At 49.8% G+C, this 44,481-nt stretch carries 38 protein-coding genes, 1 rRNA gene and 1 riboswitch; of the genes, 27 read left to right on the forward strand and 12 right to left on the reverse strand.

What is annotated here, in order from left to right:
• Positions 1 to 103: ribosomal RNA gene (gene rrf / locus H8L32_RS26485) — 5S ribosomal RNA — on the forward strand; the annotation flags it as partial.
• 843 nt (positions 104 to 946) lie between these two features.
• Here the strand turns inward: rrf and nrdR are convergent.
• Complete coding sequence (gene nrdR, locus H8L32_RS26490; RefSeq protein WP_186950872.1) at positions 947 to 1,399, reverse strand: transcriptional regulator NrdR; 453 nt, start codon at positions 1,397 to 1,399, stop codon at positions 947 to 949.
• Between the two features lie 58 nt (positions 1,400 to 1,457).
• Positions 1,458 to 2,708 carry a serine hydroxymethyltransferase gene (glyA, locus tag H8L32_RS26495; protein WP_186950873.1) on the reverse strand — a complete coding sequence of 417 codons (1,251 nt, stop codon included), beginning with the start codon at positions 2,706 to 2,708 and terminating at the stop codon, positions 1,458 to 1,460.
• A gap of 91 nt (positions 2,709 to 2,799) precedes the next feature.
• Positions 2,800 to 2,944, reverse strand: a riboswitch (ZMP/ZTP riboswitch).
• A gap of 132 nt (positions 2,945 to 3,076) precedes the next feature.
• Between glyA and H8L32_RS26500 the strand changes: the two genes are divergently transcribed.
• The 6 genes from H8L32_RS26500 to H8L32_RS26525 all read left to right on the forward strand — a co-directional run bounded on the left by H8L32_RS26500 (position 3,077) and on the right by H8L32_RS26525 (position 11,734).
• A complete protein-coding gene (locus H8L32_RS26500; RefSeq protein WP_186950874.1) occupies positions 3,077 to 3,829 on the forward strand; it encodes an SDR family NAD(P)-dependent oxidoreductase in 753 nt (250 codons plus the stop codon).
• Positions 3,830 to 3,998: 169 nt separating this feature from the next.
• On the forward strand, positions 3,999 to 4,397 hold the full coding sequence (gene ybgC, locus H8L32_RS26505) for a tol-pal system-associated acyl-CoA thioesterase (protein WP_186950875.1): 399 nt from the start codon (positions 3,999 to 4,001) through the stop codon (positions 4,395 to 4,397).
• 68 nt (positions 4,398 to 4,465) lie between these two features.
• Positions 4,466 to 5,161, forward strand: a complete 696-nt coding sequence (tolQ, locus tag H8L32_RS26510) for a protein TolQ (protein WP_186950876.1) — start codon at positions 4,466 to 4,468, stop codon at positions 5,159 to 5,161.
• Between the two features lie 16 nt (positions 5,162 to 5,177).
• Complete coding sequence (locus H8L32_RS26515; RefSeq protein ID WP_186950877.1) at positions 5,178 to 5,621, forward strand: ExbD/TolR family protein; 444 nt, start codon at positions 5,178 to 5,180, stop codon at positions 5,619 to 5,621.
• 10 nt (positions 5,622 to 5,631) lie between these two features.
• Entirely contained in the window at positions 5,632 to 7,524 is a 1,893-nt protein-coding gene (locus H8L32_RS26520; RefSeq protein WP_186950878.1) for an autotransporter assembly complex protein TamA, read from the forward strand.
• Between the two features lies 1 nt (position 7,525).
• A complete protein-coding gene (locus H8L32_RS26525; RefSeq protein WP_186950879.1) occupies positions 7,526 to 11,734 on the forward strand; it encodes a translocation/assembly module TamB domain-containing protein in 4,209 nt (1,402 codons plus the stop codon).
• 128 nt (positions 11,735 to 11,862) lie between these two features.
• On the opposite strand, the gene H8L32_RS26530 is transcribed toward H8L32_RS26525, so the two are convergent.
• The 8 genes from H8L32_RS26530 to H8L32_RS26565 form a co-directional block, all read right to left on the reverse strand.
• On the reverse strand, positions 11,863 to 14,751 hold the full coding sequence (locus tag H8L32_RS26530) for a M16 family metallopeptidase (protein WP_230412431.1): 2,889 nt from the start codon (positions 14,749 to 14,751) through the stop codon (positions 11,863 to 11,865).
• 137 nt (positions 14,752 to 14,888) lie between these two features.
• Positions 14,889 to 15,704: a hypothetical protein gene (locus H8L32_RS26535; RefSeq protein WP_222619514.1), complete on the reverse strand. Its 816-nt coding sequence runs from the start codon at positions 15,702 to 15,704 to the stop codon at positions 14,889 to 14,891.
• Positions 15,705 to 15,834: 130 nt separating this feature from the next.
• Entirely contained in the window at positions 15,835 to 16,344 is a 510-nt protein-coding gene (locus H8L32_RS26540; protein WP_186950881.1) for a DUF2867 domain-containing protein, read from the reverse strand.
• Complete coding sequence (locus H8L32_RS26545) at positions 16,341 to 16,730, reverse strand: DUF6463 family protein (RefSeq protein ID WP_186950882.1); 390 nt, start codon at positions 16,728 to 16,730, stop codon at positions 16,341 to 16,343. The genes H8L32_RS26540 and H8L32_RS26545 overlap by 4 nt, the downstream gene beginning before the upstream one ends.
• Positions 16,714 to 18,066, reverse strand: a complete 1,353-nt coding sequence (locus tag H8L32_RS26550) for an ABC1 kinase family protein (RefSeq protein WP_186950883.1) — start codon at positions 18,064 to 18,066, stop codon at positions 16,714 to 16,716. Before H8L32_RS26550 ends, H8L32_RS26545 begins: the two co-directional genes overlap by 17 nt.
• Complete coding sequence (locus tag H8L32_RS26555; RefSeq protein ID WP_186950884.1) at positions 18,063 to 18,806, reverse strand: TetR/AcrR family transcriptional regulator; 744 nt, start codon at positions 18,804 to 18,806, stop codon at positions 18,063 to 18,065. Before H8L32_RS26555 ends, H8L32_RS26550 begins: the two co-directional genes overlap by 4 nt.
• Positions 18,807 to 19,331: 525 nt before the next feature.
• Positions 19,332 to 21,590, reverse strand: a complete 2,259-nt coding sequence (locus H8L32_RS26560; protein WP_186950885.1) for a helicase C-terminal domain-containing protein — start codon at positions 21,588 to 21,590, stop codon at positions 19,332 to 19,334.
• Positions 21,587 to 23,245, reverse strand: a complete 1,659-nt coding sequence (locus H8L32_RS26565; protein WP_186950886.1) for a VRR-NUC domain-containing protein — start codon at positions 23,243 to 23,245, stop codon at positions 21,587 to 21,589. Before H8L32_RS26565 ends, H8L32_RS26560 begins: the two co-directional genes overlap by 4 nt.
• A 228-nt stretch (positions 23,246 to 23,473) precedes the next feature.
• Between H8L32_RS26565 and H8L32_RS26570 the strand changes: the two genes are divergently transcribed.
• The 12 genes from H8L32_RS26570 (at position 23,474) to H8L32_RS26625 (ending at position 35,980) form a co-directional block, all read left to right on the forward strand.
• A complete protein-coding gene (locus H8L32_RS26570; protein WP_186950887.1) occupies positions 23,474 to 23,839 on the forward strand; it encodes a hypothetical protein in 366 nt (121 codons plus the stop codon).
• Between the two features lie 177 nt (positions 23,840 to 24,016).
• Entirely contained in the window at positions 24,017 to 25,741 is a 1,725-nt protein-coding gene (locus H8L32_RS26575; RefSeq protein ID WP_186950888.1) for a type I restriction-modification system subunit M, read from the forward strand.
• Positions 25,734 to 26,972 (forward strand): restriction endonuclease subunit S, encoded by a 1,239-nt coding sequence (locus H8L32_RS26580; RefSeq protein ID WP_186950889.1) that lies wholly within the window; start codon positions 25,734 to 25,736, stop codon positions 26,970 to 26,972. Before H8L32_RS26575 ends, H8L32_RS26580 begins: the two co-directional genes overlap by 8 nt.
• A gap of 73 nt (positions 26,973 to 27,045) precedes the next feature.
• On the forward strand, positions 27,046 to 27,357 hold the full coding sequence (locus H8L32_RS26585) for a hypothetical protein (RefSeq protein WP_186950890.1): 312 nt from the start codon (positions 27,046 to 27,048) through the stop codon (positions 27,355 to 27,357).
• The gene (locus H8L32_RS26590; RefSeq protein WP_186950891.1) at positions 27,345 to 27,650 is read left to right on the forward strand and encodes a type II toxin-antitoxin system RelE/ParE family toxin; all 306 of its coding nucleotides are present in this window, start codon (positions 27,345 to 27,347) and stop codon (positions 27,648 to 27,650) included. The genes H8L32_RS26585 and H8L32_RS26590 overlap by 13 nt, the downstream gene beginning before the upstream one ends.
• On the forward strand, positions 27,647 to 30,739 hold the full coding sequence (locus H8L32_RS26595; RefSeq protein WP_186950892.1) for a type I restriction endonuclease subunit R: 3,093 nt from the start codon (positions 27,647 to 27,649) through the stop codon (positions 30,737 to 30,739). Before H8L32_RS26590 ends, H8L32_RS26595 begins: the two co-directional genes overlap by 4 nt.
• Entirely contained in the window at positions 30,739 to 31,446 is a 708-nt protein-coding gene (locus tag H8L32_RS26600) for a M48 family metallopeptidase (protein WP_186950893.1), read from the forward strand. Before H8L32_RS26595 ends, H8L32_RS26600 begins: the two co-directional genes overlap by 1 nt.
• 89 nt (positions 31,447 to 31,535) lie before the next feature.
• On the forward strand, positions 31,536 to 32,486 hold the full coding sequence (locus H8L32_RS26605) for a restriction endonuclease (RefSeq protein WP_186950894.1): 951 nt from the start codon (positions 31,536 to 31,538) through the stop codon (positions 32,484 to 32,486).
• Between the two features lie 726 nt (positions 32,487 to 33,212).
• Positions 33,213 to 33,620 carry a hypothetical protein gene (locus H8L32_RS26610; RefSeq protein WP_329605236.1) on the forward strand — a complete coding sequence of 136 codons (408 nt, stop codon included), beginning with the start codon at positions 33,213 to 33,215 and terminating at the stop codon, positions 33,618 to 33,620.
• Positions 33,621 to 33,622: 2 nt separating this feature from the next.
• A complete protein-coding gene (locus H8L32_RS26615) occupies positions 33,623 to 34,069 on the forward strand; it encodes a hypothetical protein (protein ID WP_186950895.1) in 447 nt (148 codons plus the stop codon).
• Between the two features lie 139 nt (positions 34,070 to 34,208).
• Positions 34,209 to 34,973 carry a hypothetical protein gene (locus tag H8L32_RS26620; RefSeq protein ID WP_186950896.1) on the forward strand — a complete coding sequence of 255 codons (765 nt, stop codon included), beginning with the start codon at positions 34,209 to 34,211 and terminating at the stop codon, positions 34,971 to 34,973.
• The gene (locus H8L32_RS26625; protein WP_186950897.1) at positions 34,970 to 35,980 is read left to right on the forward strand and encodes a tyrosine-type recombinase/integrase; all 1,011 of its coding nucleotides are present in this window, start codon (positions 34,970 to 34,972) and stop codon (positions 35,978 to 35,980) included. The genes H8L32_RS26620 and H8L32_RS26625 overlap by 4 nt, the downstream gene beginning before the upstream one ends.
• 45 nt (positions 35,981 to 36,025) lie before the next feature.
• Here H8L32_RS26625 and H8L32_RS26630 read toward each other — a convergent pair whose 3' ends face one another.
• Positions 36,026 to 36,451: a helix-turn-helix domain-containing protein gene (locus tag H8L32_RS26630; RefSeq protein ID WP_186950898.1), complete on the reverse strand. Its 426-nt coding sequence runs from the start codon at positions 36,449 to 36,451 to the stop codon at positions 36,026 to 36,028.
• A gap of 574 nt (positions 36,452 to 37,025) precedes the next feature.
• On the opposite strand from H8L32_RS26630, the gene H8L32_RS26635 reads away from it, so the two are divergent.
• Entirely contained in the window at positions 37,026 to 37,748 is a 723-nt protein-coding gene (locus H8L32_RS26635) for a hypothetical protein (RefSeq protein ID WP_186950899.1), read from the forward strand.
• Positions 37,749 to 37,913: 165 nt separating this feature from the next.
• Here H8L32_RS26635 and H8L32_RS26640 read toward each other — a convergent pair whose 3' ends face one another.
• The gene (locus tag H8L32_RS26640) at positions 37,914 to 38,372 is read right to left on the reverse strand and encodes a hypothetical protein (RefSeq protein WP_186950900.1); all 459 of its coding nucleotides are present in this window, start codon (positions 38,370 to 38,372) and stop codon (positions 37,914 to 37,916) included.
• A 528-nt stretch (positions 38,373 to 38,900) separates the two neighbouring features.
• Here H8L32_RS26640 and H8L32_RS26645 point away from each other — a divergent pair.
• From H8L32_RS26645 to H8L32_RS26675, 7 genes are all read left to right on the forward strand, one after another.
• On the forward strand, positions 38,901 to 39,455 hold the full coding sequence (locus H8L32_RS26645) for a hypothetical protein (protein WP_186950901.1): 555 nt from the start codon (positions 38,901 to 38,903) through the stop codon (positions 39,453 to 39,455).
• Positions 39,452 to 40,561 (forward strand): hypothetical protein, encoded by a 1,110-nt coding sequence (locus H8L32_RS26650; protein WP_186950902.1) that lies wholly within the window; start codon positions 39,452 to 39,454, stop codon positions 40,559 to 40,561. Before H8L32_RS26645 ends, H8L32_RS26650 begins: the two co-directional genes overlap by 4 nt.
• A gap of 123 nt (positions 40,562 to 40,684) precedes the next feature.
• Positions 40,685 to 41,023, forward strand: a complete 339-nt coding sequence (locus H8L32_RS26655) for an ArsR/SmtB family transcription factor (RefSeq protein ID WP_186950903.1) — start codon at positions 40,685 to 40,687, stop codon at positions 41,021 to 41,023.
• Positions 41,024 to 41,180: 157 nt separating this feature from the next.
• The gene (locus H8L32_RS28235; RefSeq protein ID WP_186950904.1) at positions 41,181 to 41,993 is read left to right on the forward strand and encodes a sterol desaturase family protein; all 813 of its coding nucleotides are present in this window, start codon (positions 41,181 to 41,183) and stop codon (positions 41,991 to 41,993) included.
• 157 nt (positions 41,994 to 42,150) lie between these two features.
• Positions 42,151 to 42,564: a hypothetical protein gene (locus H8L32_RS26665; protein WP_186950905.1), complete on the forward strand. Its 414-nt coding sequence runs from the start codon at positions 42,151 to 42,153 to the stop codon at positions 42,562 to 42,564.
• 75 nt (positions 42,565 to 42,639) lie between these two features.
• Positions 42,640 to 43,968 carry a TolC family protein gene (locus H8L32_RS26670; RefSeq protein ID WP_186950906.1) on the forward strand — a complete coding sequence of 443 codons (1,329 nt, stop codon included), beginning with the start codon at positions 42,640 to 42,642 and terminating at the stop codon, positions 43,966 to 43,968.
• Positions 43,965 to 44,481: efflux RND transporter periplasmic adaptor subunit (locus tag H8L32_RS26675; RefSeq protein WP_186950907.1), on the forward strand; the 517-nt coding region annotated here is incomplete at its 3' end. The genes H8L32_RS26670 and H8L32_RS26675, both read left to right, overlap by 4 nt.

Raw genomic sequence — 44,481 nt, forward strand, 5'->3', positions numbered from 1 at the left:
ATAGCTAATCGGTACCACCCCTTCCCATCCCGAACAGGACCGTGAAACGATTACGCGCCAATGATAGTGCTGCAACCAGTGTGAAAGTAGGTTATCGTCAGGCTTTTATTCCGCAAACCCCCGCTCAGCTAATGAGTGGGGGTTTTGCTTTTGCGCGAACGAAATATAGGCGCGTAAAACAACTTCAAGAGCAACACCTCTCCAATCAACTTCAACAGCAACTTCAAGACCTCTCAACACAGAGGCACAGAGGATGCACAGAGGGCACTGAGAAAGGCGAGAACAGCAAAAAACACAGAGAAATCTCTGCTTTTACTCTGTCTTCTGGGACCCTGATCTTATGTTCTGATTTTATTTCCGTTCCGCAGCGCTTCTTCACTGCGTAGGGTGCGCTGCGCGCACCGCTCTCCTGGCGCTCTATCGTATTCTGATCATACCGCACGGCACATCAAACAACGCCGCCAGGCTCCAGCCTGCGCTCACTGTTGTCCGGAATAATGTCCTTGGCAAACAATAACGAGTGAATTCCCTCCCTTTCAAGGGGAGGGGTAGGGTGGGGATGGGTTTCGGTCGATTGACGATGGATGAATTTACGTCGCAAACCCATCCCCATCCCAACCTTCCCCTTGAAGGGGAAGGAGCTTTAAGCACGACCATTGGCAAATAATATTCAATTGCAGAATTAAGTCTCCGACCTAGAAAAATTACCAGGACACGGCTCGTACTTGACGTTCAGAACGAGTCAGGCACATTATTCCGCACAACAGTAAGCCTGCGCTGGAGCGACGAATTCAGATCCTTGAAGAGGGCGCTGCTTAGCATCTACAGATCCTCTTGCATTTCTCTGTGTCTCTGTGGTTAAAGGTTTTGGGTCACCAATCCGATAGACAACAAAAAAGGAGCCGAAGCTCCATTGAAATTTGTACCAGGCGAGAGTTTAAAGAGCTTAGCTCTTCTTGACTTCCTGTATCGCCTCGGCAAATTCCGATACATCTTCGAAGCTTTTGTAGACGGAGGCAAAGCGGATATAGGCGATTTTGTCGAGGCGTTTTAATTCGCGCATGACCAGTTCGCCGACGTGGCCGGACATGACTTCGCGTTCACCGCTGGAGAGCAGTTTTTCTTCTATGCGCTGGATCGCTGTTTCAACGGCTTCGGCAGAAACCGGGCGTTTGCGCAGGGCCAGCATGAGACTGGCGCGCAGTTTGGCGGTTTCGTATTCGGTGCGGCTGCCGTTTTTCTTGACGATGACGGGCATCACCAGTTCGACCCGTTCATAGGTCGTAAATCGTTTATCGCAATCAGCACAACGGCGGCGACGGCGAATTACATTGCCTTCTTCTGAAACACGGGTATCGATAACCTGGGTATCGTCATTGTGGCAGAAAGGGCATTTCATAGAGTTTGCCTAAAGTTTAAAAAACGCCACTCATGGAGTGGCGTTTTATTTCGCTGAATTATGCTTCGTAGACCGGGAAAGCATCTGTCAGTGCTTTGACGCCAGCTTTCACACGTTCAATAGTGGCGGCATCATGCGGATTTTCAAGTACGTCTGCAATCAGGTTACCGACTTTTACTGCTTCAGCTTCTGTGAAGCCGCGTGTCGTCATGGCGGGGCTGCCCAGACGGATACCGGATGTGACCATCGGTTTTTGCGGGTCATTCGGAATACCGTTTTTGTTGCAGGTGATGTGGGCAGAACCGAGGATGGCTTCTGCTTCCTTGCCTGTCAAACCTTTAGGGCGCAGATCAACCAGCATGACGTGCGATTCAGTGCGACCAGAAACGATACGCAGGCCACGTTCGGTCAGGGTAGTTGCCAGGGCTGCCGCATTTTTAACAACTTGTTCCTGGTAAGCCTTGAATTCTGGCGACAGGGCTTCCTTGAATGCCACTGCCTTACCGGCGATGACGTGCATCAATGGGCCACCTTGCAAGCCAGGGAAGATCGCCGAGTTGATTTTCTTGGCAATTGCTTCGTCATTGCTGAGGATAATGCCACCACGTGGTCCGCGCAGGCTCTTATGGGTGGTGGATGTCACCACGTCAGCAAACGGTACCGGATTTGGGTAGACGCCAGCAGCGATCAGACCTGCATAGTGGGCCATATCGACCATGAAGTAGGCACCAACTTCTTTGGCGATTTTCGAGAAACGTTCAAAGTCGATACGCAATGCAAATGCAGACGCACCAGCGATGATGAGTTTTGGTTTGGTTTCGCGTGCCAGTTTTTCCATGGCATCGTAGTCGATATCTTCTACTGCGTTGAGGCCATAAGAGACGACGTTGAACCATTTGCCAGACATGTTCAAAGGCATGCCGTGAGTCAGATGGCCGCCTTCAGCCAGGCTCATGCCCATGATGGTATCGCCCGGGTTCAACAGGGCAAAGAATACGCCCTGGTTGGCCTGCGAGCCCGAGTTTGGCTGTACATTGGCGAAATTGGCATTGAACAATTGCTTCAGGCGGTCAATGGCGAGTTGTTCGACCACGTCCACGTGTTCGCAACCACCGTAGTAGCGCTTGCCTGGATAGCCTTCGGCATATTTGTTGGTCAGTTGGGAGCCCTGGGCTTCCATGACGGCTGGGGAGCAATAGTTTTCAGACGCGATCAACTCGATATGTTCTTGTTGACGGACGTTTTCCTTTTGTATCGTAGCAAACAGTTCTGGATCTACGTTGGCGAGGGTATGATTTTTTGCAAACATGGCGGTTCCTGATTATTCCTGTTAATAAACAATTGATTGATGTCAATGAGGTGTCTGAAACGGATAGGGGGCAGCCTCATTGCTTTTACCATCAGGCTACCCAGGCGCACGGCTGGAGTCAGGTTGACTCCGAAATCTCACGCTTCCCGATGGATCTCCATCTTTGGCCGGTGTGATGCGTATTCTGCATACCCTGCAGTGCAGGTTCGGCCGTTTCGCCAGTCACGTGAGACGAAATGGTGCATGGATTTTACGTGATGACGTTTGAATGGGCAAGTGCAAGCCTGCCAAATACATGCCTGTCCATCGTAAATGCTGCATGTGCATTAAAATGCCTGTATTCATCCATCACATTGAAGGAAATCAGCATGATCGTATTGATTACAGGCGCAAGTTCCGGTTTTGGCGAAGAAATGGCGCGCAAGTTTGTCGGCCAGGGCCATAAGGTGATTGCTGCCGCCCGTCGCGCAGAACGACTTGCCGCATTGCAAGCTGAACTTGGCGCGGCCTTATTGCCGGTCACGCTGGATGTCACCAGCAAGGATTCCATCCGCCAGGCGCTGGATGGTTTGCCGCAGGACTGGAAGCAAATTGACGTACTGGTCAACAATGCCGGCCTCGCTCTCGGTACTGAACCAGCGCATCTGGCCTCACAGGATGAATGGGATACCATGATAGACACCAATACCAAGGGGCTGGTGACGGTGACCCGTGCCATCTTGCCCGACATGGTGACCCGTGGCAGTGGTCTGGTCATCAATATTGGCTCGGTTGCCGGTTCCACGGCTTATCCGGGTGGCAATGTATATGGCGCTACCAAGGCTTTTGTTGATCAATTTACCAAGAACCTGCGGGCTGACCTGGTTGGTACCGGCGTAAGAGCGACGAATATTGCTCCTGGCCTGTGCGGTGGCACCGAATTTTCGAATGTGCGCTACCGTGGCAATGATGATGCCGCAGCCAAGGTCTACGAGGGCACCGTACCGCTGACAGCCATCGATATTGCTGAAACGGCTTACTGGATTGCCACCCTGCCGGCGCATGTGAACATCAATCATATAGAAATGATGCCGACCTGCCAGGGATATGGCCCATTGACCATCAAGCGCACCACATCCTGATGGCCGGATGGTTTTTGTGAAGCGTAACCATGTTGATTCAATAGCAGATCAGCATGGTTTCAGTCATTCACTGCAGAAGCAGTTTACAATGATGATTTCTATGATAACTTTTCCAGTGGATTGTTGTAGTTTGTTGTAGTCCACTAATTTCCCGCTAAAGTTTTACACCATGAGCAAACCGTTTGAATGGCAAGTGCGGGTCTATTATGAAGATACCGATGCCGGTGGTATCGTTTTTTATGCCAATTACCTGAAGTTTTTTGAACGCGCACGGACCGAATGGTTACGCGCAGCCGGTGTGAACCAGCAGAATATGGCCGACCAGCAGGGATTGATGTTTGTCGTCAAAGCCACGGCAGTCGAGTATCATGCACCTGCCAGGCTGGATGATGAACTTAGGCTGACGGTTGTAGTCGAAAAGCTGGGCAGGGCATCAGTACAGTTCGAGCAGCAGGCCTGGTGCGGCGAACGCCTGTTGGCCAGCGGCAAGATCAAGGTGGGCTGTGTGGATAAGGCGAACGTGCGTCCGGCAGCCATTCCTGTCGATGTCCTGGCAAAGATTGCCTGAAGAATATCCGCCTGACGGATTGCAGCATGTCATCAGGCTTACGTTTTTTGTTTTTTACTTGATTCAATATGACTGTTACCCAAGATCTTTCATTCTTAAGCCTGATTACCAATGCCTCCATCCTGGTGCAACTGGTCATGTTGTTGCTGTTGGGCGTATCCCTGACCAGTTGGACATATATCTTCAGTAAAATGTTTGCCATCAAAAAAGCGCGTGGGCAGACGGAAGAATTCGAACGCAATTTCTGGTCTGGCGGCAATCTGGTGGATTTGTACGCGGCGGCTACCAGTAATCGTCGCACGGGTCGTGATACGACCGGCGCGCTGGAACGTATTTTTGAAGCCGGCATGAGCGAATACCATAAGGTAAAAACTGCCAACAAGGCGTCGCTGGATGCCGGTGCCATGCTGGACGGTGCACGCCGTGCCATGCGTGCTTCTTACCAGCGTGAAATGGATTTGCTGGAATCCCATCTGTCCTTTCTGGCGTCGGTCGGTTCTGTCTCACCGTATATAGGTTTGTTTGGTACGGTCTGGGGCATCATGAATTCTTTCCGTGGCCTGGCCAATGTGCAGCAGGCGACGCTGGCTGCGGTGGCACCAGGTATTGCCGAAGCCCTGATCGCAACGGCCATCGGCCTGTTTGCAGCGATACCGGCGGTGCTGGCGTATAACCGCTATTCGCATGACATTGACAGGCTGGCGATTCGTTTTGAAACCTTCATCGAGGAATTCTCGAATATCCTCCAGCGTCAGTCACGCTAAGAGGAAAGAGGTCAGCATGAGTACCCTGCGAGGCGAACGTAAACGCAAATTCAAGGCAGAAATCAACGTCGTTCCATATATCGACGTGATGCTGGTGTTGCTAGTGATTTTCATGGTGTGCGCACCTATGACCAATCCCAGCGTCATCAATCTGCCGACAGCTGGACAATCGACACAACCGCCATCCGATTACATAGAAATTACCTTGCGCCCGGATGCGCCTTCTACCATCAGCATCAACAGCAAGGCCGGCAACAACGGCAATAATCGCCAGGACAGCAAGGAAGAAGCAAAAGACCGCAAGCAACTGATGCAGAAACTGCGTGAATTCCATGACGCCAAGCCAGAACTGTCGGTGCTGGTTTCGGCCGACAAGGGTATGCTCTATGATGAAGTCATACAAGTGATTTCAGAAGCGAAGAAGCTGGGTATCAATCGTGTTGGACTGGCAACCAAGTGAGCGATCACTGATGCAGATGACACTGCGTACCTCTCTTGCAATATGGTGTGCCCTTGGGTTGATTGGCACAGGGCAGGTCAGGGCGCAGCAGGTGGCAACACCGGTGGTAGCGCCCACTCCGCCCATCCTGCCAGTCAGTGCGGCGACTGCGCTCACTCCGGCGCAGGATAATCCTGATATCGACCCCGACACCGTGGTCAGGGCCAGCAGTGGACGCCTGCAATTGCAAACCCCAAAAGCGACCTGGGCAGATTTGCTGAGGCAGCATATTCCTGAATTTGCAGCCAATGCCGATGCGCAAAATATCACGCCATCACTGATACGCAAACTGCGCCAGGATATTAGCGGCATCCTGGCAACCGAGGGTTATTTTTCACCGAAGATACAGTTTGATAATCTGGACAGTACCGATACCCCTGCCGGTGTCGCCAAGCTGATACATGTCACTATTGATGCGGGTGAGCGCACGGTGATAGAAAATGTTTCACTCAAAATACTCGGCCCCATGGCTGATGCGATTGATGCCGGCGATCAGCCATCCATCAAGCGCAGACGTGCCTTGCAGGAAGACTGGGGGCTAGCGGTCGGGCAACCATTTCGTGAAGCTGACTGGACTGATGCCAAAAACCAGTTGCTGGAAAGTCTGCGTGCCGATGCCTATGCGGCGGCAGCGCTGACATCCACCGAAGCCAAAATAGATGCCGATGAACATCGTGGCATCTTGCAGGTCGATGTAGACAGTGGCCCGGTGTTCACCCTGGGTGACGTCCGCGTCACCGGCATGCAGCGCTATCCATCATGGCTGATAGACCGTTACCAGGCACCTAAAAAGGGTGAGTTGTATTCGCGCTCGCGTCTGCTGGATTTTCAGCGGGCCTTGCAGAATTCACCTTACTTTGCCACCGTTACCGTGGGCATAGACCCGGATCCAGAAAAAGCCAGTGCAGTACCAGTGGACGTCAACGTAGTAGAACGACAGGCGCGTGACCTGAGCTTTGGTCTGGGTTACAGCACCAATACCGGCTATCGCAGTGAAGTTGCCTATCGTGACCGCGATATTCTTCGCAAGGCCTGGGATTTACGCAGCGCAGTAAGGCTGGAGCAGCGTCGCCAACTGGGATACGCCGACATCTATTTACCGCCGCGTGAAAATAATTATCTGGATTCTTTCGGTGTGCTGATAGAACGCGAGGATATTTCCGGTGTGCTGACCAACCGCCAGTCTTTGGGTGTCAAACGGACCAGTACACGTGGTCATCTGGAACAGCGTCTGGGTTTAAATGTCGTCCGGGAAAAACTGACAGTTGCCGACACCCCCGATGAATTCCATCGGGCGCTGGTCGCCAGCGTGGGCTGGACCTGGCGTGATGTTGATCAACCGTTTGATCCGCGCAAGGGCGAGATATATCAACTGGACCTGGCTGTATCAGAAAAAGCCTTGTGGTCAGATCAGCGTTTCGTGCGGGTCTACGGCAAATACCAGCGCTGGATACCGGTGCGCAAGAATGACAGCGTCATCCTGCGTGCTGAAGTAGGAAATGTATTTTCCACCAGTGGTGATGGTATTCCTGAAGACTATCTGTTCCGCACCGGCGGTAGCACGACTGTACGCGGTTATGCCTATCAGAGCCTGGGCATACAAAACGCGACCAGTACCCGTGGCGGGCGTGTCATGGCCACTGCCAGCGCAGAATATGTACATTGGCTGCATCCCGAATGGGGCGCGGCCACGTTTATTGATGTAGGCAATGCGGCAGATACCTGGCGTGAATTGAATCTGCGCCAGGGCATGGGTGTGGGGGCACGTTATAAAACACCGGCCGGGCCGATAGCACTGGATCTGGCGTATGGCCGTCAGTCCAAAAAACTCAGGCTGGATTTTTCCATCGCGATCGCTTTCTGACATGACGACACCCGAAGCAAAAACGACGGTAGCAAAGACCAAAAAAAATCGCTCGGTGCTGGCGCGTCTGCTGCTGGTGACCTGTCTGTTTTTGCTGTTACTGGCTGTGACTCTGACCATCCTGCTCACCTGGGCCAGCAAGACGGAATCGGGCACCAGAAGCTTGTTGGCTGTCACTGAAAAAATCAGTGGCGGCAGCCTGCAATTTGAAGGCATCAAAGGTGCGGTGGGAGATGATCTGGCCATCGACAAGTTCAGCTATAAAAGCAAGACACTGGTGATCGAGGCGAATGCCGTCAGCCTGCAATGGCGTCCTGCTGCCTTGTGGCGTCAGCAGGTGGATATTCCACGCTTGCAGGCCAGTTCATTGCGCATTGCCAGTCTGCCTGGCAAAGACCCGGCCAAATTGCCGACTGATCTCAGCCTGCCATTTACCCTGGATGCACATAAGCTGGCGCTCGGTCATTTGCATATTGCGACCTTGTCAGAAGATGGCAAACAGCGCGAAACCCTGGTGCTGAGCGCGCTCAGTGGCAGCCTGCATTTCCAGGACCGGCAATACCGGCTGGTGGCCGGCGTGACCAGCCCATGGGGACGGGCAGAAATGCAATCCTCGCTGGCCAGCCTGCGTCCTTATAAACTGAATGGCCAGTTCAGCCTGCAGGGCCAGGTACAGCAAGACATACCGGCATTGGCATTGAAGGGTAGCGTAGCCGGCAGTCTGCAAGAATTGCAACTGGCATTGCAAGCCCAGGCCGCAGAGCAGAATCAGCAGAATGCACAATTGCAGGGGCAGGCCCAGGCCAGTCTGACGCCTTTTGATGCACCGTATTTGCGTGAGTTGAATCTGGATATCCAGCATTTTAATCCGGCGGCCTGGCAGGCAGCCGCACCGCAGGCCGACTTGCGTTTACTGGCCAGGCTGAAACCGGTGGGTGACAAAAATGCGTCCCGCTTCGTGCTGGCGGGCGATGTCAGTGCCAGCAATGCGCAGGCCGCAGCCATCAACAAACAGGGCTTGCCAGTGCAGTCACTGACTGCCAGGCTGCAACTGGAAGCCGATCGCCTGGCCTTGCAGGGGCTGGCCGTGCAATTGAATGGCAATGGCAAGTTGCAGGGCGATGCACGCCTGAGCTGGGTCAATGCTGAACTGGCTGCGGATGTGCAACTGAGCTTGTCCAATGTGGATTTGGCGCAGATAGACCAGCGCCTGCATGCCAGCCAGATCAAAGGCAAGCTTTCTGCCCAGACTGACAAGGACAAAATCATCCACTTGCAGGCCCAGTTGACGGACACCAAAGCCAGCCTGAAGGCAGATGGCACTTACCACGGCGTGACGCAATTGTTCAGTCTGGATAAATTTGATCTGCAGGCAGAAGATGCCCATTTGCAGGGATCTGGAGACATCGCTTTTTCTGGCAAGCAGGCATTCAAACTCAAGGCCAATCTGAGCAATTTTGACCCGGCGCGCTGGATAGCCACCCCCGCCGGTAACCTGCAGGCGGCCATCAGCCTGCAGGGGGAAATCTCACCACGACTCAATCTGCAAATCAGCGTGCCGCAACTGCAGGGACAATACGCAGGGCAGGTCGTGCAATCCAGTCTTGACCTGCAATGGCTGCAGGACCAGCAAGTGCGCGTCAGACAACTCGATCTGCACTGGGGGAAAAATACCCTGACGGGACAGGGTAACTGGGGGGCTGCGGACGATGTGCTGAAACTGAATCTGGATGCGCCGGAATTGAATCATTTCAATCCCTTGTTGAGTAACTGGCAACTGGCATTGAACGGTGCCTTGAAAGCCGATATCAGCCTGCGTGGCAAGTTTGCCGAACCGGCAGGCAGCCTGGATGCACAGGCCCAGCAATTGCGCATTAAATACGGTAGCCGCGAATGGACGATCGCCCAGCTTAAATCCAGACTGAACCTGGACAATGGCAGCAAGGGTAATTTTGACGGCGACATCGTGGCCAGCCATATTGGTGGTGATTTACCTGACTTTAGCGTTAGTCCAGTAGCCACTAATGCAACACAGGCATCAGCGCCGGCATCAGCGTCAGTACCAACGCCAGTACCAACGCCAACGCCAGCACAGGTCAAAGCACAGGCAGCAGCAGACAAGATAAGCGAACTGCATCTGCAACTGAAGGGCAGGCGTGATGCCCATACCATCGCGCTGGAAAGTACCTTCCCGAATCGCCAGACCTTTGGCCTGGGGGCAAATGGCAGCATGCAGGCGGATGCGAAAAATGCGCAAGGCTGGAGCTGGAATGGCCAGTTGCAGGCACTCAGCCTGAATGGCAAGCCGGATGTAAAAATGCAGGGCAGCGCTCCCCTGCAATTGTCCTCACAGTCAGTACGCCTGGGGGCCTTGTCATTGCATAGTGAACTGGGCAGCCTGGTGCTGGAAGAACTGGAATGGACACCTGCTGCACTGAAAACCAAAGGCCGTATCACCGATGTCAGGGTGATTGATATTGCCAATCTGGTGCGACCACAATATGCCGTTACAGGCAACCTGAAACTGAACGCGCAATGGGATCTGCAACTGCGTGATCATGCGCAGGGCGAGATTAAAATACAGCGCCAGAGCGGTGATTTGCGTTTCAACGATCCGGATGGCACAGGCAATTCTGTCGCCCTCGGCATACGTGACTTGCAATTGCAGATGAGGCTTGGCGGTCTGGTGGCTGGCACCGATGGCGAAGACCTGGCATTGACCATGAATGCGGAGGGCGCACGCCTGGGTAGCTGGAAAGTCAAGGCCAACACCTTGTTGAGCAAACAGGATGGCGCTTGGACCATTGCCCCGTCGGCAGCTTTGAATGGTCAGGCCACGGCAGCTATACCTGACCTGCAATGGCTGGGACCGTGGATCAATCCTGGCCTGGTACTGAAAGGAAAACTGAATGTCGATGCGCGGCTGATGGGCACCGTAGGCAAACCTGCTTACCGCGCTGACCTGGCAGGTCGCGAGCTGGAAGTCGCCTTCGCCGCCGAGGGTTTATTGTTGCCAAATGGCAGCCTGGATGCACAAATTGAAGACACCCACCTGAAGGTCAGTAATCTGCAGTTTTCCAATACCATTACCAGTGTGCCGCGCCATGCGCTGTTGCAAGGCATGGAGCTGGTTGGGCAAAAAGGTGAATTCAAAGCCAGTGGCGATATCGACATGGGCAAGGAAACCGGCAGCATACGGGCGCAGTGGCAGCATTTCCCCCTGTTGCAGCGCAAGGACAGATGGTTGGTGGTGTCCGGCAAGGCCGACATTGTCGAAGCCAATAATATCTGGAGCCTGACTGGCAAGGTGGATACCGATGGCGCCTATTTCAAACTGCCTAAAATGCCGCCGCCAAGTTTGTCCAGCGATGTGGTGGTGACCCGCAAAAGCGACAAACTGGCAGTAAAGAGCAATGACAGCGAAGCGCCGAAAAAAGGTTTGAAGACCCGTGTCGATGTCAGTTTCGACATGGGGCCACGCTTTGTGTTTGTCGGCCGTGGGCTTGATACCGGGCTGGAAGGCAGTTTGCGACTGCGCTCCATCGATGGCAGCCCCTTGCAGGCAACAGGCTCTATTAGCACCGTCAGAGGCGCGTATGAGGGATATGGGCAGCAACTGGCGATAGAGCGTGGCATTTTGAATTTTCAGGGGCCACCGGCCAATCCTGGTTTGAATATCCGCGCCTTGCGCCGTGGTCTGGCGGTAGAAGCAGGGGTAGAAATTGTCGGCACCGTTGCCGCACCACAAGTTCGCCTGGTGTCTGAACCTGCGGTGCCGGATGCTGAAAAACTGTCATGGCTGGTATTGGGACGCGGCGCTGATCAACTGGCAGGCAGTGATGCATCTTTGCTGATGTCGGCCGCCTCGGCCATATTCGGTGGTGACGGCAGCCGTAATGTGCCGCGCGATATCGTGCAGGGTCTGGGCTTTGATGAATTTTCCATCGGTTCATCGTCCGCCAATAATACGACCCGCCTGCCGGGGCAAACCGTAGCTGGCTCTACCGGCAATACCACCACCAGTACCGACCAGGTGGTCAGCGTCGGCAAGCGCCTGATGCCGGGCCTGGTGCTGTCGATAGAACGTGGTCTGGCAGATGCCAGTGGCGGTATCAAACTCAGTTGGCAACTGACGCGCAGGGTCAGCATTATTGGCCGCACCGGCACTGAATCGGCAGTGGATGTGAACTATACGTTCTCGTTCAATTGAATGCGTGATGGATCACATGATGGGTCATATGATTGAGTATATATGGCTGCGATCATTAATCCGCAGGATGTAAAAAAGCCGGGCTTGCTTGCAAGCCCGGCTTTATTTTTTCAAGGACTGAACAGTGTCTATTTATCTTTTTTATCTTCCGGATACAAGACCACCTGTACATAGTTTTGCATATTGAAATAACGATTGGCGGCATCCTTGATCTGGTTGGCATTGACTGCCTTGATACGTTTTTCTGTCGTTAATATCGATTCAGGATCAGTCTGGTACAGGGTTGCCGTTTGCAGATGATCAAGCCAGCTTTCATTGCTGCGCAAGTCAATCTGATGGTCTTGCAGCCAGGCCTGTTTGACCTTGTTGACATCTTCTGCCGAAGGGCCTGCTGTTTGCAGTTTCTGTATCTCGGCAAACATGGCGGCGATGACCTTGTTCACGTTGTCCGGGCTGCAAGGCAAATCGATGTCTATGCCATATTGCATCTGCGGGATTCTTTGTATGGAACCATTGACGCCGCCGCTATAAATCAGGCCCTGCTTTTCACGTATGACATCGATGATCTTCAGATTCAGCACATCCAGCATGGCATGGAAACGGGTATTTTCTTCACGGGAATAAATAGCCGGTCCGGTAAAGCTGATGGAAATGATGCTTTTCGCTTCGCTGCCGACCCTGACATCTTTTTTGACGATGCCGCGTACCGGCTGGATTTTCAGATCCTGATAACCGGTCTTGATATCAGCTACAGGCAGGCTGGCCAGATAGGTGGCGATCAGGGGTTTGATTTTGTCGAGATCAAAACTGCCGACAAAAATGAAGCTCAGGTCTTTGGCACTGCCATACCTGTCCTGGAAGATTTCCATGCTGCGTTCCAGGTCCAGCTTGTCAAAATCCCCGACCTTGGCCTGACGCATGACACGTGGATGGTTTTGATACAGCGCAGTGACAACCTGATCTGAAAAAATGGCTTCTGGACGGGCCGAGGAATTGCGTGCCAGTTCTTTCTGGGTATTGATGAAAGACTGGTACAAGACCTTGTCCTTGCGTGGGCTGGTCATGCGCAGGTACAGCAGTTGCAGCATGGATTCAATATCTTCATTGCTGGACGTGCCACCGAAATTTTCAGTGTAATTGTCGATGGAAGTCCTGACGGTGGCATATTTGCCAGCCAGGGTTTCCTGCACATCCTTGGCGCTGAAGTTACTCATGCCCATTTCCCAGACGATGGGATTGGCATACCAGGCATTGTAGAAATCCTGGTCACCATAGACAGACATGCCACCGAAGCGTCGTGCGCTCATCAAGATCTGGTCGCTCTTGAAGTCAGTTTTCTTGAGGATGACCTTGACACCATTCGACAGGCCCAGTTCGGTCAGACCTAGTAGTTTGTTTTCTTTTTCCGATACGATCTTGCCCGCAGCGGGTGGGCTATTCATCAGCGCGCTTCTTGATTCTTTTTCCTTGTAGGCCTGGATCGGGCGGTTTTCTGCCTGGCTGGCAAATTTCAGCAAATCAGCTGTACCGGGAACGATTTCACCTGCCTTGTCGGACCCTACATAAAACACCAGTTTGGTGCTGTCATCCGGGGTCGCCTTTCTGGCATACTGATCAAGCTCTTCCAGCGTGATGCCTTCATAAAATTCCTTGAAATAGGCATATTCATTTTTCAGGCCCGGAATAGGTTCGGCATGCAAAAAATTGCGTATGTATTCACTGGCGAAACTGGAAGACAGAGAGTTATTGCGCTCGTTGTACATGGTTTCATATTCGCGCGCCTCGATTTTCTTTGCTCTTTCAAACTCGGCAATGGTGAAGCCAAAGCGGCGGATACTGTTTTTTTCCTGTACCAGGGCATTCATCGTCGCCGATATGCCTGATTGTGACAAAACTGCGGCAGACATGAATGATTCATAACCTTCCACGACCTGCTCAGTGCCGGCAGATGCTCCCAGGAAAGGCGGTTGCGCCTGTTCTGTCAGCGCGCTCAGGCGTCTGTTGAGCATGGATTTATAGACGCTCTTGATAATATCCTGCCGGTAATCACCTATGGTCAGGCGTGGAGCGATGGGTTGCAGAGGGTAACGTATCATCAGCAAGTTGTTGGTCGCTTCCTTGTCGGTAATGACCAGGGCCTTGGAATCGACGTTTTTAGGGATGGTGACCGGCAGACGTGGACGTGACGGCACAGGGTTTTTAAGGCCCGAGAAATACTCGCGCACCATTTGCTCACCTTCTGCCGGATCAATGTCACCCACGACGATGACTGCCATCAGGTCCGGGCGATACCAGTCGCGGTAAAAGCGACGCAGGGCATCATATTTAAAGGTTTTGATGATGTCTTCCTTGCCTATGGGCAAGCGATCGGCATATTTGGAACCGTTAAATACCTCAGGCAGCAATTGCTTGCTCATGCGGTCATCTGCACCTTTACCCAGACGTGCTTCTTCCAGGATGATGTCGCGTTCCTTATCGATATCCGCATTTGTCATCTTGACGCCCTGGGCCCAGTCGGCCAACACCTGGAAGCCGGTTTTCAGATAGGCTTTTTTATCGGTCGGTATTGGCAGCACATAGACGGTTTCATCAAAACTGGTAAAGGCATTCAGATCCGCACCAAATTTCACACCGATAGATTGCAGGTAGGAAATAAGCTGGTTTTTCTTGAAATGGGTAGACCCGTTAAACGCCATATGCTCGGTGAAATGTGCGAGCCCCTGCTGATCATCATCTTCCAGAACCGAACCCGCTTTCACGACCAGACGCAACTCCACTTTTTTGCGTGGCGTGTCATTCTTTTGAATATAGTAGGTCAGGCCATTCTCAAGCTTGCCCAGCGTCAATGCCGGATTGACCGGAATCGTATCGTTGAGATTGATTGCTGCCATGGCTGGCAGAGTGGCAATGCCGAACAGCAGGCAGACCGTCAGTCTGGAGGAACGTTGGAAGAGCGTAGTGAAATATGACGGCATTTGATCGATAGTGCAAAAAACAATCAGTGTACCTTGCGCCATGATTCCGAGTGAAATTTCGTGTTGAAATTGCGCAGCACTTCAGGTTTCACTCATAGAGATGATTGTATTTTGATTGAATATTGATCGGATTGGTATTCGCTTTGCAACGGGCAGAATCGCATATTCTTTTGCGCGGCTTAGCTGCCACCACAGCCTCCGCCGCAGCCGCTACCACAACTACTGCCGCAGCTTGAGCCGCCGCTATCGCAGCCACCGCTGCCGGCATCACAGCTACCACTACTATTGCTGCTGCCACTGCTGCCACAGCTACTACCGCAAGATGAACCAACAGTGGCTGCCTTTGCCTGCTTCTTCATCATTTCTTCATAGGCCAGGGTAGAGATCAACCCTGCTGCCAGCAATTGAGCGGCATCGAAGCTTTCCGGGTAGATGGCTTTGCCTGTGTCTGTACCCCGCGCATTCATGGGCCGGAAACCTATCCGCAAGGATGTGGCAAAGTAGAAGTAACCGTCTGGCATGTGCAATTTGCGGTCCAGGGCAAACAGGCGTGGCAGGGATGAGCTGCCGGGGACGTGGCGTTCTGCCAGTTGTGCCGTAATCAGGCAGTTGGCCAGTGCGGTATCCATTTTGTTGGCCATCTGTGTTGCTTCAACATGCGGTATCGCACGGCCAAAGTGCTTGATACAGAAATTGTCCAGGTGGATGGATGACCAGCTATTCCAGGCATGCCAGACAGAGTCTGCCGCCTTGGACGGCAGGGCGCAGGGGCGGTTGCTGCGGCGAACATAATCGAAGAACATCATCAGGCCCTCTGTGGCGCGGGCAAAAAAAATGGCATCACTGGGGATGCCGGGGAATTCATATTTCGCTTTTGCCTGCCAATGCAAAAACACCGCATTGGGAACCTCACTTAACTGACGCCTGTAGCCTGACAACTCGGTGATATTTTTGGCGCGCATCATTTGATATTTTTGTTTTAATTGACTTAGCATAGTCTTTAATCTCCTTTTCTCTTTTGTTTTAGTGATTTCATCTTAGTCGAGATTTATGACAATTGCGTGACAAAAAAGATGGTGGAAAATACGTATATGATTTACCCGTCATCCCGGAGATGATGGAAGCTTATGCTCTGGATAATACCGCTGGTGCAATCACTTTGTGTGCCGGGCCAACGAACAGCATATACGCCCGCCCCAGATTATTGTGTACATGCACAATAGTGGTAACAGCAATGCCGGGTTGACCGTCCCTGATCTGCTTTGAAACCGAAACTTTGACATCCAGATGCTTGTCAGAGTCGCAGAATATGACTTCTTCGTCTGATTTGTAGACCAATGAGAATATCCCCGCGCGGTCACCTACCTGATAGGCTTCAGCCGGCTTGTTTTTATTCAGCGCTTTCATCCCGCCCAGGTTTTTCAAACCAAACAGGCCGACCACACGATTGCGTACACCCATCAGGGCGTTGACCCATGCTGGTGTCCGGGCAAAGGTATCCATATAGATTTGCATGGCGCTCAATTCAGTATGATCAAATGGCATTTGATAGCAATCATAAAAATAAGCGCCTGGCAGGTCTTCCGCGATTTTGCTATGGGCTGGCACTGCTGTTTCCGTGATCTTGCTTTTCATGCTGTTTGTCCCTGGTTTGAACGCCTGTTTATCAATGCAATTGCCGCCGGCATGGCCAGCCAAAAGCCTGATACGGGCATCAGCACGATACCGAACAGGCAACAGATCAATATGCCCAGGCCCATGGTGCCGGCCTCGGTAAAATCCTGTTTTCGTTCCATATTGTGGATATTCATGCCCAGCAATAAAAGCGGCCCACCAAACAGCAGGAACCAGATCGCGGCTGAACGCAAAGGGTCACGGTTGACGGTATTGAATATGCCGCGTTCCAGCATACCCATAAACACAGGGCCATAAATCAGTATGGCGACGATGGTATGCAGGGCGGCAACGGCCATCAGGTAGCGGCCTATCCAGATTTTACGGGGACTAGTTTGTGCTGACATGGGATGTTCCTTGCCTGGTCCAGGCGATATTTGTGTTGACGATAGCGCCCATTTTTTTCAGCATATTCATCAGGCCCAAATAGGCACGATCAAAATACGGCACATCTTCATGCCAGCCAGCCAAAATGCCTGCCAGTACCTTGCTGTGCTGGACATTGATGGTTTTGGGATAGGGCGATTTGTTGCTGAAGTCAAAGTGCGTGCTTTGAAAGGCTTCTATCTTCCAGGCATGCAATTCTGCCAGTGCCGGTATGACGCCGGTATCAAATTCATCCTGCGTGATGGCATCAGAAAACAGGCCCAGGTCAATGTAGGCCAGGCGCAGAAGGCGATTGCGTTCGGTTTCATCGGTCATCAGCAAGGCGCGCCAGCTGCTGGCCATGGCATTGGAACAGGTGCTCGATATATTGTTGGTGCAACCAAAATCCAGTACTGCCAGACGTCCATCCGGCATGAATAAAAAATTGCCCGGGTGCGGGTCAGCATGTACGCGGCCCAATTGGCAAACACTGAACCAGAACCAGTCAAACAGCAATTGCCCGAAATGATTGCGCTGTGCCTGATCCGGCGCTGTCGCCAGCCAGGCATCCAGGTGCAGGCCATCGAGCTTTTCCATCGTCAGAATGCGCTTGCTGGACATGGCGTCTATGCATTTGGGGATGACGATGCCGGGCAAATTTACATGTTGGCCAAACCAGTGAAGCTGTGCCGCTTCATGTTCATAATCCAGCTCTTCCCCCAGCTTGACTTCCAGCTCATTCATGAAGCGGTCTATCACTTCCTTGCGTGGCAAGATGGTGGTGCCCATGGCCATTGTTTGAAAGATGCCGCGCAACATGCGCAAATCACTGCCTATGGCTGCGGCAATGCCTGGGTATTGCACCTTGACCGCCAGTTGCAGGCCATCTGCCAGTTGCGCATGATGTACCTGCCCCAGACTGGCTGCGGCAAAGGCGTGTGCATCAAACTGCGCATACAGGTGTTCTGGTGCCTGCCCGAATTCACGTTGAAAAACTTTATGGATCAGTGCGCGATTCAAAGGCGTGACCTGGTGGCAGCCTTTGGCCAGTTCACGGCGTATGCCTTCGGGCAAAAAATCGGCTTCCATGCTCAGCAATTGCGATACCTTGAGTGCACTGCCTTTTAACTGATTGAGTGCCTTGAAAAGTATGCGTCCCAGTTCCGCTTCATGCTGTTCTTGCGCAGCCTGTTTGTCATCGTCACTGCGCAACATTTGCCGTGCCTTGTGACCCAGTTTGCTGGCGCCAGCCTGTGCCAATGCCAGGCCGGTGATGGCAGTCCTGCCCAGTTTGCTGGCGGGCGGCGCCTTGTTCATCGTGCATCCCCCAGGCCACGTCCCAATCCATTCTGCACGAGCTTGACCATTTCCAGCAGGCCAGAACCGTTCTGCATAATGCGCGACAGTTGATTACGCAGCATGAAGCTAGCCAGTTCTGTCACTTTATTGACGATGCCACTCTTCAAGGCCATGACCAGTATCGCCAGCGTCATGTCCACCAGTTGCGTGGTGTTGGAAAATTCTTCCGACTCATCCTTGAGCCAATATGCGATGACGGCAAACAGATAATCACCAAACAAACCACCGATCAGATTCTTGAAATCGCAGGGCGAGATATCGCCGCGCTGTTCAGCCTCTTCCAGCAGACTTATGATTTCCTGCTTCAGGGTTTGCTGGCCGGGCATATTGTCGCGCATCATCAGCAGCGGTGATTTGCCAAAGATATCACGCGTGATTTCCACAAATTCACGGTCGCCCAGCAAAAGTTCCAGCAAGGCATCCACCAGCCTTTGCAGTTTTTCTTGCAGGGTAAATTCTTCCCAGCCTGGCGTTTCCTGTACCACTTCGATGGTGATATCTATGCACAATTCATAGTAAGCCAGCAGGATTTTTTCCTTGCTGGGGAAGTACTTGTAAATCGTCGCATCACCAATGCCTGCGTCGCGGGCAATCTGCTTCATTGTGGTGGCGTCATAGCCTTTTTCAGTAATCAGATCGACGGCAGTACGGATCAAATTACGCCGGGTTTGCTCTTGCTGGGATTTGGAAGTTTTCATAATCGAGACGAACTTCTATAAAAATGGTGTTTGAGTTTCATTAATATATACATTGTTTCGTTAAATAACAAGGTTTACTTGTTTAATAGAGGGTTTGTGTTGATTGGGGCGGGTTTTGAATGAAGCAAAGCCTGGGCTCTGGTCTTGCCAGTTTACGTTTCACCCGCCCCACATTCGGCGCTTCAACAACGTATTCATTTATTAAAGGCTGAGTGTTGAACTTTTGCTGTGTAGCCAGGATATGCAATTTAGGTCAACGAACGCCGCTGGGCTCCTGCCTGCGCAGGAGCGACGATTTATAGGGTGTGAGCAAAGATATGGCTGGGTTTGCAAGGATCAATGAATTTTGTAGCTAATGCGTGCATACCGAGTTGCGCGAATGAATGCAGACCCAAAATCCGTCGCTCCTGCGTAGGCAGGAGCCCAGCGGCGTTTGTTGATTAACAGAAAATTATTTAAAAGAGTTCAATCAAGTTTACTGCACTACAAATGAGAGAATATTTTTGAGCACAAACTTAAGCTCTATTAATTCACCGCCCACCACCCCGGCAACAAAGCCCGCACATCGCCACGCCCAAACCGGTCATCAATCAAATACACCACACCCTTGTCATCCGTTTGCCGTATCACCCGCCCCGCAGCCTGCACCACTTTTTGCAAGCCAGGGTACAGATAGGCATAGTCATAGCCTGACCCAAATATTTTATCCATGCGCAATTTGATCTGCTCATTGATGGGATTGAGTTGCGGCAGGCCCAGCGTGGCGATGAAGGCACCAATCAGGCGGGTGCCGGGCAGGTCTATGCCTTCACCAAAAGAACCACCCAGTACGGCAAAGGCAATGCCCTGGCTGTCTTCGGTAAATTGCGCCAGGAAATCTTCACGATCTGCTTCGTTCATGCGCCGGGTTTGCAAACGTACCGGTATATCTGGGTGCAACTGGATAAAGCTGTTGCTGACCTGGGTCAGATAATCAAAGCTGCTGAAAAATGCCAGATAATTACCTGGCTGCGCATGGTATTGCCGCGCCATCAATGCTACGATGGGTGCAACAGAATGTGCCCGGTCGGCATAGCGCGTCGAAACGCTATCTACCACGTGCACCTGTAACTGATCCGCAGAGAAGGGCGATTCCACATCTACCCAGGCGGTACTATTTGGCAAACCCAGGGTGTCGCAATAATAATTCCACGGGCTGAGCGTGGCTGAGAATAAAGCTGTTGTATGACTTGCCGTAAAGCGCGGCGTTAAAAATGCAGCCGGTACAATATTGCGCATGCATAACGTCGATGTGCCATGCTCTTTGCTGATTTTGCTGATATCAAACAGCGAATGATCAGTAAAGCTTTCTGCCAGACGGTTGAACAGCAGGGCATCCAGATAAAACTGCTGCAAATCAGGCGCCAGCTGGCTAGGGTTGTCGGCAAAGTAAAGGCCGATGTCTGTGCATAGGCGGGTTAAAGCGGTCAGCAGTTTTTCTGGTATTTCGGCATAGGCCTGGTAATCAGCTTCCTGCTCTTTTTCTAACTGTAGCCATGCGCGATACAGTCTGTCCAAAGTTTTTTTGAGCGCTGGTGGCGGTGTCTTGCGTAAGCGTTTCAGGCTGTCACGCTGCAATTCTGCACTATACATCTGGCGCGCCCGTGTCACCATATTATGGGCTTCATCCACCAGCACGGCCACGCGCCAGTCATTCACAACGCTTAAGCCATACAGCAAAGCGTAGATGTCAAAATAATAGTTGTAGTCACCAATGATGACATCGGCCCAGCGTGCCATTTCTATGCCCAGGTAATAGGGGCACACCTGGTGCGCCAGGGCGACGCTGCGCAAGCCTTCCTTGTCCAGCAATTGCTGATCAACGGCGGCAGCACGGGCCGCAGGCAGCCTATCATAAAAGCCTTTGGCCAGTGGGCAGGCATCGCCATGGCAGGCGGCCTCCGGGTATTCGCAGGCCTTGGTTTTTGCTACCAGTTCCAGCGTGCGCAGGTTCAAAGATGGGGTGCTGTTTTGTATGTTGGCCAATGCATGCAAAGCCAGTTGTCGGCCTGATGTCTTGGCTGTCAGATAAAAAATTTTGTTCAGCCTGTGTTTTGCGGTGGCCTTTAACAACGGAAACAAACTGCCTATGGTTTTGCCTATGCCGGTGGGTGCTTGCGCCAGCAGGCAACAACTACGCTTGCTGGCCTTGTACATGGCCTCAGCCAGTTGTCTTTGGCCCGGTCTGAATGTCGCATGCGGAAAAACCATGTCTGCCAAAGCCACATCACGCGCAGCACGGTGAGCCACTTCCTGCTCTGCCCATGCAATAAAACGGCCACACAGCAGAGCAAAAAAATCTGCCAGCTCCGCAGCATCAAGCGCCTGCTGCAATACCGTTTCTTTCTGGCTTTGTATATTGAAATACACCAGTGCCACACTGATCTTTTGCAAGCCCAGCTTTTGACATAACAAATGCCCGTACACCTTGGCCTGTGCCCAATGCAAATGCCGGTGGTTGTCCGGCATGGTGTGCAAATCACCCAGATAAGTTTTGATTTCTTCTACCTGTTGCAGATCAGGGTCATAGCCATCGGCACGTCCACGCACCTGCAAATTACTGTGCTGGCCTTCAAGTCTGACTTCGCGCTGGTAACTGCTGTTTCTGCGCAAGACCACTGTCGTATGTCCGGCCATGCCTTGCTCGGCAGTGGGGGAGGGCGTAAAGCGCAAATCCAGGTCGCCCTGCTTGGCCGTGAACTCGCACAGCGCCCGCACGGCGATAGTATAGCCGTCAGCATTCACTGATCAGCCTCTTGCCATTGCAGATAACATACCGTGACAGGCATGCCATGCGTGGCACAAAAATCCAGCCAGCGCTTCTGGTTGTCCTGCAGCTTGTCACCTGGGCCCTTGACTTCTATCATCTGGTAACGCTGTTCTTGCGGCCAAAACTGTATCAGATCAGGGAAGCCGTTACGGTTAGCCCGGATGTCGAGCAGGATGCGCTCGAAACTATGCTTCAAGTGTTGTGCCGGTATGCATGTCAGCGCCATGTCCAGCAAATCTTCAGACAAACTACTCCAAAACACAAAGGGCGATTGCAAACCAGATTTGGTGGCATAAGTGTCGCGTATGGTCTGGCGGTAAGCACCCGACTCCAGTTGCGCAAAACAGGCAGCAAAATCATCTGCCCGCCGCACCTGGAAATCGGCACTCAGCAAATCCGCAGGCCCGCGGTGGAATGGATGAAAAAACGCCCCCGGTATGGACTTGAAAATCGCTGGCCAGCACAACAAGCCAAATAAAGAATTGATGAGCGCATTCTCTACATAAAACACCGGCGCTTCATCGCAGCTTAAATGGTCACGCACCACATATTCGACCACATAATCTTCTTGCGGCAAAGGCAGGCGCAAGACTAGTTCTGTAGGCGCAGTGCTGGTCGCTGCAACTACTTTAGCCAGGCCCAGCTTGCGACAAAGGCGCGGGGCGATACGCAACATTTGCTGGTGTTCTGCCTCGCTCTCTGGCGCTTGCTGCGCCAGTGTCAGTAAATCAAATGCCGCCTGGGTTTGTCCGCTTTTTTCCATTACACGTATGGCACGCAAACGTGCACCAGGGTAAGTGCAGTCTGCATAGACCTGCTGCGCCAGCGCCCAGTCTTTTTGCTTTTCTACATGTTCACCAATCTGATACAGCAAGCGGTTACGGCGGCTGACCAGCCAGGCATTTTCCAGCGCATGCAAGCCAGTGGCAGCCAGTTGCGCCAACACATCGGGTACTGGCTGCGCCGCATGAAAGGCTTCACGACAGGCATGCAGGGCCAGGTAAGCGTCGATATCAGCACGGCTGCCAAAGCCACGCGACGCAGCAGAAAATTCCACCTTTTCATACTGAAAAATACCCAGGTCAGACAATACAAATTCTGACCAGTCCTGATACAGATTACCAAAAAACAGCAGCCGCAACCGGTCGCACAAATCCTTGTTCAGCACCTGATAAGCGACATCATCCAAGCTTGCACACCAGCCAGAAAATGCCTTGCTGTCCGTATGCTGCTGGCCCAGCAGCGCCAGTTGATCTGCCTTCTGCAATTTCTTTTCAGCAGGCGACATGGCAAAAGCCAGCGCCAGTTCAGGTTTTTGCAGTAAATCAAACAGGCCAGCAATATCAAGCGCAGGATCAGCCTGCACCCAGCCGACATCCACCAGCGCCTGCATGGCCGCACGGGTATCACCAATCTCGGCATAATTGAGCTTGCTTGCTCTGAACACGCAACCCTTGCGCATCACCATACGCACATACAAGGCACGTGAAGCCTGCGGCAAGCGGGCAAACTGGGTAATAAAGTCCTGCTCATCCGCCACCAGCAAATCCGCATAGCGCCCAGCCACCCAATCCAGCACAGTCTGGAAGTTTTCAAGGTAGTAAAAGGGGTTGTCCAGCTTGGCAAGCATGTTGGGGGATGGTAAATAGCGTCTAAATAACTGTATATGCATACAGTTTAACGCAATGTAAGAGCCACAGTAAACCAACAAGCTAAATTGCAGGCTTAAGCGTTTACAATAACGGCTTGAAACTCCTTCCCCTTCAAGGGGAAGGCAGGGATGGGGATGGGTTTCGATCGCGGACCCAGTAGCAATTTAACTACTGCCCCCTAGCCCCAAACGCCACCGAAGACAAAAATGAACAAAGCCGAAGCCATACAAATCACCAACGATTCCTTGCAAGCCAACGTCCTGAACGACGGCAACACCCAATTCTCCCAGGTCGTCCGCTATGGCAACGACGAAGGCTGGTGGCTCAACATCCCGCTGACCAATTTCAGAAAAGAAAACCACTTCCTCATCTGTAGCGAAAAAGCCAAAATCATCCGCCACCTGATGATCAAAGCCAACAACATCTTAAGCCCCGCCACCAAGTTCCGCGTCAAGGACGGCATCGCCGACATCTTCATCTCAGCCGGCAACCCCAAGCGCCTCACTGACGTACTGCAAGGCGGCAGCAAGTACAGCTTTAATAAGCATTTGGTGGATGAGCATAGGTATTGATAAGATCAATGCAAGCTCGGCGATAGTCTTATTGACCTTACACCCAGTCGGAAGATGGGTAGCTTGTTGGTCAGACGCTTCTCACAATTGCCAGAAACTCAAAATCAGTTGTCATGTTTTTGCTCTAAACGCAAAATAACGGCAACGATTATAAATTCATTGCCTCAATAGCGAAATATGTCCCAAAAACTAAGCTTACAACAACTTGAATCCTATCTATGGACAGCCGCCGATATCTTGCGCGGCAACATGGATGCGTCAGAATACAAAGACTATATCTTTGGCATGATGTTTCTGAAGCGTCTGTCAGACAGCTTTGAAGAAGAGCAAGAAAAAGTCATTGCTCATTACCTCAAAACAGGTAAGACACAAGCGCAGGCAGAGGCACTGGCGCAAGAAGAAGATGAATATCATGACGCCTTCTTCGTGCCGAAAAAAGCTCGCTGGAGCGCTTTAAAAGATCTCAAGCATGACATTGGCGCACAACTCAATATAGCCACTGAAGCAATAGAAGAACACAACACCAGCCTGGAAGGCGTGTTGGTGTCGATAGACTTCAACATCAAGAATAAACTGTCCGATAAAAAGCTGGCAGATTTGCTTTCTCACTTTTCTACCTATCGTTTGCGCAATCAAGACTTTGAATCCAGCGATTTGTTAGGCACCGCCTACGAATACCTGATCAAGATGTTTGCCGATTCCGCAGGCAAAAAAGGAGGTGAATTCTATACCCCCAGCGAAGTCGTACAATTGCTGGTGGCATTGCTGCAACCGCATGCTGGTATGCGTATTTATGATCCGACGGTAGGTTCTGGCGGCATGCTGGTACAAACACGCAATTACCTTGTCAGCCATGGCGAAAATGCTTCCAATCTTTCGCTGTATGGGCAAGAGATGAACCTGAACACCTGGGCCATCTGCAAGATGAATATGTTCTTGCACGGCGTTTTCAATGCCGACATTCGCAAGGGTGATACGCTGGGTGAACCCAAGCACGTGCAAAACGGCGAACTGATGACGTTTGACCGCGTCATCGCCAATCCACCGTTTAGCCTGGCCGCCTGGGGCAAAGAAGCTGCCGACAATGACGGTTATGGCCGTTTCCCGTATGGTACGCCGCCAAAAGATTCTGGCGACCTCGCCTTTGTCCAGCACATGATCGCGTCATTGAATGACCATGGCATGATGGGCGTGGTCATGCCGCACGGCGTCTTGTTTCGCGGTTCCAGCGAAAAAGAAATCCGTAAAGGCATACTCAATGACGATCTGTTAGAGGCTGTAATCGGCTTGCCCGCGGGCCTGTTTTATGGCACTGGCATCCCAGCCAGCTTACTCATCATCAATAAGCAAAAACCAAAGCAACGCAAAGGCAAAGTCCTGTTCATCAATGGCGAACTTGATTTCGCCGAAGGCAAGAACCAAAACACCCTGCGCCCTAAAGATATAGAAAAGATCGTCAGCACCTTTACAGAATACAAACACAGCAAACGCTACGCCAAAGTTGTCACCTTGGCCGAAATTGCCGAGAACGATTACAACCTGAATATACGCCGCTACGCCGACACATCACCACCGCCAGAAATTTTCGACGTGCGCGCACTGCTGCATGGCGGTGTGCCTGTGCGTGAAGTGATGGACGACTATATTCAGGAAGAGATTTTGCAAGGCTTTGATGTGACTGCGGTGCTGGTTAAGCGCGATGCCAACTATTACGACTGGAAGGCTGAGATTAGCAGCAAGGAAGACTTGCGCCAGCATCTGCCTGCAAATAAACTAGAACTGATCGCACAGTTTGAACGCTGGTGGGATAAGTACCGCGTGTCTTTGCATGAGCTTGATGCGCAAGTGGTGCAGGCTGAGGCTGTGATGAAGGGATATTTGGCGGAGTTGGGGTATGAGTAATGCTTTGCCTACATCATGGTCAGCGACAAACTTAGGAGAAATGTGTAAATTTTCCGGTGGCAGCGCCTTCAAAGAAATCTATCAAGGAAATGCAAATGGTGATTATCCGTTTATAAAAGTAAGCGACATGAATTTGTCCGGCAACGAAAAACTAATAACATCTTCTAATAATTGGATTGATCAATCTATTTTAAAAGAGGCCAAAGCAAAGACTTTTCCTAAAAATTCTGTCGTTTTTGCCAAAGTAGGTGCAGCACTTTTATTAAATCGTAGGCGAATTCTTACACGAGATACCGTAATTGATAACAATATGATGGCGGCTATGCCATTCGCTGACGACAATCATTTTTTGTATTTTCTACTGCAAGACATTGACTTTGGAACGTTTGTACAATCTGGTGCAGTTCCATCCATAAATCAAAGTCAGCTAGAAGATATTCCGGTTCTTGTACCACCTCTCCCAGAACAACAAAAAATCGCCTCCATCCTCACCGCCGTTGACGATGTGATTGAATCCACCCAAGTGCAAATCAATAAACTGAAAAACCTGAAAACCGGCATGATGCAGGAGCTGTTGACCAAGGGCATAGGTCACACGGAATTCAAGGGTAGTCTGGTGGGGCGGATTCCGAAGGCTTGGGAAGTTAAGCAACTAGGCCAACTGGCAAAACTTGAAAGAGGCCGGTTTTCACAACGTCCTCGCAACGATCCTGCGTTTTACGGTGGGACTATTCCCTTCTTACAGACGGGAGATGTCCCAAAAGACTCTCCTTATATTTCGACATTTACGCAAACATTGAATGAAAAAGGCCTCAGCGTAAGTAAATTATTTAAGCAAGGAACGCTTGTCATTACCATTGCCGCGACTATCGGTGAAATTGGAATGCTTAAATTTAATTCCTGCTTTCCAGATAGTTTGGTTGGCATTATCGTAGATGAAGCCGTGGCAGATCGCTCTTTCCTTTTATATTCAATGAGATCAAGAAAATATGATTTGGAGTCGCTTGCGCCTCAAACTGCTCAAAAGAATATTAATTTGGAAATTTTGAATTCATTTATGCTGGCAACGCCTACTTTAATAGAGCAACAATTAATTGGTAAAAGCATGGAAGCCATTGATCAAAAAATTGAAGTCGCAACGCAAAAATACATACATTTTTCATCGATTAAAAAAGCCTTAATGCAAGACCTTCTAACCGGCAAAGTCCGCGTAAAAGTTGCCTCACAATAATGCCGCACTCAGCCGGTTTTACGATTTTGCAAAAAGGTGATACTCTGGTGTTACTTTAAAAAAGGTGAAGATCATGACTACCACTTCATTAAAACTCCCGGACGATCTTAAGCAAAGGGCGGCGGCTGTCGCTCAGGATCTGGGCATGACGCCGCATGCGTTTATGGTGGATGCGATTCGTAAAGCATCGGATGCCGCCGAGAAACATGCAGCCTTCGTGGCGCAAGCCAAAGCCGCACGCAAAAAGACCTTGAAGACTGGACTAGGGTTTGAGGCCGAAGAAGTACATGACTATCTGCGTGAGCGCATTGCTGCCGCGACTGCTCCTGTGGCTAAAAAAACCTCTGAAATTACCGCGCCGAAGGCCAAGCCGTGGCGCGGCTGATTTATTCTGAACAGGCACTTGCCGACCTGGAGCGCCTTAGCGATTTTTTGCTTGAACAAGATCCCGTCGCTGCCCTGGCGACGCTGGATTTGATCGAAGAGGCATTGGCAATTTTGCGTCGCCATCCTTACATTGGCCGCCAGCTTGATGACGACTTGTTTGAGCTGGTAATCTCGCGTGGCAAGACAGGTTATGTGGCGCTCTACAGTTTTGAAGAAGTACATTACGCGGTTCTTGTCCTGGCGATCAGACATCAGCGCGAAGCGGGCTATGGGGCAGACAAAGAACGATGACCAACGACGAATACGACAAGGTAGAGCTACCTGCGCTAACACAACTACAGCAGTTGGGCTGGACTTACCTGCACGGAGCACAATTCGCTCCCGCTTTCTACGCAGAAAACGGCGAACGCGAATACTTTCGCGAGGTGGTGCTGGAAAAACGCCTGAAAGCCGCATTGCTGCGTATTAACCCCTGGATCAGCGAAGAGAATCTGCGCAAGGTCATGCGCGAGATTACCCATCCGGCAGCTGCGACCTTGATGGAAGCCAATTTGAATCTGTGGCAGATGCTGGTGCATTACCAGTCGGTCGAGCAGGATTTAGGGCATGGCCGCCGTGGCCAGACCGTGAAGGTGATTGACTTTGATAACCTCGCGAATAACGAATACTTGTGCGTGAACCAGTTCAAGATCGAAGGCGTGAACGAGTTTGTCATCCCCGACATTTTACTTTTCGTGAATGGTTTGCCGCTGGCGGTGATTGAGGCGAAATCGCCGTATGTGACTAACCCGATGGAAAAAGGTATAGACCAGTTGCGTCGTTATGCCAATCGCCGTGCACCGCATGAAGATGAAGGTGCTGAGCGATTATTTAACTATAACCAGTTGATGGTGTGCACGCACAGGGACCAGGCACGGGTTGGTACGATTAGCTCCAAGGTCGAGCATTATCTGGAATGGAAGGACGCTTATCCTTTGAATGAGGCTGAGGTGTTGGCTACCACGGCGCTTAACGCTACGGTAGTGCTGCCGACGACCGACACGGCATCGCCTGGTGGCATTGGCGTGGCGGAGTCAGCTGTGCCGTATGCGGCGATTCTTGGTACGCCAGTTGTTGCCAACTCACAGCAAATCTTATTGGCTGGCATATTCAGCCATGCCAACTTCCTCGACCTGATCCGCAACTTCACTTTGTATGAGCCTATAGACGGGCGCATGGTGAAGAAGATTGCGCGTTACCAGCAATTTCGCGCTGTGCATAAAACCATCAATCGTTTAAAGCATGGCGTAAGCAAGAAAGATAAGGGCGGTATCATCTGGCATACGCAGGGGTCGGGTAAATCGCTGACGATGGTGATGCTGGCGATTAAGATGCGGCGCGACCCTGCACTGCGCGATTACAAGCTAGTGTTCATCACCGACCGCACCCAGCTAGACCAGCAATTGACCGCGCAATTTGAGCGAGCGCAAGGCGAGACGGTGTATCACGCCAGCTCGGTTGCGCATCTGAAAGAGCTGCTGGCCAAAGATAGCTCAGACCTGATTACGGCGATGGTGCAGAAGTTTCAGGAAGGCGAACTGGCAGATTTTCCACTGCTCAATAAATCCGAAAAGATCATCGTGCTGGCCGATGAGGCACATCGTACTCAATACGGGTCTTTGGGTGTGGCGATTAATGCAGGTTTGCCAAACGCACCCAAGATCGCCTTCACCGGCACGCCCTTGATCACGTCAGAGAAGACCACGCATGAGTTTGGCTCTTACATCGATACTTACACCATAGAAGAAGCGGTGGCCGATGGAGCGACTTGCCAGATTTTGTATGAGGGGCGCGAAGCCAAGACCAAGGTGACTGGCGATTCTTTGGATAAATTATTCGATGAATATTTTGCCGACCGCAGTGCTGAGGACAAAGCCGCGATCAAGAAGAAGTACGGCACCGAACAGGCGGTTTTAGAAGCACCGCAGCGCATACGCTGGGTCTGCATCGATTTGCTCAAGCATTACCGTGAGCATATACAACCCAATGGTTTTAAGGCGATGATCGTGACTTCATCTCGTCGCGCTGCCGTGGTTTATAAACAAACCATCGATGAGCTGGAAGGCCCGCAATGCGCGGCGATTATCTCTGGCAGCCATAACGATGAGGCTTTGTACACGCCACACACCGATAGCGTCTTGCAAAAACAGCAGATAGATAACTTCAAAAAGCCGATTGCTGAGCATGCGTTGTCGATTATCGTCGTCAAGGACATGCTGCTAACCGGCTTTGATGCACCCATCTGCCAGGTGATGTACCTGGACCGCAAGCTACGCGAACATACGCTGCTGCAAGCGATAGCACGCGTCAACCGCACCGCCAACGGCAAGGAACGTGGTTATATCGTCGATTATTTTGGCCTCAGCGATTATCTGACCGAAGCTTTGGATATGTTCTCCAAGGAAGACGTGGCCGGTGCGTTGCAAGATTTGAAAGATGAAATCCCCAAGCTCAAAGCCACGCATACCCGTGTGCTGCGCCACTTTAAGGGCATTGCATTAAGTAACCTAGATGCCTGCGTACTTGCCTTGAAGGATGAAGAAGTGCGCCAGCAATTTGAGATCGACTTCAAGAAATTTGCCAGGCAGATGGACATCGTCATGCCCGACGTCGGTGCCAAGCCCTTTGTGCATGACTTAACTTTGCTGGGAAAAATCAACCAGGGCGCGCGCAATATCTACCGCGATGCACAGCTTGATCTGGCAGGTGTTGGTGAAAAAGTGCGCGCCCTGATCGAAGAGCATATCCGCGCCACGGGCGTAGACCCAAAGATACCGCCGATAGATTTGCTGTCTGTCGATTACAAAAAGAAACTGCAAGAACATAAGTCAGACGAATCCAAAGCATCTGAAATAGAAAACGCGATTAAGCATCATATTGACATCAATCTTGCCGAGGATGAGGAATACTACAAATCATTGAGCGCCAAGCTGGACGAGATATTGCGTAAAAAGTCAGAACGCTGGGACGAATTGGTGCAAATGCTGCTGGATTTTCGCGACAATATAAAATCTGACAGGAAGAAAGCTGCAGAAGAGCTTGGCTTAAACGATACGGAGTTCGCCTTTCATAATATCTTGCTAGCTGAAGTAACACGTATGCAGGGCGATGATGCCTTGAGCGAAGCGCAGCACGATGAGATAGTGAAATTAACCAAGGTTCTGGTTACCATGCTGGACGAGGCCAGTAATATCGTTGACTTCTTCAAGAAACAGGATGAAATCAAGCGCTTAAAACGTGATATCAAACGCACGGTAGTTGAATCAAGTTTTGATAGTGAAGCCTTGCGCACGCAGGTGATGGACAGGTTCATGGAACTGGCGAAGGTCAAGTTCAAATGATGACAGAGGCTGAATATATCCAGGGACAGGGCTTTGTCGCCGAGGTAATACGCACTGCCAGAATCAAGTCTGCCCGTTTGCAGGTGGAAGACGGCGCTGTATCAATTGCTGTACCCAAGACTTTGCCTGAAGAAAAAATCAAGCAGTTACTTGCAGACAAAAAACGCTGGATCAAAGAAAAACTCTATTTACATCAGCAAGCACAACCCGTCAGCAAGCGTGAAATGCTGAGTGGCGAGTCTTTCCCCTATCTTGGCCGCCACTATCGTCTGAAAGTCGTGACTGGCCCAGTACAGCCAGTCAAACTCAAACATGGTCAATTGTTGGTGAGTTTGCCCAAGATGATGCAGCAAGATGCCATCATTCGAGACATGCTGACGTATTGGTACAAGTTCCAGGCGGAGAACCGCTTCAAGGAAAAAGTCAAACGTTACGCCAGTGTGGTCGGGGTTGCACCAACTGATGTGAGTGTCAAAACCTTTAAATCACGCTGGGGCAGTTGTAATGTCAAAGGTGAAATCGAGTTCCACTGGAAAATCATCATGGCCCCACATAGTGTTGTTGATTACGTGGTTGTGCATGAACTTTGTCATTTGAAGCACCACGATCATTCACCAGAGTTCTGGAAATCTCTAGCTCGGATATTGCCCAACTATCTGGATAGTAAGGAATGGTTGAAAGAGGTTGGTGCGAGATTTGACATCTGAGATGTTGCTTTTGGAGCTGCGGCTTTTGCGAGTGACTTCTATCCTGCTTTTGGTATATATTTGAATATCAAATTATCAAACGAGTTACTGTGACTATTCCTGATTATCAAACATTGATGCTGCCATTATTGCGATTGGCAAATGATTCGCAAGAGCATCGCTTTCGTGATGCGGTTGAACAATTGGCGCTTGAGTTTAAGCTCACTGACGAACAGCGTGACACGATGTTACCAAGTGGTACAGGCTTGCAATTTGATAATCGGGTTGGATGGGCAAGAACTTATCTAAAGCAAGCAGCTCTTCTTGAATCAAGAAAGCGCGGCTTCTTTAATATCACGGCGAGAGGGAAAGAACTTTTAGCTAAAAATCTCTCTCGGGTTGACAATTCTGTGCTTGAGCAATATCCCGAGTATTTGTCTTTCAAGTTGCGTCGCAGTGAAGACAAGGGAGTGCAGGACGCAAGTGGTGTTTTGCAACCCACTTCAATCGGTGCAGCCAAAGTAGAGCAGTCGGAAGCCACACCTGAAGAGTTGTTCTCGCAGGCTTATCAGCGGCTCCGTAATAATCTTGAATCTGAATTGCTTGAGCAAGTGAAAGCTGCATCGCCTTCATTTTTTGAGAGGTTGGTTGTCGATTTGCTCGTCAGTATGGGTTATGGTGGTTCCCGTCAAGATGCAGGGCGAGCCGTGGGTAGAAGCGGTGACGAAGGAATTGACGGCATCATCAAAGAAGACAAGTTGGGCCTGGATGTTATCTACATACAGGCGAAACGCTGGGAAGCTACTATCGGACGTCCCGAAATACAGAAATTTGCCGGGGCATTGCAGGGCCAGCGAGCCAGCAAAGGTGTCTTCATCACTACGTCTAGTTTTACCAAAGAGGCTGAAGAGTATGTCCGCATCATTCCGTCGAAGATTATCCTGATTTCAGGTGAGCAGTTGGCAACATTGATGGTTGATCATAATGTTGGGGTTTCACCAGTCAGTAAATTCGAATTGAAGCGTGTGGATTCGGACTACTTTGACGGGGAAAATGTATAAGCAGGTAATTTGAGGATAGCGGTAATGAAAATCTCTGTTCTATTAGGGGCTGTTGGCTAACCTAAGTTCTTAGCCGCCTTCAAATAAGGCTCTCACCTTCAAAAACAATAAAGCCCTTGAGTAATCAAGAGCTTAATCAGAATTGGTTCCGAGAGCCGGAATCGTATTGTAAATTTAAGCAATTGATTTTAAACGGAAAAACCATTCCGACTTTATCATTTGGCCGCAAATTTGGCCAATAAAATAACCCCTTTAAAATCAAGTAGTTATAGAATTCTATATTCTGAAACCATTATGCACCAATAGTTGTTTAGAATAAATATGTCTAACAAATAATTTGTAATTTAATCACTTTTTTGATTTTGTGAACTTGTTTTAAAATATGTTATAATTAGCTAAAATACGTTAAAAATACTCATTTCATTGTATTTTATGGTTTTGACTGATTTTCGGTGTTTTTTGTAATATCACTGGTCAGAATGGCAAGTGATCCATCGGTATACCCCTCTTTCGTAAGTTCATCAAAGCATTTGTTTCCTCAGTCCGTCGGGTATCTTATTCAGGTTCTGATCGGATAAGTTGACAATCTAGTAATACCTCTGTAGTACCCAATCCACCGCATCACTTTTAGTTTCGCAACCACCTGGCGAACGACTTTTCCTGCGCGTTCGGTATCCGATGTCTCGGAGGTTTGCGCTCGCCATTTACTTTTAAAAAGGACTCAAGATGACCAATGAAACAAACTCCGGCCAGCCAGCAGGCGGTGATCAATCAGACGATAAAAGAACTGCATTGGAATCAGCAAGCATTCCAAATTTGGCAGCAGTCGTCATGCTGGCAATACAGCGTGTAACGAAGCCACCATTATTCTCGCTTGGTCAAGTTGTGGCGACCGCAGGCGCGCTAGATTTGCTGGATCGAAGTGGTGTCAATGCCAGTGTGCTGCTGACCAGGCATCAACGTGGCGACTGGGGAAATTTATGCGAAGAAGACATTCAGTCCAACAATGAAGCTTTAAAGAATCATACGCGCTTGATGTCGTCATATGAATTAGGTGCAGAAAAAGAACGCATGTGGATCATCACAGAATACGACCATAGTGTTACCACCTTGCTGTTGCCAGCAGAGTATTGACCATGGAAACCGAACTTGAACCCCCTGTCAGTTATCGTCCCCTACATGGCTTATTTAACGAACTGCTTGGCGCATTCCGAACTCAGGCTCCATTGTCGACTATGCCGCCATACAGCTCAGTCAACTTGGAAATATTGGAAGATGCAAGTGATCAAGTGCTGGAAAGATTAACGAAGCATGCCAATAACGTGCAGAGAACGCTACATCTAGGAACTTCAGCGGTAAGCACTTGCATGGCATTGGCAGCACCAGAAGCAATGGATAGTCAACAGTGTAGCCCTGCAACTGTCGAAGCTATTGGATGGTTATTGGCGGAGCTTGCGGACCTAAGCTCGATTTGCCATCACTTCGAAGCAACGGCAAGCAGAATATTGCTGGCACGTTCTACCAAAGTGAATAAGCGTACCAGGACAAATAGCGAACGTTCGGGTCCGCAACAAGCAATCTGATTGTGCAACATAGCTACGAGCAGCAATTAACGTAGCCAAATTTCAAATCCAAGCAATTTACGCCAGGTGTGCGAGTTTTACTTCGCAGGGTTTCGCACGCCTGGAGTTTTGTAAAGCACTAAAATTAAAGGGTAAAACCATGAAAAGTGTCACTAACAGCACCGTCGACAAGGTACGAAAATTAGTTGCAAGTCGCCGTTGGCATGTCCGAAGACTGCATCACGCAATTAAGCCAGAGTACAGCATTGGCGTAATTCGTATGCCCCACAAATCGGCTGAGAATCGAAGTGCCGAAACATCTTTTGTCAGACTGCATTTTCGACAAAGCGATTTCGATGGCGCATGTGGAATTCACGTTGCAGCAATGGCAATGGCGATATTGGGAATTGCTAGTCCACGCCAGCTAGAGAAAATGACGACTGCTCGCTCTGGTATAGCTAAAAAGCTGTGGGATTTGTCACGAGACTACTTTTTCAGTGGCATGGCAGTGCGGCAGCTTTGCGAAATTTTCTCGGCATTGGATGTTGGAATCAGGCTATGCATCAAACGTGCTGGCAATAAAGGTATAACAGAGTTTACCAAACGGCATTTAGCAGCCGGTTCAATCGTCATAATTGCGTACTCGTATAAAAATGGAGATAGCCATTTCGTGCTCGCAGTTGGCTCGGAAGGTTATCAGAGCGGCGAAGGCAGACACGGTTTTCAGACTAATGCGCTACTCGTCATTGATCCCGGTGCCGAAACAGTTCCATATTGCGGTTTCAATGGCCGGTTGGTACTTCGTCCAGAGAAGCATGGGGGTATTGAGTACGAGAGCTGCGCCATGAAGGCTGAAGTTGTAAGACTGACTTCAGCGGTGGCCTTATATGTGTCTGATGCAGTGAGTAATGAGGCGCAATCATGAAACCGACAATGCATGCTAAACCTTCGGGATCGAAGCGCCAACCAAATTTTGATACGACTCAACCAAGTACAAAGCTCCGCAATAGGCTCGCGGCAGAAATGGCAAACGTGGCCATATATCTTGAAAGTGGATTGACATCCAATACCATGCGTGCATATGCATCGGACTTGCGGCATTTTAAGCAATGGGGCGGACGAATTCCTGCAACCCCGAGGACAGTAGCCAGATATTTAGTGGAGTGCGCTAAAACGTTGAAAGTGAGCACAATTGCTCGACATATGGCCGCGATTGCTCGTGAGCATAATCGACTTGGTTTGCAACCGCCCACCCAATCGGCACTGGTCAGAGCCACAATGCGCGGTATAAGGCGAATACATGGCTGCTCGCAAAAACAAGCGAAGCCAATTACCTCGGCAATAATTCGCAGACTAGTGACACCGATAGCGAACTTCTCAGAATTGCGGAACTCTCGCGATCGTGCGCTGCTATTGCTCGGTTTTAGTGGTGGATTTAGACGGTCAGAATTGGCAAATTTGACAATAAATGATCTGAGCTTTGAAAAGCGTGGTCTGGTCGTGCATCTGCGTACGTCCAAAACCGACCAAAACGGCTTTGGACGAGACATTGCGATACTGAATGGTGACGAGCCGGTCTGTCCGGTGAAAGCTTTAAAAGAGTGGATTAAGCACTTGCAATGCAATTATTATGAAAATGATAATGGTAGCGTCATTTTCAGAAAAATCGACCGCTTTGATCGAATTGCTGGTGGATTGTCTGGTGCTGGCATTAACTGGATTTTACGAACCAGAATGCAGGCAAAAAGAATGGATGTAGCTGGATTTTCAGCACATAGTCTGCGTGCCGGTTTGGTCAGTAGCGCAGCAATGGCCAGTGTACCAATCTGGGAGATACAGCGACAAACTGGTCATCGCTCTGAATCTATGGTGCACCGCTACATAAGAAATGTGGGGCTGTTTGACAGCAATGTTAGCAGTCGTATCTTCTAGATCATCGTCGCTTTACATACAAACAGCTAATGCATTACCAAGTCACTACTTTAGTCTGATGCGTTTTTCGATTCTATCTGGCATGGCCTGATTTGTCCTGCGTCTATATCCGTCTGGATCAGCCCAGGACGGCTTTAAATTCTCAGTAACAGGAGCCAAGAGTTCTGACAGAGAGATTTTTAGGCAAAAACAGATCGTAGAGAGCGTGAGAATCGTGGGGTTTGTTAAGCCACGCTCCAGGGTAGAGATGTAAGTCCTATCCAACTCTGCTTCTCCGGCGAGTTGTTCCTGCGATAAATCTCTCGCAATTCGTAACGCCTTCAGTGATTTTCCAAGCATAACAGCTACGTCGCTACGAACCTGCTTTTTACTCTCCGATTCAACAGTTTCTGATGCTGGGACAGTCTTCGTCTTCGGCGGCTGGCGCTTTGATGAAGCTCTTGGTTTGGTCGTGGAAGTGGTAGATGGCATGGGTCATGATCTTGCCTATTTGTAGTGTGAATGACGACGGAATGTATACAACATTAAATGAAGTGTTTACACTACATTTCAAAAAAACATGTAGTAATGACCTTCATCTCAACAAACATCAATAGAGGAATTTCCAATGACAAATTTTGTTCATTGCCGTGGCTGCGGCATCCAAATCCATGAAACCGCGCTTTCTTGCCCTCAGTGCGGGGCGCAACAGAACCTGGCTCCAGTATCCCAACGAGTAGCACATGTCGGTGAGACGGCTAAAGCAAGGGACTTGACTGACTATTCGCAAGTACCATTTTTCCGCAAGCGCTGGTTCATCGTTTGTTGCTTGCTGATAGTCACGCCTATCGCCGGCTTACTTGCAGCTACCGGTGACTTGTACTACTCGCAGAAAGGCGAAGTCAAAATCTTTCCAAAGAGTGCAAAGGTAACTTTCATTCTGCTATCAGTCGCATGGGTCGCGTTCAATCTACTCAGAAGTTAAATAGGTAACCGAGCTGTTCGTCTGTAATTTGATATACAGACGAACAGCGATCTAGACAACACATCTATACGGAAAGTACATATGAAAATTTTCTCATTTTTGAATGACCACAAAACCATGGGTAAATGGCTAAAATCAGTACAGTACTTTGTTGGGGTAACCTGTTTCGCCTTAGCCAGCATGTCATCTGCGCACGCAGATAACTACAATGTGCCAATCATTGGCCCAGTTGGCGATCCAGATATAACATTCTTTGGCATTACTCTAGGTAGCTACAGCCAACGATGTGCTCCAACATCCAAGTGTCGGCTAGAGCTTGAAGCCAATCTGGTGGGAAAGAAAATACGTTACGCGGAAACAGCGCTGCCATTAGACAGTCTGCCGCTTTGGCTGGCGTCTAAATCTTCCGGCAACCTTAAAGTGGTTTTGTCTATGGCAGAAGATGGAAAAATTCTTGGAATTAAGTTCATCTTGTCGAACCTGGAGCGAACGCCCGAAGGCTTCCAGCGCTTTGCCAAAATGGTCGAGGATCAAGTTGAGAAAAAACTTGGATTGACAGGCCAGCGTGTAACACTTAAAAAGAACATCTATGGCCTTAACTTGAAAAATTACTCAGTCAGATGGCGCAAACCTTGGGGCTCCGTTTTGTTTATGCCGGAAGATGATTATGCAAGTACGCCATTGGTAAAGGGCTCTATCACGCTCTACGTTGAAAGCAACGAGTTGGAACAGCTGTGGAATAAGGCGTTGGAGAATGATGCGCTGAAGAATAAAGAAAACGATGCGAATCGTCTGAAGATGTAGTGCAAACTAACGTGCTGTGCGAGCAGCACGTTAAAGTTCAAGAGAGGCACTTCTATAGTTGAGCGAAGTGTTATCTACTGCATGTACATGCAAATTTCTTTAAATGAGGAAGTCACTTAATTTTTCCCCAGTACGAAATTACAACGCTACCTTGCATGCAAGGAATCACATCTTGTCGAAGACAATCAACTGTGAACGATTTTTCAAGTTTTTTCTGCAATTTTCCCAATCATTTAAGTCTGACCAGTAGATGTAAATTACTCCGTCGCGATCACCTATTAATAAGCGATCAAAGTCATTTCTGTTATTTTTCCCAGATAGAAACCGTTGCCAGCCATTGTGATAATTGCGATCTTTGGGAAGCACCTTTAATTCGAGGTGCAGACTTTGCCCGTCGAAATCTAGTGTGAAATCAGGACGGTCTTCTCCCCTCCGAGTTTGGTGGTTAGTTCCCTTAATCGTCAATTGATCATCGCTTGCTAACGATTGAAAAATAATAAGCAGTTCGATCCTAAACCATTCCTCCGCAACTGTATTTAGGTTTATTAACAAGTCAAGGTATTCAGTTCGATGAAGAAAGTGCCGATGAATTTCATCTCCTGCAAAGATGGAGAATTTCTGCATATTTGTTTTAACGTAGTCTTTTGCGAAATCATTATATTCACTTCCTGATTGAAAATGAATATGTCACCATTCTTTGCAACTTGGAATATTGCTACTCGAAAGTGTCGGTAAATACAATTATCGTTAACAATTTTTTTATGATTGTTGATATCTTTTTTGCGTCGGTGCCGCCCCATCCTTGTTTGCAAGTTTAGTCACTTTTCACGTATGTTGTATAGCAATTTAACAAGTTAAAAAATGCCGCGCAATTTAATTAAATCTTTACAGGAAAAGAAAGTCAAATTCAGACACCAATTCTTATCAGTCTCCGTTGTTGGAACAGTTTTAATTTTTTGTATTTTTATCTATTGAAGCGCGAAATACTGTACTGCCATTAAATAATATGTAATTCTTACATGTTGATGAAAGATAATAATTAAATGATAATAACTTGTGGGGGCTTATTAAAGTAGCGTTTGTGCCTTTGTGCTGAAAGAACTCCTAAAATTTAAATGCAATTGGAATAGCTTCTACAAAGTGGAGTTGAGAATGACGGAAGAAATTAAGAGTGGCATGTCGATTAATTCGTTGCACGAGCGGCATATTGGATTGACGCCCGCTCTTAGTGGCACTTACTCTGAGGCTGCTGCAGTATGTCTAAATCGTCATCACGCCTCACCAGTCGAATTGCAAGTCGCAGCCTCGGATGTTATAGCAAGACATTTAGTTGAGTTTCCAACACCAGATACAAGAACGCTTAATGCCTGGGCAAATGAAATTGACACCACGGAAAGTGGAGCATATGGCGTGTGTTTAGCTGCGGTAGAGGTTACCGAGAATCTTATTGCTGTTAGACGTGCTGAAACTTTGACCGGCGCTGATTGGTATGTGGCACCTGTCGGAACTGCCCCTGAAGACCTCGAGACATGCTTTCGATTAGAGGTATCGGGAGTTGATGCAGGAAGTAAGGCAGTGGTTGACGCACGTTTGCGGCAAAAAATCGAGCAAACGAAGAATGGGAAAAGTAACCTTCCAGCGATCGCATCAGTGGTCGGTTTTAAAGAAAGAAGAGTAGCTATTCAAAAAATTGGCGAAATATTATGAGCTGGACCGAATTTCATGCAAAAAGTGAGGTGCTAGCAATATCTGCGATGGAAGCACTGAAAAACCGTGACATACCCCTGGCAAATAAATTGTATAAACAAGCGGGCGAGTTTGAGCACTTGGCTTTGGCGCAGCTTGATATCTCCAAAGTGCGTACTAGAGGCATTACTGCGGTTAGTGCCGTAGCTCTGTGGTTTAAAGCTAGTGAATATTCTTTAGCTGAAAAGCTTGCACACTCAATGTTAGCAGATGAAACAATTCCAGAATTTGCGAGGCAAGATTTACGAAATCTTGTGCAGGCTATTTGGACAGAGTGCACCAAGAAAACGGCTGGCGTCGAATTTGTACCTGGTCAAGTTATGGTCTCAGTTAAAGGTGGCGAAGTGATTACTGGAGGGGCGCCCCTAGATTTGATTCTTGACAAAGTTCAGACGATTCAGTCCATATTTTATAGAACGATTGAATTCCTAAACGGGATTTCGCATAGGCGTACTGGTCGCCCAACGAAAGAATTACAAGATGCTTGCAGACCTTGGCTATTTCAATCTATACCAGGTAGTTATCAATTTTCAGTTGGCATTCAAAAGCCGGTGCAACCTGATTTTTTTAGAGACGATGTCGAACCGGAACGTATTGCGGAACATTTTCTTGAGATCGTGAGAGCTTCCTCAAACGAGGATTTATCTGTCCTAGAAAAATTGATACCAGATGCGAGTTACCGTAATACATTTCTCAAATTGGCACGTAATCTAGCACCAACAGGAAAAACTTTTGATCGGATAGAAATGCGCTCTCTTGGCGATACACGACCAGTAGCGTTGGGAATCGAATCAAGGCACACAATTAATCAGCAATTAAGGTCAAAGCCAGCTTCAACGCTCGATGCAGATGATGAAATTGTTGAGCTGCGCGGAACTTTAAGAGCAGTCCACTTAGATAAAGATTGGCTGGAAATAGCGATTGAAAGTGACGCGATTCTTGTCAGTGGCCTAGAAGATGCGGTTGATGACGTCATTGGCCCGATGGTAAATCGGACAGTAACAGTAAGAGCTAATAAGACGGCTGCGAATAAATATAAATTTCTTGATATAGAGTTAGGAGAGTAGTTTCCTTGATCCTCTGGTTAGATTGAAATATTGATCTACTTCAAATAGATAGACCCCTTGTATCTAAAGCAGCATACTTTGAATTGCTTTACATGTGCACGGCAATGCACGTATAATCCAGCCATGTCCGCCAATGCACCCACCCGCCAAGAAGCCGCCAGGCAGTTCTCTGAACTGATCGATACTGCTTTTTTCACTGCCTTGTGCGAGCCGGTACGTATCCATATACTGGCAAAGCTGATCGAGCTGGGCCCCAGCGACATTGGCACCTTGGCTGAGGATTTCACGCAGGACCGCTCAGTCATTTCACGGCACCTGGCCCTGCTTGAAGACAGCGGTGTTGTGCGCAGTACGCGGGAAGGTCGGCATCGCTACTATGAGGTGAATGGAACAGCGGTCCTGGCAACATTGGAGGCGCTCACGCAGCAAGTGAAGCGTGTTGTCACTTGTTGTAATTGCTGATTTTTTTGTTCAATACATGCATATATGTGCATTAGTGCATTTAATAAAGAAAGAGACTGTAAGCAAAATGAATGAGTCAAACCTTCAAAATCCCACCCGGTCACCGAGAAATGGCGGTGTTTTGCGCTACTTGGCATTTCCAGTGATACTCGTCACGGTGATAACTGTCTCCTGGTTTGGCTATGCGCCAGGTCGAGAAGGCTTGCTGACGCCAGTGATTTTCTTGCCGGTATTTGGTGTTGCTGTCATGCTAGAACGGTGGTTTCCATTTGAGCCTGCCTGGAATGGTCGGTGGAAAGACAACAGACAAGATGCTGCGTTCTTTTTGCTTGCTCAACCTGTCATTGCCATTGCAGAAGCTGCTGCAATGGCGCTAGGTGTGAGTGCTGCGACCTGGCTGTCTTCTGCTTTCGGTATATTGTACTGGCCTGCTGGCTGGCCGGTTTCCGTGCAGGTCATACTTGCAATGTTGGCCCATGATCTACTACCGTATTGGTATCACCGCATCAGCCATGAGACCGGCGGCTGGCTATGGCGTGTGCATGCCATCCATCATGCACCATCAAGGATGTACTCACTGAATTTCGTTCGCTTCCATCCAGTCAACAGCTTCTTGAGCAGTTTTCTGATGCTGTTACCGATGGTGGCCCTGGGAGTTCCAGCGTGTGTCATTTTTCTGATTGCCATGATCAGCAAGGTGCATTCCCTGCTGTCACACACCAACTTTGGTTTCCGGCTGGGGCCGCTTAACTGGGTATTCAGCATGGCGGAATTGCATCGCTGGCATCATACGCGTGACATGCGGCAGGCCAATGCCAACTATGGGGCGACGCTGATATTTTGGGATATTCTGTTTGGGACTCGCAACTTGCCGGAGGCCGACATACGCAAGAGTGAACTGGGCATCAATGAGCCGCAATCCGTGCCAAGTAGATTTTGTGACCAGATTTGCATGCGCATCTCACACTGAAATCTGCAAAACCATCCCTGCAAGTAGCATACGCCTTCGGCCAGGTTTTATGCCGTTTGCAGAAATTTTCGTTTTGCGTGTAATTTAAGAGCCAGAGTTACGACTATAATCAATAAGCCTTTAAACTAAGATTGGTAAGGAAGAAATTACCCGTTTTATGAAAATCTCCCGTCCATCCCGGATCATTACAGTCTTTGCCATGCTATGCAGCCTGCTGTTCATGCAGTTTGCGGTAGCGGCATACGCCTGCCCGGGAATGACGGCTGGCACTGGAAATAATTCGAACGTAATCTCGTTCACTGCCGATTCAACTGCAATGCCAGCCTGCGAAGGCATGGACAAGGATCAACCGGCACTTTGCCACATCCATGCGCAAGACTCGCTGAGCAAACAGTCGCTCGACCAGCCGCAGCCGCCTGACGTGCAACCCTTTGTCAGCACTGGTCTAGTATTCATAGTGGAAGCCATAGATGTAGTGGCTGACTCTCTTTCATCGTATCCACACTCTGCTAATCTAGCACGCAGCACAGCACCACCGATTGCGATACGTAACTGCTGTTTCCGCATTTAACTCCATAAGCGCCTGATCCATGCGTCGCCACATCTTGCTGGCGTACGTTGCTATTGATTGTCGCCTGGAGGTTCCATGTTCTCTATTTTTGCTGCGCCATATGCTGCGTGGCCCCGTGTCATTCGCATTGCCATTGTCACTGGCATACTCACTTTATCCTCATTCGCAGTCCTTGCTGCGGATATTCCGCTCACTTTGGGACAAGCCCAACAACTGGCCGTAGCACGCTCGCGTCAATTGATCGCGCAAGACTTCGCGATTACTGCTTCCCACGAAATGGCGGTCGCTGCTGGTCAATTACCTGATCCGGTTTTGAAAGCAGGTATTGATAACCTGCCAATCAGTGGCCCTGATCGCGGTAGCCTGAACAGTGATTTTATGACCATGCGCCGCATCGGCGTCATGCAAGAGCTGACCGGCAGTGACAGGCGCCAGTTGCGCGCTGCTCGCTATGATCGTGCCGCGAGTAAGTCACTGGCAGAAAAAGCCAATGCTATTGCAGCCATCCAGCGTGACACCGCTATTGCCTGGCTAGATAGCTACTATGCAGAACGCATGGCAGCTATTGTTGCAGAACAAGCGAATCAGGCCAGACTCGAAATCGAGGTAGCAAATAGCAGCTATCGCGCTGGGCGAGGCAGTCAGGCAGATATCTTCGCTGCCCGAAGCGCACTTAGCATGGTAGATGACCGCTACAGTGATATCCAGCGCAAGGTCCGTACTGCGAGAATAATGTTGGATCGTTGGACGGGTCTTGCTACTGAACTTCCACTGGCGGGAGAGCCAAGTATAGGCAGCATCCGTCTGGATTTAACAGCGCTGGACAAATCGCTGACCCACCATCCCCAGATCGCTGTACTGACCAGGCAAACGGAAATCGCCGAAGTGGATGCAAAACTCGCCGAAGCCAATAAAAAGTCAGACTGGACAGTCGAAGTCGCATTCCAGCAGCGTGGTCCAGCGTATTCCAATATGGTATCGGTCGGCATATCGCTGCCATTCCAGTGGGACCAAAAGAACCGCCAGGATCGTGAGTTATCTTCCAAATTGGCGATGGTCGAGCAAGCAAAAGCCGAGCGTGATGAGACATTACGCGCCCATGTCGCTGAAACCAGGACAATGATCGAAGAATGGCAAAGTGGCCTGGAACGCAGCTCCCGCTATGAACGTGAATTGATACCACTAGCCAAAGAACGCACTCAAGCCACTCTGGGTGCCTATCGCGGTGGCAAATCCAGTCTGCCCGACCTATTGGCTACACGCCGGAATGAGATTGATGTAAGGCTACAAGCCTTGCAATTGCAAGCTGATACCGCTCGCCTGTGGGCACAACTCAATTTCCTGTTTCCTGCCGATGAACCAGGCATGCATTTGGACCAAGCCTCGAACAAGGATATGCCATGAACAATAAAAAAATCGTTATGGCCCTCGTTGCCGCTGGCGTAATGGCTGGCAGTGGATATGGCCTTTATCGTCTAGGTATCAGTCAGGGAATGAAGGATGCCAACGGGATACAAGCAGATACTTCACCATCGGGCTCAGCCCCAAACGACAAGAAGGTACTGTACTGGCATGACCCCATGGTTCCCGGCCAGAAATTTGATAAACCTGGCAAATCGCCTTTCATGGACATGCAATTGGTGCCAGTCTATGCCGATGGTGCGGATGAAGGTAGTGTCAAGATCAGCCCACGCGTGCAACAAAACCTCGGTGTCCGGGTCGCTGAAGTCACCAGAGCAAAGCTTGCATCGTCCATAGCGGCAGTTGGTACCGTGACCTATAACGAGCGCGATGTTGCCCTGGTCCAGGCACGTAGTAACGGCTTTGTAGAAAAACTCTATGTGCGCACTCCGCTGGACACAGTCAGGAAAGGCCAGGCACTGGCCGAGCTGTATGTGCCAGAATGGGTTGCCGCTC

This window comes from Undibacterium hunanense, from assembly GCF_014284335.1.
Taxonomy (GTDB): domain Bacteria; phylum Pseudomonadota; class Gammaproteobacteria; order Burkholderiales; family Burkholderiaceae_D; genus Undibacterium; species Undibacterium hunanense.

What these genes read in the sequence shown, in the direction of transcription:
- H8L32_RS26500 (WP_186950874.1), top strand. Translation starts at nt 3,077, where the DNA reads ATGATCGTATTGATTACAGGCGCAAGTTCCGGTTTTGGCGAAGAAATG.
- H8L32_RS26525 (WP_186950879.1), top strand. Translation starts at nt 7,526, where the DNA reads ATGACGACACCCGAAGCAAAAACGACGGTAGCAAAGACCAAAAAAAAT.
- H8L32_RS26545 (WP_186950882.1), bottom strand. Translation starts at nt 16,730, where the DNA reads ATGTCAGCACAAACTAGTCCCCGTAAAATCTGGATAGGCCGCTACCTG.
- H8L32_RS26635 (WP_186950899.1), top strand. Translation starts at nt 37,026, where the DNA reads ATGAAAATTTTCTCATTTTTGAATGACCACAAAACCATGGGTAAATGG.
- tolQ (WP_186950876.1), top strand. Translation starts at nt 4,466, where the DNA reads ATGACTGTTACCCAAGATCTTTCATTCTTAAGCCTGATTACCAATGCC.
- H8L32_RS26555 (WP_186950884.1), bottom strand. Translation starts at nt 18,806, where the DNA reads ATGAAAACTTCCAAATCCCAGCAAGAGCAAACCCGGCGTAATTTGATC.
- H8L32_RS26650 (WP_186950902.1), top strand. Translation starts at nt 39,452, where the DNA reads ATGAGCTGGACCGAATTTCATGCAAAAAGTGAGGTGCTAGCAATATCT.
- H8L32_RS26620 (WP_186950896.1), top strand. Translation starts at nt 34,209, where the DNA reads ATGAAAAGTGTCACTAACAGCACCGTCGACAAGGTACGAAAATTAGTT.
- H8L32_RS26515 (WP_186950877.1), top strand. Translation starts at nt 5,178, where the DNA reads ATGAGTACCCTGCGAGGCGAACGTAAACGCAAATTCAAGGCAGAAATC.
- H8L32_RS26610 (WP_329605236.1), top strand. Translation starts at nt 33,213, where the DNA reads ATGACCAATGAAACAAACTCCGGCCAGCCAGCAGGCGGTGATCAATCA.
- H8L32_RS26640 (WP_186950900.1), bottom strand. Translation starts at nt 38,372, where the DNA reads ATGCAGAAATTCTCCATCTTTGCAGGAGATGAAATTCATCGGCACTTT.
- H8L32_RS26585 (WP_186950890.1), top strand. Translation starts at nt 27,046, where the DNA reads ATGACTACCACTTCATTAAAACTCCCGGACGATCTTAAGCAAAGGGCG.
- H8L32_RS26665 (WP_186950905.1), top strand. Translation starts at nt 42,151, where the DNA reads ATGAAAATCTCCCGTCCATCCCGGATCATTACAGTCTTTGCCATGCTA.
- H8L32_RS26595 (WP_186950892.1), top strand. Translation starts at nt 27,647, where the DNA reads ATGACCAACGACGAATACGACAAGGTAGAGCTACCTGCGCTAACACAA.
- H8L32_RS26630 (WP_186950898.1), bottom strand. Translation starts at nt 36,451, where the DNA reads ATGCCATCTACCACTTCCACGACCAAACCAAGAGCTTCATCAAAGCGC.
- H8L32_RS26570 (WP_186950887.1), top strand. Translation starts at nt 23,474, where the DNA reads ATGAACAAAGCCGAAGCCATACAAATCACCAACGATTCCTTGCAAGCC.
- H8L32_RS26645 (WP_186950901.1), top strand. Translation starts at nt 38,901, where the DNA reads ATGACGGAAGAAATTAAGAGTGGCATGTCGATTAATTCGTTGCACGAG.
- H8L32_RS26565 (WP_186950886.1), bottom strand. Translation starts at nt 23,245, where the DNA reads ATGCTTGCCAAGCTGGACAACCCCTTTTACTACCTTGAAAACTTCCAG.
- H8L32_RS26655 (WP_186950903.1), top strand. Translation starts at nt 40,685, where the DNA reads ATGTCCGCCAATGCACCCACCCGCCAAGAAGCCGCCAGGCAGTTCTCT.
- H8L32_RS26670 (WP_186950906.1), top strand. Translation starts at nt 42,640, where the DNA reads ATGTTCTCTATTTTTGCTGCGCCATATGCTGCGTGGCCCCGTGTCATT.
- nrdR (WP_186950872.1), bottom strand. Translation starts at nt 1,399, where the DNA reads ATGAAATGCCCTTTCTGCCACAATGACGATACCCAGGTTATCGATACC.
- H8L32_RS26540 (WP_186950881.1), bottom strand. Translation starts at nt 16,344, where the DNA reads ATGAAAAGCAAGATCACGGAAACAGCAGTGCCAGCCCATAGCAAAATC.
- H8L32_RS26615 (WP_186950895.1), top strand. Translation starts at nt 33,623, where the DNA reads ATGGAAACCGAACTTGAACCCCCTGTCAGTTATCGTCCCCTACATGGC.
- H8L32_RS26530 (WP_230412431.1), bottom strand. Translation starts at nt 14,751, where the DNA reads ATGGCGCAAGGTACACTGATTGTTTTTTGCACTATCGATCAAATGCCG.
- H8L32_RS26550 (WP_186950883.1), bottom strand. Translation starts at nt 18,066, where the DNA reads ATGAACAAGGCGCCGCCCGCCAGCAAACTGGGCAGGACTGCCATCACC.
- H8L32_RS26535 (WP_222619514.1), bottom strand. Translation starts at nt 15,704, where the DNA reads ATGCTAAGTCAATTAAAACAAAAATATCAAATGATGCGCGCCAAAAAT.
- H8L32_RS26625 (WP_186950897.1), top strand. Translation starts at nt 34,970, where the DNA reads ATGAAACCGACAATGCATGCTAAACCTTCGGGATCGAAGCGCCAACCA.
- H8L32_RS26580 (WP_186950889.1), top strand. Translation starts at nt 25,734, where the DNA reads ATGAGTAATGCTTTGCCTACATCATGGTCAGCGACAAACTTAGGAGAA.
- ybgC (WP_186950875.1), top strand. Translation starts at nt 3,999, where the DNA reads ATGAGCAAACCGTTTGAATGGCAAGTGCGGGTCTATTATGAAGATACC.
- H8L32_RS26600 (WP_186950893.1), top strand. Translation starts at nt 30,739, where the DNA reads ATGACAGAGGCTGAATATATCCAGGGACAGGGCTTTGTCGCCGAGGTA.
- H8L32_RS26575 (WP_186950888.1), top strand. Translation starts at nt 24,017, where the DNA reads ATGTCCCAAAAACTAAGCTTACAACAACTTGAATCCTATCTATGGACA.
- H8L32_RS26520 (WP_186950878.1), top strand. Translation starts at nt 5,632, where the DNA reads ATGCAGATGACACTGCGTACCTCTCTTGCAATATGGTGTGCCCTTGGG.
- glyA (WP_186950873.1), bottom strand. Translation starts at nt 2,708, where the DNA reads ATGTTTGCAAAAAATCATACCCTCGCCAACGTAGATCCAGAACTGTTT.